Here is a 57,671-nt window from a genome sequence, read left to right as displayed (position 1 = left end):
TGACCGCGAAGCGGGTGGTGCGCACGGCGATGTCCACCGGCTGGGAGATCGGCTGTCCGCTGGTGCTGGCCAGGTACAGCTTCAGGTCGGTGCTGCGCGAGGTTTCCGGGAGGTCCGCGGTCATCTGCACCGTGACGGATCCGCGTGCGGGGATGCGCAGCGCGCCCGGGACGTTCAGGCGCGCGCCCTCCGGCCCGGAGAAATCGATCGTGGTTTCCACGGGCAGCGGCAGCCCGTTTCGGGCGACGATGAGCAGCGGACTCGACGGCGAGGTGCGGGTGTAGACGTTGCCCGGCGGGATGAGGTCGACCGAGGAGCGCAGCTCGCTCAGCGCGGCGCGGCTGCCCGCCAAGCGCTGGCTGGTGGCTTCTGCCGCGTCGCTGTAGCGGGTCATGGCGCGGCGCTCATTGAGCGACAGAGCCTGCAGGAGGTCCCGGCGCAGCGGCAGGGTGAAGCCGTAGCGCGTCAGGGCGATGCTCGAATCGGGCACCATCAGGGCGGTTAAGTCGTTGATGAACTCCGACTGTTGGGTCACCTGCAGCACCTCCGCGTCGGTGAACGCGGTGGGGTCGGAGTGCTTCTCGGGGGCGGCCGCCGGGGCGACGTTGTCCGGGGCGGTGAGGTAGGCGCCAAACGCCATGGGCCGTGCCGCTGCCCCGGTGACCAGTTCCGCCACGGTGCCGAGGATGGCGGCGGCGGTGTCTGCGTCCCAGTCGGCGGGCGGGGCCACCATGATCGGCTCCGGGTTCTGGTCGGACTCTTGCGGCACCCACGCGGTCTGGGCGGCCAGCCGCACGGCGGCGGCGGCGCTGATGTCGCGGGCGCGCTTGGAGTCCACGGCGTAGTTGTAGCGCAGGTTGGTCTCTGAAAATCCGGTGGTCTCCGGGTTGTGGCCGGTGGCGGCCAGGATGGTGGCCAGCGAATCCTGGTAGCCAACCGCCATGACGCCGGGGGCGAGCCAGCTGAAGTCTCTGCCCTGCGCGGCGCTGAGCACGCGCACGGGCTGTTCCGGCTCCGGCGCCGCGGAGCCTGCGAGGTCGGCCATGTCGTCGCGCTCGAGTGCGTTTTCGGCGCCCTTGTGGTCCTCGGGCACTGCCGCGCTGGCTGCGGCCTCCCACGCGGCCTGCATTCCTTGCTCCGCGACGGTGGAGCGCGAGTGGTCCGCCCAGCCGAGCGCTGGTGCGGCGCCGGTGTCCACGTACCCGGAGCCGGTGATCACGGTGTTGAGCGTGCCCGCGTTGCCGAGCACGCGCTGCAGGACGGCGGGGCCGCGCTCCACGGCTTCGCGCATGAGCCATTTGTCGCCGGTGCGCGCCACCGCGTTGAGGTCCGCGTTCGCCCACGGCAGCGCCACCACGCAGCCGGTGGCGGCGATGTGGCGCACCTTGTCTAGCCACACGGCGGCATCGTCCGCCCCGGCGCCGGGTTGGCCGTCGGGTTCTTTGCCGCTGCCCCAGGAGTCGCGCAGGCGCTTCGGCTCCTCTACGACGGCGGGGCGCTCGTCGTCCACCGTGTAGCCGTCCTGCATGCGGTCCACGGTGTCTATCAGCGCAGGGTCTAGGGCCATGCAGCTGGCGTAGCCCACCTCGGGCGTGCGGGTTGCGTCGATGTACTGGTCCACCAGTTGCGTCAGGCGGCCTTCGGGGGCGAGTTCGCCGGCGAGCGAATCGTTGGCCAGCACCAGCGGCGGCGCTTCGGGGGCCTCGCCCGTCTCGCCGGGCACGATGTCCACGGGCGCGGTCACGGGGTACAGCGCGGTCAGCTCCGGCGCGCGCACGTTATCCCGCAGGCCGCGCACGCCGAGGTGGAAGCGGTCGGAGTCGAGGGGGGTACCGGAGGCGTCGAGAAGCTGCAGCATCACAGGGTACGTGCCCACGTCCGGCAGGTCGATGCCCAAGTCCATCTCGAGATCGAGCGACTCCCCCGGGCGCAGTTGCTTTGCGACGTCCTCCCGGTCCCCCACCACCGAGTACTCCTCCGGGGTGGCGATGCTGGCGTAGCGCTGCTCCGTCAGCGTGGCCACGGCCGCAGCGCGCCGCGGGACGACGGTGAGGCCGTCGATGGTGTCGTCGGAGTGGTTGGTGACGCGAAGTTTCACGTGAAACGGGTCGTGCGCAGACAACGAGCGCGGGGCCTCGACGACCTCCACGCTCGCAAGCTCACCCTCCGACGGGCGGATGGACAGATTCGCCCACTGCTCCGTCACCTCCGGGTTGTCCGGAGCCAGCGGAACGGCGGGGGCGGCGAGCACGACGGCAGCCAGCGCGGCGAACCGGCTCATCGCGGCGTCGCCCTTCCGGCCTTCTTTTCCTTCCTGGCCAGATCCGGCATCCGGTCGTACGCAATGCGGGCGAGTTTGCGCTCATCGGCGTACGCGAGGTGCTCCATCAAATCGCTCATGGGCACCCACGCCACCTCGGTGACCTCCGGGTCTTCGTCGTTGAACACGCCGTCGACGTAGCGCAGCAGGTTGTGGTGCACAGTCTTGTGAATGCGCACGCCGTCGGAGACGAACCAGTAATCGATCGTGCCCAGGGTGTCGAAGGCCTCGCCGGTGATCCCGGTTTCCTCCCACACCTCGCGCTGCGCAGTCACCCACTGGTGCTCGCCGTTTTCCACGTGCCCCTTCGGCATGGACCACAACAGTCTGCCGCGGCGGTCCAACCGGCCGATCAGCGCCACGTAGATGCGGCTCATGTCCACCCGGCCGTCCTGGCCGACCGCCTCCGCCATGCCGGAGACGACCAGGCCGCCAGCAGAAGTCTCGTCGCGCGTTTCTATCGACGAGTCGTGCCGCTGCTGGTACTGCGACTTACGCCTGTTGTGCTGCTTGCGCCCACCGCGGGAGTTCTTCCCGCGGCGGCTATTGCGCTTCCGCTTCGGCTTGTCTCCCTGTTGCTGCTTTTGCTCGGCGGGTTTGCCCCCGCGCCGGCGCCGCGGCCGGCGCTTACCGCCGCCGGAGCCCCCCTTGCCGTCGGAGGGCCCCGGAACCGGGCGCTGGTTGTCACTCATTCGTGTCATGGTATCCGCCTTTCGGCCGGTTGTGGTACTTCCCGCGCGGGGGTGGCGGGTATCGTGTCCCGGGTGACAGAGAAGTTGTTTGATATGCCGGACCCGACCGACCCGCTGGCTGCCCCTGCGTTGATGGCGCGGGCACAGAATGTCGTCGCTAAGCATGCTGCTCTGCTCGAGCCTCTGGCGCGACTTTTCGCCGCCCGCGGCGAGTCCTTATATATGGTCGGCGGCTCCGTGCGCGACGCGATGCTCGGCCGGGGCGTGCACGACCTCGACTTCACCACCTCCGCGCGCCCCGAGGTGATCCAGGAGATCCTCGGCGAGTGGGGTGAAAAAGTGTGGGACACCGGCATCGAGTTCGGCACCGTCTCCGCCATCCGTCGCGGCGAGACCGTGGAAATCACCACCTTTCGCTCCGACCTTTACGACGGCGTCAGCCGCAACCCCGAGGTCACGTTCGGCGACACCCTCGAAGGCGACCTGGTGCGCCGCGACTTCGCCTGCAATGCGATGGCCATTGAGCTTTCGCTTGACGACGACCTTCGGCTCTCCCCCACCTTCCACGACCCCGTCGGCGGCCTGGAGGACCTGGTGGAGATGGTGCTGGACACCCCGCAGTCGCCCGAGGTCTCCTTCCGGGACGACCCGCTGCGCATGCTGCGCGCCGCCCGCTTTGTCTCCCAGCTCGGGTTCACCGTGGCCGACCGCGTGTTTGCAGCGATGTGCGACATGGCCGACGAAATCGGCCGCATCACCGCGGAGCGCGTGCAGGCTGAGCTGGACAAACTCATGCTCGGCGCCCGCCCCTGGGAAGGCATCGACCTGCTCGTTCGCACCGGTCTGGCGCAGGTGATCCTGCCGGAGATCCCCGCGCTGCAGCTGGAGACCGACGAACACATGCAGCACAAGGACGTCTACCGCCACTCCCTGACCGTGCTGCGCCAGGCCACCGAACTCGAGGACGAGGGCCCGGACCTGAAGCTGCGCTGGGCGGCGCTGATGCACGACATCGGCAAACCCGCCACCCGCGCGCTCAAGGAGGGCGGCGGCGTGACCTTCCACCACCACGAGGTGGTCGGCGCGAAGATGACCCGCAAGCGCTTAAAGGCCCTGAAGTACCCGAAGCACGTCATCTCGGACGTGGGCCAGCTGGTATTCCTGCACATGCGCTTCCACGGCTTCGGCGAGGGTCAGTGGACCGACTCCGCCGTGCGCCGCTACGTCACCGACGCCGGCGAGCTTTTGCCCAAGCTGCACAAGCTCGTGCGGGCGGACTCCACCACCCGCAACGCGAAGAAGGCCGCGCGCCTGCAGCGCACCTACGACCACCTGGAGGAGCGCATCGCCGATATCGCCGCCAAGGAGGACCTCGCGCGCGTGCGCCCCGACCTGGACGGCAACGAAATCATGCAGATCCTCGGCCTCGAACCCGGCCCGGAGGTGGGCAAAGCGTGGAAGTATCTCAAGGAACTGCGCCTCGAGCGCGGCGAGCTCGACCACGACGAAGCCGTCGCCGAACTGAAAGCGTGGTGGGATAGTGAGCATGCCTGAGTACTTCTACGCCGACCGCCTCTTCAACGCCCTCGAGCGCGTCGAACCCGAACCGGGCATGCTGCTCGTCGCCGCGCCCGGCATGTTCTCCGCCGACTTCGCCCGCACCGTGGTTCTGGTGCTGGAGCACGACGCCGACCACACCCTCGGCGTGGTGCTCAACCGCCGCAGCGAGGTGGCCCTAGCCAACGTCATGCCCGGGTGGTCCGAGATCGCCGCCAAGCCGCAGGCGGTGCACATCGGCGGGCCGATTAGCCCCGAGTCCGCCGTCGGCCTCGGCGTGACCAAGACGGGCGTGGACATCTCCGCCAGCCCGTTTTTCAACCGCCTGGCCAACCGTCTCGTGCTTGTCGACCTCAACGCTTCCCCGGAGGATCTCGCCCCCGTGGTCGACGGCATCCGCATCTTCGCCGGCTATGCCGAGTGGTCGCCCGGGCAGCTTGACGACGAGATTGCGCGCGGCGACTGGTTTGTCACCCCCGCCCTGCCGTCCGACGTGGTCGCCGGCGCCGGGGCGGATTTGTGGGGTGACGTGATGCGTCGTCAGGCAATGCCCCTGCCACTGTTCGCTACGTTCCCCACGAACCTGGAAGATAACTAGTGCGTGTTTCACGTGAAACAATTGCGCAGATTCGACTCGGGGTGCGCGACACGTGGCTGGTGGCGCTCGGGCTGATTCCGCTCGGGCTGGCCTTCGGCGTACTGATGACGCAGACCGGCTTCGCCTGGTGGTGGACCCCGATCTTCTCCACGGTGATCTACGCCGGCTCCATGGAGTTTCTCGCCGTGAGCATGGTCACCGGCGGACTCGGCCCCGTGTCATCCGCGATCACAGGTTTCATGGTGAACTTCCGGCACCTGTTCTACGGGCTGACCTATCCGCGCTCCGAAATTCTGCGCGGCCTGCCCGCGGCGTACGCCACATACGCTCTTACCGACGAGGTCTACGCCATCACCTCCACCCTCCACGAACGCCCCTCCGTCGCGCGTCTGCTCACCATCTCCGTCGTGTGCCAGCTGGCGTGGCTGCTCTCCGGTATTGCCGGCGCACTCGCCGGGGCGGTGATCCCCGCCGGCGTGGAGGGCTTCGACTTCGCGCTGACCGCCCTGTTCGCCGTCCTGGCCTACGAGGCGTTCCAGACCCGCCGCGACTTGTCCGCCCCGTTGATCGCAGGCACCCTCGCGCTGGTGGCGGCGTTGCTGCTGCCGGGCCAGGTGATCATCCTGGCGCTTCTGTCCTACTTCCTGGTGCTCGTCCTGCGCTTCTGGTTCCCGCGTGTGGACGACTCCCTTTCCTGGCGGCTGCCATGACGGGAAACCTCGGACTCCCCGACGGCGTGACCCTCACCATGGTCGCCGCCGTACTTATCCCCGTCGGCGTCGTCACCGTACTCCTGCGCGCCCTGCCGTTTTCCATGCTGCGCGTGCTCAAGGGCAGCCCGTTCATCGACTTCCTCGCCGTGCTCATGCCCGTCGGGGTGATGACCGTCCTGGTGGCCTACACCGTGATCGGCCACGCCCACTCCCCCGCCCACCTCGCCTCCGCGCTCATTGCGTTAGCCGCCACCTTGCTCCTGCACCGCTGGAGGCGTCGCGCGGACCTGTCCATCTTCGCTGGCACTGCCCTGTACATGGTGTTGGTCAACCTGGTGTTTTAGGGGCCAGACGGCGTAGGCGTGCGATACATATCGTTTCATCTGATAAAAGTCAGGTGACCTGCGGCGATGTGTGTTTTACTGACGCAGTCCGGTTTTCTGGCAATCACACTCATGCATCGACCAAGGAGATCCCCCATGAAGCGCATCACCGCCGCCGCTCTGGCCGCAACCACCGCCCTGTCCCTTGCTGCCGTGCCGGCACAGGCAGTTGAGATTAACGGGAAGGAAACCGGTGGCTATGGCCATGAGTCTTCTTCGCAGGTGACCTTCCCTGAGATGGAAAAGTATATGGATGCCGCCACCGCAGCTGAGCGGGACAAGAAGGGCGATGGTCTCTCCGCCCCGTTCCTTGGTTCCGCCCAGAGCGGCATCTTCGAAACCGAAACTGGTGAAGAAGCCGCCAACCAGGGTGCCGTAATGAACTCTTCCTACCGGAACGACGCTAACCGCGGCTACAAGCTCGGCACCACCTACGACATCCTCGTGGGCACCGGCATCGCCGCCGCGGTCATCGCAGTGCTCGGTGGCGCAGCGGCCGCTGCGGGCAAGATCCCGGGTATTCCGGGCGTCGAGCTGCCTTCCTAAGGCCTCACGCCTAGGGAGCAATCCACACTCCTCTCCCCTCACCGGGAGGGGAGTTTTTGGTTTTGGGCCCTCTATATCGTCACCGGTTAGCTCTCCGTTACACCGAAAGAATTGTTTGTCTACCTGCGGAAACATATGTTTTACTGGCCGGGGCTCGATCCGAGCCGTAAAAAGTCAGATTCGCACAAAGGAGTTTCCATTGAAGCGCATCACCGCAGCCGCCGTGGCGGCAGCAACCGCCGTGTCCCTGGCAGCCGTCCCGGCGCAGGCAGCAGAAGGCGATTTGCAGTCCCTCCGTGACCAGCTCCACCCGGAGTCCGCGTCCGAGGTCAGCGACGCATACCTCGCTGGCTACAAGGGCAAGGCCATGATCCGCGAGGAGCTGGAGCCGGGCACCGGCTACTCCCAGCCGTACAAGCGTTCCTCCGAGAAGAACCAGGTACCCAACAGCGCAACCTCCTCGCTGAAGAACGACGCAGCTCGCGGATACAAGCTCGGCACCACCTACGACATCCTCGTGGGCACCGGCATCGCCGCCGCGGTCATCGCAGTGCTCGGTGGCGCAGCGGCCGCCGCGGGCAAGATCCCGGGTGTCCCGGGCATTCCGGGCGTTGAGCAGTTCTTCTAAGCGTCGCTAGTCGTTGAAGGACCAGTTGCACTCCTCCATGGTCCGCATGATGTCGTCACGCCGCGGCAGGGAGTAGTTCGTAGACACGAAACGCGTCCCGTCGCGGTAGACAAAATGGATGTCTGAGTGCTCCTTCAGCGTCTTCAGGTAGCCCTCCGTGACCAGGGAATGGCAGGCAGAGCACAGCGGCAGGAGGTTCTCCAGGTCGGTCAGGCCCCCGGCGGCCCAGTCCTCGATGTGGTGGATCTCAATGAAGCGCGTGTGTGTGCACCCGGGTGCCGCGCACTGCCCGCCCCACATGGCCAGCAGCGCATTAACCTGCCCGTTTGTGGCGAGACGCTGTTTGCGTCCGGTGTTGAGGATGAGGCCCTCGGAGTTGACCGTCGAGTGGCGGACGTCCGCGTTAGCAAGCAGGCTCGCGATCGCCTTCGACGGCGCGCCCACGTTGTTCGGCATGTAGCCGCGCCCGTCCGGGGTGGCCAGGATGTTCACGTGGGCACCCGGCGTGGTGAGCGTGTTGCGCGGCGTCGTGCGTGCCATGTGGACGATGCCCATGAGCGCGCGCAGCAGCATCCGCCCAATCGGCAGTCCGTAGCCGGAGACTGTCTTTCGCGCGGGGCGGTTCTCCTCCACATCTTCGGCGCGCTCCAAGGCGATGTCGATTTCACCGTTAACCTCGGGGTCCAGGTCCTCGAGCACCTCGTCCAGGTCGCAGTACGCGATCTCCCCGATCTTCAGCGCGGCGATGAACGCGGCCCCGTCTGCGGCGTTGAGGTTGCCGTGGAACGCGATATCGCCGTTATCGCGCTTGTGCAGGCTCAGGTAGTACTGGGGGCTGTCGTCGCCCTCCCCGTCCTGCGGCTTCTTCCCCGCCAGTGCGCATTCCAGTTCGTGGTAGCCCATCCCGAGGGCGAGATCTACCAGGTCACGCTCGTTTTCGGCAGTCATGTATTTCAGAAGCAGCCGCACCACCGAGTAGTTCAGCGCACCCTCGGTGAATTGTTGCTGCAGGTAGCGGAAGGGTCGAAGGCGGTGGGCGACGCTGACGTACTCGTGCGCTGTTGAGGAGGACACGCCGAGGCGTCGAATGAGGAATTGCGCGGTGGTTGACGAGCCACATTCGATAGCAAGTGCGAGTTCATCAAAGGTTTGTATCGCGGACAACAACTCTGCTTTGTTCTGGGTCATCGCTCGGTGCGTGTCCTCGATTTGCTGGCTCAATGCGACGGCGATGGGGTTAGATTCGGTGGTCAATGCGGCGGTCAATTTGGCCCCCTTGAGGCGAATGCGAGTTCGATTGCCGGCATTATAAAACTCGCCACCGACATTCCTCTGACCTGCGGAAATGAGGTTTCGAAACCAAGCTATAACTTGTCCGCAACTCCGCATTGCGGACAAGTGGGGGCGAACCAACTATTGGCTATCGCTTATCGACGTCAACTCCGCCTTCCCCACCCCTCCAGCCCATGCCGCCACTCCGCATTGCGGACAATTCCGAGACCGCCAATAGTTGGTAATGGCCAACGAAAAAGGTCAAGTTTCGTGTAGTGTCGTAGCTGGTTGTGCTATCCGTCTCGTGCCACGCGCTCATAACTGTTAAGGAGAGGGTGCCGGATCATGGCGAAAGTTCACCGCACAGCGTATATCTACCCGATTTTTGTGGCGGTATGGATCGCAACACCGTTTATGGGTGACCGCGTTCCCATGTGGGGCCAATGGCTTTATTGGGTCGCCTTGATCGCGGTATCTGTTCTGGGGTTTGTCATCGCGGTGCGGGATAAGCGCCCCCTGCTGGGGATATTGTCTGTTCTTACCCTGCTAGCCTGGCCGATCACTCTCGCGGTGTCGTTGTTGTCCGGCCCCTTTGCCTGATGGGCTGACCTTGTCCCCTGCAACTCCGCATTGCAGACAATTCCGGCACCACCAACTATTGGGGCCCACCAACGAAAAAGGCCCGCGCCGGTGGCGGGGCGGGCCGGAGGGACGTCGATAAGCTATTGCAACTTTGCCTGAGCCTCGGACCAGAGGCCTTCGAACTCGGCCTCGGTGAGATGGGTTGCGGTGATGCCTTCGATGTCGTCGTAGGTGTGCGGGTGCGGGACGGTGTCCATGGGGCGGTTGGCTTGGCCGATGACTTTGCCGTCGACGAAGATGCCGGTGATGGTCTCGGAGGGGTCGAGCTCGATCATGCGGACCATGGTGCACTCGTGTGCGGAGACTTCTTCGAGTTCGGCGATGTTGAGCAGCTCGCCGCCGAGCTCCGGGACGTTGTAGTGGATGCGGACGAAATGTTTCACGTGAAACTCCTAACGGGAAATGCGTGAGACGTACGCGGAGCAGATGACTAGCTGGGACATGTGGTAGATCATCAGCGGGATGATCAGCACGCCCAGCGACGCCCCGCCGAAGATGACTGTGGCCATGGGCAGACCGGTGGCAAGCGATTTTTGGGTGCCGCACATCTGGATGGCGATGCGGTCCTCGCGCGGGAAGTGCAGAGCCTCCGGCACGACGCGGGTGAGCCAGAGCATCGCCGCAACCAGCGCGCAGGAGAAGACGGTGAGAAACACGATCTCCCACACGGACACGTTCGTCCACACGCCGGAAACGACGCCGCGCGAGAACGCGGAGTAGACGACCATCCAGATCGAGCCGCGGTCGACGAGCTTGGTCGCCTTCGACTTGGCCATCTCCCCCACCCGCGGCAGGAAACTATGCGCGAGTTGGCCGAGGATGAACGGCAGCAAGAGTTGCAAGGCGATATCGCCGAAGACGGACGCGTCGATGTGCACGCCGCTGCCCGCGCCCATCAGCCACATCACAAGCAGCGGCGTGACTATCACGCCGACGAGCGAGGACACCGACGCCGCCACCACCGCGCCGGAGACATTGCCCCGTGCCACGCCAGTCAGCGCGACGGAGGACTGCACGGTGGACGGCACCAGGGACATGAACAACAGGCCCTGGTAGAGGTCGTTGGAAATCAGTGCCGTGGTGGGCTGCGCCAGCAGACCGATGAGCGGGTAGATGACAAACGTGAACGCGAGGATCACGCCGTGCAACCGCCAGTTGGTCAGGCCCTTCAGCGCCTCCTGCGTGGACAGGCGGGCGCCGTAGAGGAAGAACAGCAGCGCGATGGCCAGTTTGACGGCTACGGCGAAGCCGTCGGCAAACGCGCCGCGGGCCGGCAGAAGGAAGGCGAGCGCCGCCGCGGCGACGATGCCGACGAGAAGCGGATCGAGCCTCTTCATCTAGTTCGCGGCCTGCAGGGTGTCGCCGTTGTCGGTCACTTGCACCTCACGCATGCCGGTCACCGCCGGGCCGGACACGCGCGCGCCGTCGGCGATGTTGAACACGGAACCGTGGGCGGTGCACTTGACGGTGTCGCCCTCGACCTTGGTGATCTTCTTCTGCTGGTGCGGGCACACGCTGGAGTACGCAACGTAGTGGCCGGCGGTGGGCTGGGCGATGATGAACTGGTCCAGAATTACCGCGGAGCCGACCGGAACGTCGGTCTTGGCAACTTCTTCGGGGGCCTCTTCCCCGCACGCGGCGAGGAATGCACCGGCAAACGTGGTCGCGGTGCCAAGTAGAAACATGCGTCGTGAACAGGTCATGATGCGATCGTAGCGCCCTTCATGGCCTTGACGTACTCGGTCAATGCTTCTTTCAGGGCGGGCATGTCGGTGACGTGGCCGTCGTCAAGATGCTCCTCGATGATGTTCGCGATCGCGGAGCCGGTGATCGCGCCGGCGGCACCCGCGGCGATAGCGTCGCGGACGTGCTCCGGGCGCGAGATGCCGAAGCCGAGCAGCACCGGCGGCCCGCCGAACTTGCGCACGCTATCCACGACCTCGCGCAGACCCTCCACCGTCGCTTCCTTGTCTGCGCCGGTCACCCCGTCGCGGGAGATGGCGTAGATGTAGCCGCGCGATGCGCCCGCCACCGCCTCAAGAGTGGCCTCGGACGCCTTGGCCGGCGCGATGTAGATCGGGTCGATGTCGGCTGCGGCGGCCGCTGCGGAGAAGGGAGCGGACTCGCGCACGGGGACGTCGGGAAGCAACACGCTGTCGGCGCCCGCCTCCTTGAACTCGCGGTAGAACCGCTCGAGCCCGCGGGCGTGCGCGACGTTGCCGTACACGAGCATGCCGATGGGCAGCTCCGGGTAGCGCTCACGGATGGTGCGGATCTGCGCAAGCGCCTTATCGACGTTCGCACCTCCGGCCAGCGCCCTCACGTGAGCATTCTGGATCGCCGGACCGTCCGCCACCGGGTCGGAGAACGGCACGCCGAGCTCCACGGCGTCCGCGCCCGCGTCCACGACGGCGGAGACGATCTCTACGGCGTCGTCCGGGGTGGGGTCCGACAGCATGATGAAGGGGACGAAGGCGCCCTTTCCCCTGGCGAAGAGTTGCTCGTAGCGGGACATTTACTTCTCCTTCTGGGCAAGGGTGGCTTGGACGTGTGCGATGTCTTTGTCGCCGCGGCCGGATAAGCCGACCAGGATGTGCAGTGGCTCGGCGTCCGCCGGGTGTTCGGCGGCGCGCTTGAGGGCGTAGCCCAGGGCGTGGGAGGACTCGAGCGCGGGGATGATGCCCTCGTGGCGCGACAGTGCCTGGAAGGCGCTGAGGGCTTCCTCATCGGTGACGGGCACGTACTTCGCGCGGCCGGACTTAGCCAGGTGCGCGTGCTCGGGGCCTACACCCGGGTAGTCCAGGCCGGCGGAGATGGAGTAGGACTCTTCCACTTGCCCGTCGCCGTCGCACATGAGGTAGGAGTACGTGCCGTGCAGCAGGCCGGTGGTGCCCTGGGCGATGGCCGCGCCGTGGGCGCCGAGTCCGAAGCCCTCCCCGCCCGGTTCGGCGCCGACGAGCTCCACATCCGGGTCGTCGATGAAATCAGCGAACATGCCGATGGCGTTGGAGCCGCCGCCGACGCACGCGACCACCACGTCGGGCAGCCGTTCGGTCCGCTCCAGGATCTGGGCGCGCGCCTCGGTGGAGATGACGCGGTGGAACTCCTTGACAATTTTGGGGAACGGGTGCGGGCCGGCGGCGGTGCCGAGGAGGTAGTGGGATTCGTGGAAGGTGGCGGTCCAGTCGCGCAGCGCCTCGTTCACCGCGTCTTTGAGCGTGCCCGCGCCGGCTTCCACACCCACGACCTCCGCACCCATCAGGCGCATGCGGTACACGTTGGGGGCCTGCCGCTCCATGTCGGTCTTGCCCATGTAGATCACGCAGTCCAGGCCGAGAAGCGCGCATGCGAGGGCGGTGGCGGTGCCGTGCTGGCCCGCGCCGGTCTCCGCGATGATGCGCGTCTTGCCCATCTTTTTGGCCAGCAGTGCCTGGCCGATGACCTGGTTGATCTTGTGCGCGCCGCCGTGGACGAGGTCCTCGCGTTTGAGAAAGATCCGCGCGTTGCCCTCAAGTGGCAGGTTGCGGCACTCGGTCAGCGGGGTGGGCCGGCCGAGGTAGTCGCGCAGCAGGCTGCGGTACTTGGCCATGAACTCCTCGTCGTTGAAGGCGTCGACGAAGGCTTGCTCGAGTTGGTCAAGCGCGGGGATGAGCGATTCGGGGACGAACTGTCCGCCGAACTCGCCGTAGTAGGCAGGAAGCAGGGTCATTGTCGTGTCCTTAGTAGTGGAAGTTGCGGATTGTGCGGAATCCTTCGCGCAGCGCGGCGGCGTCTTTGTGGCCGCGCGGGTCTTCGAAGCCGGAGTTGAGGTCGAGCCCGAGGCAGCCGGTGCGCAGCGCCGCTTCGAGTTTGCCGGGGTTGAGCCCGCCTGCGAGCAGGGCGTCGGTGGTGGTGATGCGGGACCAGTCGAAGGTTTCGCCCGTGCCGCCTGCGCCTGCATCGAGCACTAGCTTGTCCACGAGCTCCGCTACCCCCTCCACCGGTACATCGCACGTCATATCCACTGCCCGCCACACCTGGAGCGCGGGGCCGACCTCGGAGCGGACGCGCTCGATCAGGTCCCGCTCCCCCTCGAGCGAGCCCTGGTACGGAGCGTGGAGCTGCACCGCGGATATTCCGTGCTGGAGGAGCTCGTCGAAGCCGTGGGTCCGGCGCGAGACTGCCACATACTCCAGTTCCGGCTCGGCGGAGACGATTTCGGCGGCAGTTTCACGTGAAACATTGCGCGGGGAGGCGTCCTCGAAGATGAGACCGCCGTACACCGCCCCGGCCGCCTTCGCCGCCTGGGCCGCGGAGGCTGAGCGCAGGCCGCAGACCTTGTTCGGACCGTAGACCAGCTCGCGGCAGGCGCGGTCGATGTCCGGCTGGAAGGTCAACTGCGAGCCGACAAGGAACGCGTCGGAGTGTCCGCCGAGGCGGCGGACCGTCGCAGCATCCCGGATTCCGGACTCCGCCACCACCACTGCCCCGTCGGGCGCGTGCTCGGCGAGGCGCGCGGAGCGGTCGAGGTCGATGCTCAAGTCGTGGAGGTTGCGGTGGTTGACGCCGAAGATCTTCGCGCCCAGCTTCTTCGCACGCGCCGCTTCCTCCTCGTCGATCACCTCCGTGAGGACGTCCATGCGTAATGAGGCCGCAATAGAGGAAAGGTGGGCGTACTCGTCGTCGGAAAGCACGGACAGCATCAGCAGCACCGCGTCCGCGCCGAAGTAGCGCGCGGCGTAGATCTGCACCTCGTCGACGATGAAGTCCTTGCACAGCACCGGCAGGTGGGTCGTGGCGGCGACGGTGGCGAGATGGTCGTAGTCCCCGCCGAAGTAGTCGGGCTCGCACAGCACGGAGATCGCGGAGGCGTAGCGGGAGTAGACCGATGCGATCTCCCCCGGTTTGTAGTCCGCGCGGATGGTGCCGAGGGAGGGCGAGGCGGACTTGCACTCCATGATGTAGGAGGCCCCGGGGGCGGCGAGCGCGTCGTACAAGGACCGCTCGGAATACCGTAACGTGGCGAAAGAAACGTGACCCAGGCGTCCACGAATAACGTCAAGGTGACGCTTTCGGTTGGCCACGATTTCGGAGAGAATCTTAGGCACTGTAGTCCGCCTCCTCGTGGGTGCGCAGCCATTCGGCGACGGTGCCGCGGTCAAGCAAATCCTTCGCATGCGCCGTGCCGTCGGCGAGCGAATCCGAGATACCGTAGAGGTAGAACATCGCCCCGGCGTTGACGGCTACGGCGTCGCGGTGGGCGGCCGGCCCCTCCCCCGCGAAGGTGGCGCGCATGGCGGCGGCGTTTTCCGCGCCGTCGCCGCCGCGGAGGTCCTCGAGCGAGTGGGTGTCCGCGCAGAGCTGGTCGGGGGTGACCGTGTAGTGCGAGATTTCGCCGTCTCTAAGCTCCCAGATGAGGGTCTCGTCGTGGACCGCGATCTCGTCGGTGCCGGCGCCGTGCACCACGAGCGCACGCGTGCGCCCCAGCGTTTTCATGGTCTCCGCAATAGTGGGGCCTAACTTATAGTTGGCAATACCCATTATTTGAAATTCGGGTCGTGCGGGACTCAATAATGGGCCCATCGTATTAAACAGCGTGGGTACGCCGAGTTTCTTGCGCACAGGTTGCACGAACGCGATAGCTGGATTGTAGGCCGGGGCGAACAGGAATGTGAAGTTTGAGGATTCAAACTGGCGCACCGCCCGCTCCGGGTCGAGGTCTAGGGGGATGTTCAACGCCTCGAGCACGTCGGCGGATCCGGACTTGGAGGACACCGAGCGGTTGCCGCACTTGATCATCTTCACCCCGCCGGCGGCCGCGACCAAGGAGGCTGCCGTGGTGATGTTGATGGTGTTCGCCCCGTCGCCGCCTGTGCCGGCGGTGTCCATGATCCCCTCCCCCGTTACTGGGAAGGGGCGGCCGGCGGCGAGAAAGGCCTTCGCCGCGCCGGCGATGTCCGTGAAGGTTTCGCCGCGGGTGCGGATGGTGGCCAGCAGTGCGGCGATGCGGACGTCGTCGTAGTCGCCGACCGTCAGCGGCGTGAACGCCTCCACCGCCTCCTCCAATGTCGGCGAGGGGTTGGTGATGAACTCGCGGAAGATCTGGATGTGGTCAGCCATTGTCGCGTCCCTTCTTAAGCAAGCGGTCAACGCAGCGTTCCAGCAGCTGCGGGCCCGCGGGGGTGAGGATGGATTCGGGGTGGAATTGGAAGCCGATGGAGTACCCGTCGCCGGTTTCGGCGGCCATGATCACGTCGCCGATGTCGGTGCCGGTCCACGCCAACGGCACCACCCCGTCCGGCGCCTCCGCCGCGCCGAGCGAGTGGTAGCGCGCAACAGGCACGTCGAGGCCGGGCTGGTTGGGGGTGCCGCCGGCCGTGAGGCCGTCGAAAAGCAGGTGCGGCGCGGTCAGCCGCATGGGAACGGAGGTGCCGTGCTCGGGCCCGCAGGGTACGACGCGGCCGCCGAAGTGCTCGATGAGCGCCTGGTAGCCCAGGCAGATGCCCAGGATCGGGATGCGGCCCTGGGCGCGCGCGATGACCTCCATCATGCAGCCGGCGTCCGCGGGGTAGCCGGGCCCCGGCGAGAGCACGATGAGCTCCGGGTCCGCGGCGAGCACGGTGTCCGCGCTGACAGTGTTGCGGTAGACCACGGTGTCGAAGCCGGCCAGCGCGTCGACCAGGTTGTACACAAAGGAATCTTGGTTATCCAGCAGCACAATCATTTCTGCACCTCCAACTCGCGCCCGCCTGCGAGCGCCTGCAGCACCGCGTAGGCCTTGTGCAGGGTCTCGTCGGCCTCCGCCTGCGGGTTGGAGTCGCGCACTACGCCGGCGCCTGCCTGCACAGTTGCAGTTTGCTTTGCGACGAACGCAGAGCGAATGACAATACAAGTATCAAAGTCGCCGTCCCCGCGCAGATATCCCACCGCCCCGCCGTAGGACCCGCGGCGGGTGCCCTCCACCCCGCGCAGCAGCTCGGTCGCGCGCAGCTTCGGCGCCCCGGTGAGCGTGCCGATGTTGATGCACGCCCGGTAGGCGTCGAGCGCGTCCAGGTCCTGCGCCAACGTGGCGGTGACGCGGCTGACCAGGTGCATCACGCGGGAGTAGCGGTCCACCTGCAACAGCTCGCGGACCCGCCGGGTGCGGGGTTCGGCCACGCGCGCCATGTCGTTGCGGGCCAGGTCGACCAGCATGGTGTGCTCCGCAACCTCTTTGGCGTCCGTGCGCAGCTGCAGCTCCATGCGCGCGTCCAGCTCGTGGTTGACGCTGCCGTCCGGGTTCAGCCCGCGCGGGCAAGTACCGGCGATCGGGTACAGCTCCACCTGGCGGGTGGCGTGGTCGAATTTCAAGTTGGATTCGGGTGAGGCGCCGAACAGCTCGTAGCCTTCGCCGCGGATGTAGAACATGTAGGGAGAGGGGTTGGATGCGCGCAGTCGCCGGTACGCCGCGAACGCGTCTGTGCACTCCGCGGTAAACGCGCGGGCGGGCACGACCTGGTAGATGTCGCCGTTGGTGATGTGCTGCTTGAGCTGCTCCACGTGCGCGCGGAACTCCGCGTCCGGCACCGTTGCCTTAGCGACGAGCCGCTCCGCGCCCCCCGCCTCCGGCCGGTGGTCCGGCACCGGCTGATTGATGCGGCTGGCCAGCGGCTCGAGGTCGATGCCCTCGCCCGCGGCGTCCACGGCGGCGAGATAGGCGGTGCCCGCTTCGTGGTTGACGCGCAGCAGGATCTCTGCCAGCACGAACTGGTAGTCCGGGTAAGTGTTCGGCCCTTGCGCGACGGCCGGTAGCGTTTCAAAGCTGTCCAGGTAGTCGTACGCGAAGCCGCCGGCGAGCAGCGGGAAGTCCTCGTTGCCGTAGCCCGCCCGGGTGGTCAGCGCGCGCAGCACATCTGCTGTAGACGGTGCGGTCAGGCGTTCGCGCTCGTCCACAGCGCTGGCGGGCGGGAACTCGTAGGTGTGCTCCCCCACCCGGAACTCGTCTAGGCCCAGCCCGGCGGCGATGACCTCGCCGGAAGGCGTCAGTGGATCGACCTGGACGCGGTTGCCGGTGCAGGTCACGCGCACGGAGGCGCGCAGCACCGCCACGGACTGCAGGCCGGAGCGGGTGGTGATGTCGGCGGACTCGAGCAGCACGGCATCCTGCGCGTCGAGCCCGCCGACGTGGGCGAACAGGCTAGCCACGTCCTCGTGGTAGCGCACCGTTCGGTGGGTGTATTGCATCTGGTCCTCGGTTCCTTCTTGTCGTGCACCGAGGGTGAAAAAAGGGCCCGCGGCGCTTGTGTAGCAAGCTGGCGGGCCGTGACGTCTTTGGGTGGCGCGCCAGTTAGGCGAGCCACCACCAGTTCAAAGAAGTCTTGTTCGTCACAATTGGCAACTATAGCGGAACCGAAAAGGGACCGGGAATTTTATTCAGCTAGGCGGTACTTCCCGCGTGGGGCGGCGGCGACCACACCGTCGACCATCAGGCCGGTGATGGCGGCGTGGGTGGCCAGCTCGGCGTTGATGTCCGGGGCGTCAACCAGACCGCGGGAGACGATCTCGGCGGCGATGTCCTTGTAGGCCATCGGCTCCCCCGCCTCGCGCAGCACGGTCAGGATCGCTTCGTTCCAGTGCATCGTGGGCCTACTTCTGCTCGTCGGCGTGGCCTGCGGCTCGTCGCAAAGCATCGATGTTCACCGCGGGCTTCGGCTCCTCCGGCTGCTTCTCGCGGGCCTGCTCCACCGCCACCGCAGCGCGGGCGCCGAAGTTGCCGCCAAGCGAGGCCGCGATCACCGCAGCAACCAGCGCCACGGCCGGCATCAGCCACATCCACCCGGAGGCGATGAAGGAGAAAGCGGCGCCGAAGGCGAGCGCCACGCCCGCCAGGAGCCAGAAGGGGCCAGCGACCTTGTGCGCCTGATCCCAGATGGCTCGGTCCTTGCGCACGGCCGGAACGTGCAGGCCGAACCACTTGTTGCCGGGCAGCTTGCCCGCGGACGCGAGGGCGCCCGGGATGAGCAGGAGGAGTGTCAGCAGGATGAAGATGATGCCGACGACGACGTTGAGGGTGCTCATGTGCTCAAACGGACTCATGGGCCCTAGCATACGGCGGCGGCGCGCGCGGAAGAAAAGGGCACATATTGCAGTGACACGCATAATTACCGGCTACGCTGGTCACATGAAAAACAAGCTTCTGCACTCATTGCTCTTTTGGGTGGTCGTGGCAATCATCCTCGGGTTCTTGTGCAGCCTGTTCTTCCCGGACTGGCTCGCCCGAGTCTTTGTCACCTTTAACGGCCTCTTCTCCAACTTCCTCGGCTTCTTCGTGCCGGTGCTCATCTTCGCGCTCATCGCCCCCGCAATCGCGGGTCTGGGCCGCGGCGCCGGCAAGTGGCTCGGCATCACGGCGGGCGTGGCGTACGGCTCCACCGTCCTTTCCGGCCTGCTCGCTTGGGTCACCGGCTCGGCCCTGTACCCCAAGCTGTTGCAGGGCAAGGACCTGATTACAGACATCGCAGACCCCGACGAGGGCGGGCTCACGCCGTACTTCGACGTGGAGATGCCGCCGCCGCTGCCCATCATGTCCGCGCTGCTGCTGGCGTTCGTGGTGGGCTTGGCCATGACGGCGGTGAAGTCCGACAACCTGTACAACGTGCTGCAGGAGCTCAACGACGTTGTGCTGAAGGTCGTGGTCACCTTTGTCATCCCGCTGCTGCCGCTGTACATCTTCGGCACCTTCCTCAACCTGGGCATGAACGAGAACTTCGCGGACACCATGGCCGCGATGGGCGTGGTGCTACTCCTGTCCGTGGTCATGACGGTGATTGTGGTGCTGCTGCAGTACTGCGTCGCCGGCGTGGTCGCGGGTGTGAACCCGTTCCGCGCGCTGAAGAACATGCTGCCGGCGTACTTCACCGCGCTGGGCACCTCCTCCTCCGCCGCCACCATCCCGGTGACGTACGAGTCCACGCTGAAGAACAACGTGGACGAGGAAGTCGCGGGCTTTGTGGTCCCGCTTTGCGCCACCATCCAGCTGTCCGGCTCGATGATGAAGATCATGCTGTACGCCATCTCCATCGTGTACATGGCCAGCCTGGACATCACCGCAGGCCAGATCATCGGCTTCATCCTCATGCTGGGCATCATGATGATCGCTGCGCCGGGCGTGCCGGGCGGCGCCATCATGGCGGCTGCGGGCCTGCTGCAGTCCAACCTCGGCTTCGACGAGTCGATGCTCTCGCTGATGATCGCGTCTTACATCGTGGTCGATTCCTTCGGCACCGCCGCCAACGTCACGGGCGACGGCGCGGTCGCGCTCATCGTGAACAAGTTCGCGTCGGGCAAGATCAAGGGGCATCAGCTTGACGACGAACCTTCGGCCGCCCCCGCCGCCGGCTCCACCGCCGTGCAGTAGCCTCCGCCACGTGAAGAACCGCCCTCCGGGGCGGTTTTCTTTTGGCCATGTTTCACGTGAAACTAACGATCGTCACTGTAGTGATGGCGCTCCACACTGTAAAAAGTGATGGGAAAACACGCTCTCACTGTATGAAATAAGACTGTCACTGTAAAAAGTGATGGGAAAATACGCCTTCACTGTAAGCAACTGGCTACAGTGAGGGTATGAGTCAGCGCATGAATGACATCATGGCCCGGTTGCGACGGCAACGGAATGACGATCACTGTATTGAGGCGAAGTCTGGAACGGGGAAGCTCGATACCGCGTTCTGGAAAGCGGTGAGCTCTTTCGCGAACACCAAGGGCGGAGTGATCCTCCTCGGTATCCAGGAGGATCAGCGTGACGGTGGCTTCAGCCCGGCACCGGGGTTTGATCCGGCCAGCATGAACGACAAACTCATAAGTGCGCTGCGTCAAGGGCAAGAGAAGCCTCCTGTGACCCCCATTCCCCATTTCTACATTGAAACTGACGAGTTTGATGGTTTCCCGGTGATCCTGGTGTGGATCCATCCGATGCGGGGTGACGCACGATTGGGCCAGCAAATGCCCTGCTATGTCACAGCACAAGGCCTGCGGGATGGCGCGTACAAGAGGGTTTTGGACGGGGACCAGAGACTGTCGAGCTACGAGGTATTTCAGCTCACGACGCTATACACGCCGGACCTTTCGGAACTTGCATCCGTTAGTGAGGCTGGCGTGAACGATTTGGACGAGCAGGCATGGAGGGGCCTAATCGAATCGCTAGAGAAGCGGGGTTCGCGGATCCGTCTCGGGACGACCAGTGACGCTGAAGTCTTGGAGCGCCTTCACGTGCTTGACGGCGAAGGCCTCCCAACTCTGGCTGGTGCTCTGGCTCTCGGACGCTACCCCCAACAGTTTTTCCCGCAGCTGTTCATCGACGTGGCTGTGCATCCTGCGCCCGAGAAATCCGTCTCGGGTACCAGGTTTGTGGATCGTGCCCATTGCGACGGGCCCTTGCCGCTCGCGGTGGAAGACGCAATTAAGGCGGTAATGCGCAATCTGCGAACTCGCTCCGTAGAAGTCGGTTCGTCGATGGTCGATGAACCAGAGATCCCGGAAATCGCATTGCGTGAAGCAATTGTGAACGCGGTAATGCACCGGGACTACAGCCCCCAGGTTCAAGGCCGACAGGTGCAGGTCGATGTCTATCCGGATCGAGTGGAAGTGAACAGCCCGGGTGGCTTGTGGAGCGACCGGACGGTGGACAACATTGATGAAAATCGTTCGGTCAGCCGTAATCCCTCCCTCGCTAATCTGCTTAGCAATCTGCCCGCTCCTTCAGGATCGATGCGTGTGGCAGAGAATCAAGGAAGCGGCATCCAACGAATGCGCAAGGGCATGGAACGCTACGGTCTGCCTCAGCCCCATTTCGATGCAAGGATTGGTGAGTTCACGGTTATCTTGTACCGCTTTGGAATTCTCAATCCGGAGGTTGCGCAGTGGTTGGCCTCCGTGGCGCCGGGAAGTACGCGAGAGGAACAGATTGCGCTCGCAATTGCTCAAGGGCTCGGTGCTGTGTCGGTTAAGGAGCTGCGGGAACGCCTAGGGCTCGACAGCGACCATGCGCGTGAGCTTCTGGGTGATTTGACCGATCGTAAGTTGCTCAGGGAGGGGCGCTCCAGCGACACTTTTGTCCTTGCAGTCGGAGAACCTGACGTCGATGAAGTCGACCGAGAGCTGATTTCCTACCTGATGGAAGTTGGAGAAGCTGGAGCGCGCGAGATCGCGGACCGTCTCAAAGTGAGTGTGAATTCCTTGCGCCCCAGACTCCGAAATCTGGTGGACGCAAATGAAATTATCCCAACTGCACCACCGACGAGCAGGAAGCGAAAGTATCGCCTCCCCGAGTAGGTTTCACGTGAAACATCGTCGATCTCCGGACGACCCCGCGCCCAGCGCAATCGACTACCCTCTTCCCCATGTCCTTCGAAATCGTCACCACCCATTTCGTGGCCCACGAAGACGACCTCGAGGAGGCGTACGCGCTCTACCGTCAGCGCATTGAGACGAGCGACGCTGTCGTTTCGGCGGTCTCACCTCGCCCCCGCCCCATTGATGACGAGTTCACCCTCTGGGACCTGCGCTGCCAAGCGGCCTACGACAACCTGCCCGCCCCGGATCAGATGCGGCTGTACGAGCTCAACGCGCTCGTGGACTTCACCACTACCAACCGCGACAACGCCATCGAAAAATTCTTCTTTGAGGACCACGACGCGCCGACGTTTTTACCCGCCAGCCTTGGGGGCCTGACGGAGCTCACACTTCGCGACGACCCCGCCGGCGAGCTCTCCCTCACCACCGTGGTCTACTTGGGCATGTCTGAGCACATGCCTGTGGCACAGCAGCTTTTCGACGCTACAGTCGCCGACCTCAACGTCGTCGCCTACCAGCCCAACCTCGCGCCGCTCGAAGGGACAGAACACGCGGCGCTGGTGGGCCCACTATGGATGCGCGATGCCACGCTAAACATCATCGGTAAGGGCGACGGCCGCTTCTCCCCCGGCAAGGATGCCTGGGCGGGGTGGGTGTTGACGTCGGACGGACACGATGATGTGGAAAGGCACTTGCACGAGCGGATCGAACCAGACGCTGTGGTGATCAGCCGTGCAGTGCGGGAGCCGTTCTAACTACGGCGTGATCTGCGGGCTCAGCGCGTCGCCCTCAGCGCCACCCTGCGCGCCACCCAGCGGGGCGTCGGTCATCTCGGCGCCGCCCAGGGGATCGTTGGCGGACGCGCCGGAGCCGGCCGAGCCGGCCGAACCTGCGGAGTCGGCCGAGCCCATGGAGCCGGCCGAACCAGCGGAGCCGGCCGAACCAGCGGAGCCACTCGAGCCCATGGAACCGGCGGAGCCAGCCGAACCGGCGGAGCCCGCGGAGCCCGCGGAGCCCGCGGAGCCGCTCGAACCGCTGGAGCCAGCCGAACCAGCAGAGCCCGCGGACCCGCTCGAGCCGCTGGAGCTCTTGGAACCGCTAGAGCCCGCGGAGGAGGTCTTCACTTCGCTGGAGGTGCTGTCGCCGCTGTCTTCGCTGTCGTTGCAAGCGGTGAGGCCGGCGCCAGCCAGCACGAGTGCGGTAGCCGATGCGGCAATACGAGTAATTGCAGACAAGGTCTTCTCCTTCTCGTGTTCGGAATTGAGCCGGGCGCTGAACCCGGTTGAATACGTTGTACGGGCGGGTTCTGAACGAGTACTTGGAACCAACCAAGAATCGTCGTACTGGCCTGTGGCAAAACAATGACCCCGTCTCCACCAGGGGAAACGGGGCCAAAGGGCGTGGAAGCTACTGCGGCAGGCCCGGCAGCTCCGGGAGGGAAACGCCCGGGATGGCGCCGGTCGCGGCTGCGGCTACGCCGAGCAGAGCGACCAGTGCAGCCGGGACGCCGATGAGCAGACCGAGGATGCCGCCCTTGGTGTCGGGGTTGTCAATTAGCTCCTGCACGCAGGTGCCGGTGGAGCTGGAAGAACCAGTGTTCTCGGTCTCGCCGGCCTTGTCTGCGGTCTTGTCTGCGGTCTTGGCCTTTTCCTCCTCGCGGGTCTTGCACTGCTCGTACACCTGGGAGGAGCCGACCGTCTCGTCCTTTGGAGCGTCGGTGTCGGCATCAGCGGCGAAGGCCGGGGCGGCGACGGCGGACAGGGACAGGGTCGCTGCAGCTGCGGCGGTTGCAATACGCTTCATAGCAATTCTCCTTTGATAGTCGGCTTCAGCGTGGGCGCCAAGGTACAGATGCAAAGCTGGCGCGAGGTGAGATTCTCTGCGGAATTTTCTGAAAGCGCTATAAAAAGCAGCCTGTCCCCCGCTGGAGAGAACAGGCCGCTTCGGGTGTTTGCGCGGGTGTTACATGGGAAGAGCTGGCATGGCTGGGAGGGAAACGCCCGGGATAGCGCCTGTCGCTGCAGCGGCAGCGCCGAGCAGGCCAATCAGGCCGAGGGGGACCAGGGTGAGCAAAGCGATGACGCCGCCACGGGTTTCCGGGTTGCGGACCATGCCGTTGATGCAGATTCCTTCCGGCGTGGAGGAACCCTTAGCTTCTGTCATCTTGGCTCGCTCCTCCTCGCTCGCTGCTCCGACAAGCTTCTTGCATGTCTGGTAGATCTCCGAAGAGCCGACTTTGGTGTTCTCACCCTCGGCCGCCATAGCCGGGGTGGCAACGATGGTCAGTGCGGTGGCTGCAGCGATGGATGCAGTCGTGATGCGCTTCATAACTATCTCCTTGTGTTAGGTGGACTGCCTGACATGACGTTAACAGGTGTCCAACAGTGCCCGGGCAAAATTCGTGGAAGTTTTCCAAAATGAGACAAAAACGGCCCGTTCCCCTGCTGCAGGGGAACGGGCCGGAAGTAGCTCAGGGGAGCCGAATTACATCGGCAGGCCCGGCAGCGCCGGGAGGGAGAAGCCCGGGATAGCGCCGGAGAATGCTGCTGCTGCGCCGAGAAGTGCAACGAGAGCAACCGGAACGCCGATAAGGAGGCCCAGGATGGAGGAGCGGTGCCCGTTGCGCTCGTCCATCAGGCCCTTGATGCAAACACCGGACAGGGTGGAGCTGTTGTAATTGCCGAAGTTTTCAGCCTGTTCCTTTTCGATCTTGGCCTTCTCTTCGTCGGTCTTCGCCGCTGCCTTCCTTGCTTCGAATTCGGCGAAGTTCTTCTCATTAATGGTTTTGCACTGCGTGTAGTACTCGGAGGACCCAGTATTCTCGACCTTCGGAGCGCCTGCGTCGGCGGCGAGCGCCGGGGCAGCAACTGCGGACAGGGACAGGGTTGCTGCGACAGCAGCGGTGGCGATGCGCTTCATGGCAATCTCCTTGATGAATTCGATGAAACCTGCCAGTTATCTGACGCGTGTAATCAGGTTATCGCGCTCACACCACATGGTGTTACATGGCACATCACACGTAGTTTATCCTGGGGGTATGGGAATGACGAGCGAAATCGCAGCTGTATTGGGAATCTCCGCGCTTGTGGGGTTGGGCGGCGCTGCCGCGGCGTACACCTCGGTGGAGATTCCGGAGCGCGACCAGGTTGCAGTGCAGGCGGTCGGCGCGCCGAGCGCGGTTATCGACGACCCCCAGGATGTCCTCTCCCCCGAGGACGAGCAGCGCCTCCAGCGCGACACCGCCAACATCAACGCGCCCGAGGTGGTCAAGAACTTCCACTACATGGTCTTCGAGACCAACCACGAAAACATCCTGGACGACGTGGAGGAGGTGTTGCGCAGCCAGTACCCGGAGATGATCGACCAGTCCAAGGGCGAAAACGGCCACATGGCCGACGGCGTGCTCATCGTGGGCGTGGGCATGGACCCGCGCCAGGCGTTCATCTACGGCGGCGACGATGTCACCGACGAGCTCATGCTTAACGACGATTCGTACCGCGAAGAACTCCTCGATGCCATGAAACCGGGCGTGAATGACGGCAACATTCCTTCGGGCCTGTTCCGCACGGCGAATCTGGCCATGGATGCGGACGGCTTGACCGATCGCCGGGTATCCGATGCGGAGAGCGACCGTGAGGGCGCAATGATTGGCCTGGGCATGGGCGGGTTCGGTGTGTCCACGGCGATCGGGTCGGGTGTCGTAGCGGTGCGCAATAACCGTCGTAAGGCAATTGCGAAGGCCCGGGAGGACTACGAGCTTGTCACCAGCGAGTACACCCGGTTGGCTGGCCGCTTGGACGAGGTGGATGTGCGGGCGAACTCGCTGTCGTCGGCGTTCGCGGATGAGACGCTGCGCCGCCAGTGGGCCGAGGTGCGCGACCGCTTCCTGGGCATGAACGAGCTGGTGCACGGCGCGCAGGGGCTCAGCGCGATCAACATGGGCGACGACAAGGACGTGTACAAGCACCGCAAGCAGCTTGCGGACGCCGCGGAGAGCGTGGACCACGTCTCCAACGCCGAGGACAACATCGACCGCCTCTTCGGCGTTGAGCACGGCGACCCCGCTACCCGCCGCGCGGATTTGAGCACCATCCGCGAGGACGTGCTGCGCGCCCGCAGCGACGTGAAGGACTCCGGGCTGCGTAACGAGCTGGACCTTTTGATGCAGCGCATCGAGGCGCTCGACGCCAACCCGGACTCCCCCACCTACCTCGACGACTTCATCCGCGTGCTCGGCGATTACCGCGTGATCCTGGACCAGGTGAAGAAGAAGCAGTTCAGCGACGTGAAGGAGCACGAGAAACTGGAGGCGCCGGCGGTGTACGACTCCGGGTTCTGGTACGGCGGGTACGTGCCGTATGTGCATATGCACTCCTGGCACGAGTCCAATGTTCAGGCGGCACAGGCGGCGAGCTCGAGCGGCGGCGGCAGCGTGTCTTCCTCCGGCTTTAGCGCCGGCGGCGGCAGCTCCAGCTTCTAAGCCGGGTGAGCTGATCTGTGCTGTGGGTGACCCCCGTTACACCGGTTAGGTGTGAAATGGGTCACTTTTCTGATTTTAACTTCCTTTTCATCAATCCGTGTTTATACTTGTGATTGGAGAAATTCGAAGCGCGGCCCGCCACCTAGAACACGAGGTGGCGGGCCTTCTCTATTGCATAAGTGCGCCTGAGAGAAACATAAGGCAGAACCCTTTCGCCTGCTCGTACTCTAAATGGGGGGGTGGGTGAGTACTCATCCGGTCTCGGGGGGTGGACCGTGGGCGAAAGGGTTCGCAGCAATGAATATAGACCATCACCGGAGATGTGTCTAGGGATAACGCGAAAATATTTTTTGGCTTGCCTTTTGCCCCGTCTGCCAGCGCGTTTCCTTCGCCAGCGAACTACCGGCATCTGCCCTACTGTCCTGGCTATGGACACTTTCATTGGGTTAGTTGACGCACTTGCCGCAGTGGCGGCGGCAGCGTTTGGCGCTATGGCGTTGGTCATTTCGCAGCGGGCAAACAAGCTTGCGAGCGAAAGCAGCGAGGACAACAAGAGGTTCCAGGAAGAGGAGCGGGAGAAGGACGAAGAGGAACGTCGCAACGCTGTGGCGATGAGCGTGTACGCCTACTGGGCGAAGCGCAGCGACGGCAAGTGGGGTGTCGTGCTCACCAACAGCGGCCCCCGTTCGTCGGTTGTAAATAACTTTGAGGTTGAGGTTCAATTCGCTGAAAAGGGGGCACTTTGCAGGGAATCCCGCAAACTCGTCGTGCTTCCCGCTGGCGAATTCTTCATCGAGCACACCCAAACTAAGTACGGGTGGGGCGACTTGGTCACCATCAGCGACAACGAGCGATTCACCCCGATGGTCTACGCAGCCAAGTGGCGCGTGAACCGGATCAGCTTTGTCGACCACTTCAATGAGCAGTGGACCTACACCCCCGAGGGCGGCTACCGCCACCGTCCTGTCGGCCAGGAGTGAACCCTGCCGTTTCACGTGAAACATCCCGCCGAAAATCTTCTCTCAAACACCCGTACGGTGTAAGGCTCCCCCGCGTCGGCGCAGACCATTAATCTGCCTACTATGTCTTCGCTCACGCAGGATGCGCCACAGCAAGCGCCGAACACCTCCACCGCCTACGCCCCGGGCCTGATGGTCAAGGTCCGCGACGAGCTGTGGCTGATCACCAGCGTTACGCAGTCCGTCGACGGCTACCTGCTCAAGGTCCGCGGCCTGTCGGACTATGTGCGCGACACCACCGCGAGCTTCTACACCGCGCTCGACAACGTGGAGGTCTTCGACCCGGCCAAGGTGGAGGTCGTGCCGGACCGCTCCCCCGGCTACCGCACCACGCGCCTGTGGCTGGAGACCACCCTGCGCCAAATCCCGGTGCCCCTCTACCAGGAGGAGCTGTCGGTGGCGGATCAGATGCTCATGGATCCGCTGGATTACCAGCTCACCGCCGTGCGCAAGGCGCTTAGCGACGCCAACCTTCGGCCCCGCGTCCTCATCGCCGATGCTGTCGGCCTGGGCAAAACTCTCGAGATCGGCATGATCCTGTCAGAGCTGATCCGCCGCGGCCGCGGCGAGCGCATCCTGGTGGTGACCCCGAAGCACATCATGGAGCAGTTCCAGCAGGAGATGTGGTCGCGCTTTGCCATCCCGCTGGTGCGCCTGGACTCCACCGGCATCCAGCGCGTGCGCCAGATGCTGCCGGCCAGCCGCAACCCGTTTACGTATTTCCCCCGCGTGATCGTGTCCATGGACACGCTGAAGAGCCCGAAGTACCGCGCGCAGCTGGAGAAGGTGCGCTGGGACGCGGTGGTGATTGATGAGATCCACAACGCCACCAACGTGGGCACCCAGAACAACGAGCTCGCCCGCACCCTCGCCCCCACCACGGAGGCGCTGCTTCTCGCCTCCGCCACCCCACACAACGGCGACCCGGAAAGCTTCAAGGAGATTCTGCGCCTTTTGGATCCGACGGCGGTGCTGCCGGACGGCACCATCGACAAGGATGCGGTGTCCCGCCTGCTCATCCGCCGCCACCGCCACTCCGACGAGGTGGCCAGTGTGGTCGGCGAGCAGTGGGCGGAGCGCAAGGACCCGATCAACATCCCGGTGGAGGCGTCCGCAGAAGAAAACGCCGCGGCCGCCGAGCTGGAGCAGACCTGGATCCACACCAACGCCAACCCGGCGCAGGACCGCCTGTTCCCGTGGACGTTGGTCAAGGCCTTCCTCTCCTCCCCCGCCGCGCTCGGCGAGACCGTCGAGAACCGGCTCAAGCGCGTCCCGGCCGCGGACACGAAACAGCGCCAGGCCTTGGGGCGCCTGGCGCAGCTCAACGCCAAGGTCACCCGCCAGAACTCCAACAAATACGCCGCGCTGGTGAACTACCTCCAGGAGATCGGCGTGGGCAAGGGCAAGAAAACGCGTGCAGTGGTGTTCTCGGAACGCGTCGCTACGCTGCACTGGCTCAAAGAGAACCTGACCAAGGACCTGAAGATGCCGGCCGGTGCGGTGGAGGTCATGCACGGCGGCCTCTCGGACGAGGAGCAGATGCGGCTTGTAGACGAATTCAAGCGCGAAGACTCCAAGCTGCGCATCCTGATCACCGGCGACGTGGCGTCTGAAGGCGTGAACCTGCACACCCTGTGCCACAACCTGATCCACTACGACATCCCGTGGTCGCTGATCCGCATCCAGCAGCGCAACGGCCGCGTGGACCGCTACGGGCAGATGGAGTCGCCGCAGATCGCTGCACTCCTGCTGGATACGAAGCAGGGCGGTTACGTCGGCGAGCTGCACGTGCTAACCAAGCTGATCAACCGCGAAAACGAGGCGCATGCGTTGCTTGGCGACGTCGGCTCGCTCATTGGCAAGCACACCGTCAGCGGTGAGGAGGATGAGATCCGCAAGGTTATCCAGAACCAGGCCGGCTTCGATGATGTGGTGAAGACCCCGGAGCAGGTTGCCACCACCGAAGCGCAATCGGAGGAGGACCTCATCGACGCGCTCTTGGCGGGCTACGGGTTTGAGCTCGATGCTGCGGAAGAACCGGCACCGGGCGCAGCCCAACCGCACACGACCAGCCTGTACCCCTCGGAGATCAGCTACCTGGAAGACGCGCTGAAGGAGGCCTTCTACGGCGCCCCGGAAAGGCCCTTAAGCGCGGGCGGTGTGGCCTACGAGCTGGGCAACAACGGCGTGGCGGAGCTCGCTCCCCCGGAAGACCTGCGCCGCCGCCTGGACATCCTGCCGCAGGACTACCTAGCGGACCGCAAGGTGCGGGAGAATTTCCTCCTGGCTACCAACACCGCCGTGGGCAACACCGTCCTGCGCAACGCGCGCACCGGCCAGGACGGCTCCACGTGGCCGAAGGCGCACTTCCTCGGCCCGTTGCACCCGGTGACGGATTGGGCGACGGATCGCGCACTCGCCTCCCTTTCCGCCGGCCAGATCACCGCCATCGCGGGCGAGGTGGACATGCCCACCGTGCTGCTCATGGCCACGCTGACCAACAAGCGCGGCCAGGTGGTCTCCCGCGCCTTTGTCACCGTCGCCGGCGGCATGCTGCCCAAGACCATCGAGGACCCGGTGGCGTGGCTGCGCGGCATCGGTCTGACGGAGCACGCCATCAACCCGGAGACACTGACCCTGCCGGACAACGCCCAGGAGCTCGTGGCCTCCTCCGTTGAGGTGGCGGGCAACCAGCTGCAGCCGATGATGGCCGCCGCCCGCAATCACGCCACCAGCCGCATCGAGTACTGGATCGACCGCGCGGACCGCTGGCAGCACGCCAAGGACGACAGCCAGACCATGCTGCGCGTGGGCCGGTCTGAAAACCTCATTGCGGAGGAACGCGCGCTGATCGCCTCGCTTGAACCGGACCGTGAACTTATCCGCCCCCTCGTACTCGTCCTGCCGAAGGAGCAGTAGATCAATGGCTAGCTACGACTCAATCATCAACGTCGACGAGTGGATCAGCGACCACTACTTCACCACCGACGAGACCAAAGGCGAGTCCTTTACCAAACGCGTGAAGGCCCGCACGAAGGAATGGGCGCAGCTGGAGGAGGAAACGGGAACCCTCTCCCCCGTCAAGCGGTTCCAAGCCGAGCGCGGCGAGTTGCAAAAGGGCTTTGCGACGCAAAATGAAACCGACGCCCTGGTGCGCACCGCGTTCAGCTACGGCACACCGGCGGAGCAGCGCTACACCCGCGCCGGGGACACGTTCACCTACCAGGGCTGTGTGGGCAACGCGGGCACCCTGGTGGTCATCAGCGCCGAGCCGAGCGAGGACACCACTGAGGAGGACCTGACCTCCCTGCCCGTTGTCGGCGGCGTCGCCGCAGAAGGCAAGGACCCGGAGAAAGCCAAGGTGTCCAAGCTGGTGGGAGACCTCTTCCTCGCCGCCGAGCCGCCGGAGTTCATCGTGGTCCTCGCGGGCCCGTGGGCGCTGCTTGCGGAGCGCGAATCCTGGCCGCTGGGCCGCTACCTGGCCGTGAACCTGCAGTTGGCGGTGGAGCGTAATGACACGAAGAAGGCCGGCGAGCTCGAGCGCGTGGCCGTCATCCTCGCACGCGAGAACCTGGAGCGCGCCGCTGACGGCACCACCTGGTGGGCGGACACCCGCGAGGAATCCCAGCAGCACGCGGTGAAAGTCTCCGGCGACCTGCGCGACGCGGTGCGCGAATCCATCGAGATCATCGGCAACGACGTGCTTAACCGCCGCCGGGAGCAGCACCTCCCCATCGACGGAGTCGATGGCAACGAGCTGGCGCACCAGTCCCTGCGCTACCTCTACCGCATCCTCTTCCTGCTGTTCGCAGAAGCCTCCCCGGAACTGGCCATCCTGCCCACCGGCACACCCGAGTACGTGGCTGGCTACGGTCTGGACCGCCTGCGCGATCACATCCTCACTCCCCCAGTGACGGACCAGGCGCGCCGGGGTACCCACCTGTATGACTCGCTGCAGCTGCTGTTCACCCAGGTCAACGACGGCCACGACCCGCTGGAGACCGCAGACGCCGACGAGGACGCGCAGAACCAGGGCCTGACCTTCCGCAACCTGGAGGCCGACCTGTTCAAGCGCGAAGCCACCTGGCTTATCGACGAAGTCAGGCTCTCCAACGCCGCCCTGACCAACGTGCTGCAGAACCTGCTGCTGTCCAAGGTCTCCGCCGGCAAGGACCGCGGCTTCATCTCCTACGCCACCCTTGGTGTAACGGAGCTGGGCCAGGTCTACGAGGGCTTGATGTCCTACCACGGCTTCATCGCCCAGGAAGACCTGTACGAGGTCGCGCCGAAGGGCGATGCCTCCAAGGGCTCCTGGGTCCTGCCCACAGGTGCCGCGGACACGGTCCCGCAGGACAGCTTTGTCATGGAGACCAAGCAGATGGAGGAAGGCGGCACCGCCAAGACGCGCCGCCTCCACCCGGCTGGCTCGTTTGTGTTCCGCCAGTCCAGCCGCGACCGGGAGCGTTCCGCGTCCTTTTACACCCCGCAGGTGCTCACGGAGTTCACCGTCGGCCAGGCCATCGAGGTCCTGCAGGAGGAAGGCCGCATCGAAGCTGCCGAGGACGTGCTCAGCTTGACCATCTGCGAGCCCGCCATGGGCTCCGGCGCCTTCGCTGTGGAGGCTGTGCGCCAGCTCGCGGAGCTCTACCTCAAGCTGCGTGAGGACGAGCTGGACACGCAGGTGGACCCGGAGAAACGCGCGGTGGAGCTACAAAGGATCAAAGCGCACATCGCCCTGCACCAGGTTTACGGCGTGGACTTGAACCCTACCGCCGTGGAGCTCGCGGAGATCTCCCTGTGGCTGGACACTATGACCCCGCAGCTCAAGGCCCCGTGGTTCGGCCTGCACCTGCGTCGCGGCAACTCGCTCATCGGTGCGCTGCGTTCCACCTACGCAGTTGCGCAGTTGAAGAAACGCGAGTGGCTTTCCGCGGTCCCCCGCCGCGAGCCGGTGCAAAACCTCGCAGCTGCCATCGATGCCGGCGAGACCCGTGACACCTACGCCGCTGGCCGCATCCACCAGTTCCTCCTGCCATCCGCCACCTGGGGTGCGGCAGCGGACGCCAAGGACCTGAAGAAGCTGGCCGCCGACGAGGTCAAGGCCATGAAGGCGTGGAAGAAATCCGTCACCGGCAAGGCACCCACAAAGGAGCAGGCGAAGAAGCTAACCAACCTCGCCACTCGCGTGGAGACGCTCTGGACCATCACCCTGTCCAAAATGCGCATTGCCGAAGACCAGATTCTCCGCGACATCGACCTGTGGGGTTTAATCCCGGAGCGAAACTCGAAGAATGTGCGCCGCGAGCAGGTCGAGCGTGAGCTGCTTCACGACGTCGAGGGCGCCTACCTCAGACTGCGTCTCATCATGGACGCCTGGAACGCCCTGACCTTCTGGCCGCTTACCGAGGTGGATGCCCTCCCCGACCTCGATGAGTGGCTCGCCACGCTTACCGACGTCCTTGGCGTGGATACCCAAGCCCGCGACACTAGCCAGATCCGCCTTGCCAGCGCCAACACCTGGGACGAACTGGTCGAGCTTGAGCGCACCGAGATTGGCCTTTCCGGTGCCCGCAAGATCGAGACCGTGCTGGAGAACCACCGGTGGCTGCGCGTGGTGCAGTCCGTCGCCGCCGACCAGGGTTTCTTCCACTGGGACTTGGACTTCGCGGCCGTCTTCGCTCGCGGCGGCTTTGACCTGCAGGTGGGCAACCCGCCGTGGGTGCGGCCTCGAACCGATCTAGACGCGTTGTACTCAGAGGCCGATCCCTGGTTCTCCCTCGCTCACAAGCCGACGCAGGCGGAGAAGAAGGCGCGTCGGGAGAGATGGAACGAGGATGAACAGACGCGTGAGGTGGTCTATCGAGGCCTCGGCGAGTCAGTAGCGACATCTGCGGTGCTTACCGATGTGACCCGGTATCCGCACCTCATCGGGCAACAGCCGGATTTGTACCGCGGGTTTATAGAGCGGACCTGGCGTAACGAAAGGGTGCGCGGGGTCACCTCCCTGATCCATCCCGAATCCCACTTCACTGAAAAGAAGGCTGCGTCGCTACGGCGCGCAGCATACTTACGTCTGAGGCGCCACTGGCAGTTCGAGAACCGTCTTCCGTTGTTCGAGGGGCCGGACAGTAAGCAGACTTTTAGCGTCAATGTTTCGGCGCAAATGCAAGATAGCCCTAATTTTCTAAATGCATCGTCTCTGTATCATCCGCGTACCGCACTGGCCTCACTCTCCCATGATGGAAGTGGACCCCAGCCTGGCTTTAAGACAGATGACGGCGAATGGGACCTCTCGCCCCATCGGTCGAGGATCAATACGGTTGACCTCAAAGTGTTGGAAGCCTGGAATTCGTTCTGGCAGGACGAAGAGTCGACACCTCGTGAGGCTCGCATCGTCTATTCAGTAAACAAGCTTTCGCAAGAATTGCTCTCCGCTTATACGGGTTTTCCTTCTATGACCACGTTGGGTCTTCAGTCATCGCGAGGATGGGATGAATCCGTCGACAGGCGCAAAGGCGTCTTCGACTATCGAAGGAGCGGTAAGGCGGACGCTTGGAATCAGGTGGTCATGAAAGGGCGGCAAATCAGAATCGGACTGCCAATGGCGCAAGAGTGCGTGGCGGTTAGCGGTGCCGCGAAATATGTCGATATTGATCTCGAGGCTCTTGAACATAACGCCGTTCCGAACTCGGAATATGCGCGTTCATTAGACGTGACGCGGGAGAGTTATGGAAGTTGGAAAGACGCCGCTTCTGGTTCGACAATTCCAGTTCTCGATTGCTACCGAATTTCTTGGCGATTAATGGCCCAGGTTAAGAATGCAAGGTCACTATTTGTAGCTATCCTGCCGCCTGATGCTGCCCACATTAATGGGATTCAAAGCGTCGGCCCGGTACGGCGTTATGAAGACCTAGTGGCTGCAGCTAATCTGAGCACTTTGGCAATGGATTTCATCGTTCGCTCAGCTGGGTATTCAAACCTCTACCCTTCCTCCGTCTTGTCACTCCCATTCGTTCAAGATGCAAAGCTCGACAAGATCATGGGTGGCCTATTCTTGCGGCTAAACGCACTCACAGACGCTTACGCTCCGTTGTGGCTTCAAATGACGGGGGAAGAGTGGCAATATGACACTCCATTTCGAAAGGCCAGCGATAGGTACAGGGCTCAGAATGAAATTGATGCCATCATGGCGCATAAACTGGGGTTGACAAGTTCTGATCTTGTTGCGCTCTATGAAACTCAGTTTCCCGTCCAAAAGAGAGCTGACAACAGAATCGTGTTGGATGCTAATGGCAGGCAAGTGCCGCCAGAGGTATTGAAGCGGAGCGGATCTATCACTGGGGCCGAATTAAGTTCATCTGACAGAACCTGGGTTCATCCTCAGTCGGGCACTACTTACGTATTCGAGTTGCCATTCCGAGTAATGAATCGAAGCGAAGACCTGGAAAAAGCGTGGTGGAAATTTGCAGAAGCGTAAGCAGACCTTTTAGCCGTGCGTGATTTACCGGACGCAGTTTCCGGTGATGCGGCGTTATGACCAGGAGGATCGGTTTGATGCGAATGGTCGGAAGGTGCCGAAGGAGATTGTGAAGGCGGACGCGAAGTTGAAGTACGGCGCGGAGTTGTCGGTGGCGGATCGGACGTGGACGCATCCGCAGTCGGGTGTGGAGTACGTGTACGAGTACCCGTTTAGGCAGCTGGACCGGGAGGCGGATATGCGGGAGGCGTACAAGAGTTTGAGAGGTTGATGGGATCGAATTCCAAATCGAGTTTGAGAAAGTACCGATTACAACGGATAACATACTTCTGCCGAGGGTGAGTAGAACCAGCAAATGTGGTGTATGGCTCGCGACATTTCATTTCAGGAGGCGTGGTGAATTTGGGTACATGCGAGTCTTTCAACTTCGGGCGCATGCTCAGCGAATCTGCTGAAAAGGGGTGGAGCGTGGGGCAGGCGAGTTCGATTCGATTGAGCGGGCTAAGTAGTTATTTAGCTCAACATAGTGACTTCGAGTTGGTTGCCAATCGCGTGGGACAAGGGAAGGTGGATACCCTAAGACCGATGCTCCAGCACGAAGCTCCTTCGAACTCTATTAGTTCCAGATTTGGATACGGGGAACAGCCGCTCCATACGGACGGCGCCCACCTTCGAAACGTTCCAGATATAGTACTGCTTTGGTCAAAAAATCCGAGCTCAGTGCCTACAAGAATGTGGCGACCGCGGACAGTACCTTTCGATGAAGCGCGCGGTATGTTTGCGGTCCGGAGTGGAAGAGAAGTGTGGCTTGCTTCCGCCTATGGCCTCGATGGTCGTCTGCGCTTTGATCCGAGTTGCATGAGCCCAGTGGACCATTTCGCGACGAAGCTTGTACAGCGTTTCTCGGCTCCCCCACCTGAAGAGGTCACAGAGTTCCGCTGGGACCGGCCCAATCTAGTGCTGCTACTTCGCAACCGGATGATCCTTCATGGAAGATCACACGTAACAGATGATCAATCATCGAGAGAAATACAACGGGTCATGTTAAGGAAGTGTCAACGGTGAATCCCTTTGCCGCCGAGGGCTTCTGGAATAAAGCCATTCTATTCATTAACCGTGCCACTGAACCAGGCGAAGGAAGAAGCGAGGATGAACGGCGGTTCTGGGCAGCGCTCTCTCTTGAGCAAGCCGCAAAGTGGGCTCTAGCAGAGATCTCCCCTGCACTGGTGGTCGATCCCCAAAGAGATGGTGGATCTCAATTGCTTCAAGCCCTAGAACTCAAAGAATCAAACAAAGCAGTAACTGCGCAGGCCTCTACAATCTTCACTAGGTGTGGAAGCGCATTGCGTCCATTCAACCGTGAGGAAGCATTGAAAATCGCAGAGGCTAGAAATGACTATCTGCACGGGGCCGGCGTAGACATACTCCTTCTGCCCAATCAGATTTGGTGGCCTAGGATCTGGTCTCTTTTTAATGTTCTCCTGCTGTCCGGTCAACGAACATTTGATGATTTCGTTGGTTCGGCAATGGCAAACAAGATTGAATCGCTGCTTGCGGCTAACAAACGAAATCTTGAAGTTCATTACGAAGCACTTCTTGCTTCTGCTCAGTCTCGGTACCAACGACGCCAAAGTGGAATGGCCTCTGTTGGAGAGAATGCTCGGTGGGAGGCCAACAGGAGATGGGTTTCCCGTTCGTACTATGAGACCGAAGCGCAATGCCCGGCGTGTGAGCGATACGGAATTGTCGGCTCCGATGAGGCTGAGAGTAAAAGCTTAAATCTGGACGATCCGGAGTTCCCCGCGATAGAGGTTAGCTTTTTGCCGGACCGATTCTTTTGCGACGAATGCTACTTGATATTAGACGATTACGACTTGATCGAGCTTGCAGGGTTGAATAAGTCGTTCGGGACGTTTTCAGATGAGGATCCTGTCGCCTTTCCTGAATACGGAAATGATTAAAGATGGGGTTTGCCATTGTTCTATCGTCGTCAAATCAACGACCCTCTACAGTGCCCCAAAGAAATGGTGTGACTGGGAAGGAAGTTTGTAAACAAAAAGCGCTTACCTCGTGGACTGGGATTCCACCATTCGAATTGGGAGAATTAAGCTGCCCTCGAAGACCTGATACCCGAAAAATCCCCACGATCGAATCGTGTCCTTGTAAGCTCTCTACTCCCTGATGGAAGCCTGTTTAAGGAGAAAGAACAAGCGTGACTCTTGCTGAACGGGAAACCGAGCTGACAATTGCGAATGCGTGGAAATCAGTTCGAGATGCGGAGCGGACACTTTACCAAGCGCGAGCTAGAAATCACGCTGCTGACCGCGCCCTTCGCGTGGCCGAAGACTTTTACTTCCTTGGCGACGACGCCACGTTGGTTGACTTAGCTCACATCGAGAAAGCTCGGCAAGAACGCTCAATAGCGGAGGCCTCGTATCGGAGCGCGAATGTTGCTTTGAAGAAGGCCCGTAAATCCTACCGCGAGAGCGTCACTCTCTTTCAAAAGGAATACGGAAGAGAACCAGATCCGCGGATCATTTACGATCACTTGGCCGAATAGAGGAGTGCCGACTCGTTGATTACAAAAATATTGCCATACAACTGGATTGACAGCGTGCAGAGTTTCATTCGGGTTATCGACGAACTAGAGGCTATCTACGGGCCTGAGTTGCGGGATCCCAGCGTGAGTCGCTGGAGTTTGTTCCGAGGGCACAATGACGAGCTATATCAACCCGAACCTGCAATATATCGGGACTTTGAGGGCGAATCAGTTTTCTATACCAATGAACAGCTGATGATTCAGGAAGTCATACGCCTGATGCCGACGGAGTTCGAACGGCTGAGTGCGTTTCAAATCCTTGCAAAATTGCAGCACTATGGTCTACCCACACGGTTACTGGATGTGACAACGAATCCTTTGGTTGCGCTATTTTTCGCCTGCGGTGGGTCCGAGGAAGTTGATGGGGAAGTGGTAGTTTTCCCGAATCAATCGGTGTACAGGGAGGACTCTGCGCAGGTCGAATGGCTCTCGCGATGGGCCATAAACGGCACCTGGGGTCCAACCTCAGAGGGTTCGCTGATGCAAGCAGTGGGGTATGATTCCACTAAGAATCGAAGCGCTCTCATTGAACATTCGGAACCTCTTGAAGCCTTGACGCAACGCTTCACAGCTGTCAGGCCCATGCACACGAACGAGCGATTAAAAGCGCAGAGCGGTGCCTTCCTAATCGCTGGGCTGGAGATAGACAGGCGCGCAGAACAAAACTTGTTTGTTAGGCCTCATCGTGGTTGCATCGGCGAGGACACTGGGCGAGATACGACATTGCAGATTCATGAACCGCGCATCATTGTGACTGGTGAATCCAAGTCTAGGATATTACGGCAGCTTGACCGACTTAACATCAACTTCTCCACTTTGTTTCCGGAACCGCAAAACATCATCCGTTACGTACATGACGGCTTCAAGAACCACATTTTTGGAGAGACGAACGTTTCCCGACGTATAGATACGAGTGCAGTTAGAGAAAACGACAGCAACTAGTTCTGTTACGACGCGTCGATATTCTTTTGAGGATTTACGCGTCTTCCACGGCGTAGCCCGACTGTAAAGACAAAAGTTAAGGTTGCGCATCGCTGTCTACGCTTGTCTGAACCCAGATAAAGTTACCCCCATGTCTACCCTCATCCCCGTCCACGCATCGGAGCACGTCCTCGGCGGTGTCTCCGAGTATTTGGCCACTGCGTTTTCGCTCGCGAACCCGGAGACGACCAACGCGCTGAAGGCGTTTTTGGAGGACACGGAACGGGGTATGTTCCACGGGCCGTACGTGCGCACGCGGTTGCCGTACGCGCGGGCGATCGGGTGGGACGAGATCCTGGACTGGATGCCCGACTGGTTCACGCCGTACCACCACCAGGCGGAAGCGTTCCGCAGGCTGCGCAGCAGGGATGAGCAGGGGGCGCGGCGTCCGGAGCCGACGCTGGTGATCACGGGTACCGGCTCCGGTAAGACGGAGTCCTTCCTGTACCCGGTGCTGGACCATGCCGCGCGGGCTCGCGCTGAGGGGCAGCGCGGCACCAAGGCGCTGCTGCTGTACCCGATGAACGCGCTGGCGAATGACCAGGCGGACCGTCTGGCCAAGCTGATTACCAACGAGCCTGCGCTCGCCGGTGTCACTGCCGGGATCTTCACGGGTGAGGCGACGGGGAGCGTGAAGAAGGTCACCAAGGATTCGTTGATCAATGACCGTGACCAGATCCGCCAGGACCCGCCGGACATCCTGCTCACCAACTACAAGATGCTGGACCAGCTGTTGCTGCGTGAGGATAACCGGGAGATCTGGAAGCGCTCGGCAACCTCGTTGCAGTACCTGGTGTTGGATGAGTTCCACACCTACGACGGCGCGCAGGGTACGGACGTGGCGTTGCTGCTGCGTCGATTAGGGCTCATGCTCAAGCAGCACCAACCGGAAGGCTTCGCCGGCGAGTTCGCCTCGAACCCGCTGGGGCGGGTCACGCCGGTGGCGACCTCGGCAACGCTCGGCGGCAAGAACGACACGCAGAAGGTGCTCGACTTCGCCCAGACCATCTTCGGCGAGACGTTCACGCCGGAAGCGCTGGTGGGCGAAAAGACGTTGACGTATACGGAGTGGACCGACGAGATCGCGCAGACGTTCGGCGCGCACACCGCTGCCCTCTCCCCCGACATTGATCAGTTGCGCGGCATCGTGGACGCGATTGCCAGCGACGACTCCGGTCGCGACCACGCCGATGTGGTGCTGGACGTGTTCCGCACGCAACTGTGGGGCGTGGACGCCGGCGCGGACCTGAAGACCACCATCGCCGCGTACGCGGTGCACCCGCTGACTGAGAAGCTGCTGGAGCAGGCCAACCCGGCGAAGTCCTTGATCCGGCGTGAGGCCGAGGGTGACAAGTCGCTGCCGGAGGCCATGTTCGACCCGATTGTGGTGCGCAGTCTTGGAGAAACCACCACGCGCGAGTTCGTCACCCACCTGCTCACCGCCGTGGCGCAGCTGCGTGCGCTTGCGGGCAAGGCGTACGGCTTCGGCGGCAAGCGCCTGCCGGGTGTGGAAACGCACTTGTGGGTGCGAGAGGTCTCCCGCATCGAACGTGCCGTGACACCCACCGAGGACGGCGAGGTGTTCCGGTTCGCGGACGACGGCCAGCTCGGCGGCGACGATGCCGGGGTGTGGCTGCCGGCCACGTACTGCCGCTCATGCGGTCGCGCCGGGTGGATGACGGCACTCGAGCCCGGCACGGATGCGGTGGTGCTCAATGGCTCGGAGATTCGCCGCGCGAGCATTGAAAAGCCGGAGCTTGTGCGCCCGCTTATCGACGCCACAGCCGAACACCGCGAAGCAGTAAAAAACCACCTGGAACTGACCCAGCTCGGCGACGAAGACGGCCAGCGCGCCCTGATGTGGTTCCACCCGGAATCCAGCATGCTGTCGCGCCCCGAGCCCACCGAGGAAGACCTCGCCGAGGGCCGCTCCGTGCCGGTGCTCACGTACACGGGGCTCAACGCCGAGGAGTACGCGCGCGAGCAGACGTGCCCGTCGTGCGGCGAGGCGGATGCCATCCGCTACATCGGCTCGCGCGTGGCCACGTTGTTGTCGGTGGGCCTGTCCAACCTGTTCGGCATGCCGTCGCTGGAACAGAACGAGAAGAAGACGCTGGTGTTCGCGGACTCCGTGCAGGACGCGGCGCACCGCGCTGGCTTCGTGCAGTCCAGGGCGCGCGCGTTCGGCATCCGTACGCTCATGCGCAGCGTCGTCGGCGACGACGAGGTGTCGCTTGCCCAGATGCCGCTGCGGATCCTCGCGCGCGCGGATGAGGCCGCGGACCCGGCGCGTGCGCGCTTCGAGTTGCTGCCGCCGGAGGTGGCGGAGACCACCACGTTCACGCCGTTTTGGGCGAAGGACGCTGATACCGCAGCCCGTCGAGAGGCCACCACTGCTGCGCTGCACCGCCTGGAGCTGGATGCGGCGCTCGAGTTCGGGCAGCGTGCGCACCTGCCGCGCTCGCTGGTCTCCACTGGCACGCTGGTGCCGTCGGTGCAGGTGGATGATGCGGTCCTGTTGGCAGCGGCCGAGGAGGCGCTGCAGCATGTGGATGAGGCCCTGTTCGAGGTCGCCGACGCCGGTTCGCCGGCGCTGCGGCTGCGTTGGCTGCGGGGTCTGTTGGAGCAGGTGCGCGACCGCGGTGGCGTGTACTCGCCGATGTTGAAGACCTACCTGCAACACGACGCGAACTCCTGGCGCCTGCACAACCGCTACGCCAAGTCCCACGGCATGCCCAGCTTTCCCAAGGGCGGAGCGCCGGAGTTCCCGCGCTCAGGCGCCGCGTTGGACGACAAGGACCGTGGGATCACTCCCCTGGGCAGCCCGCGCGGTAGGTACGCGCGGTGGACGTCGAAAGTGCTGGGGATCTCCACCCACGACGCCACCAACGTGCTCACCACCGTGTTCAAGGTGCTCGCCCGCGAAGGGGCGATCCAAGCGGTGTCCACCAATTCCGGCGGCACCATCTACGCGCTTGCGCCGGAGAGCGTGGTTGTCCGCCACGAGGACGACGCAGCAATGGTGCACTGTGGGGTGTGCCGGGGACCCCTGGGCGTCGACAAGCAAACCCGCTCCCTGCTCACCGGGCTGCCGTGCCCGACGCCCGGCTGCCTCGGCGAGCTTGAGACGGAAAGCATTGAGCAGAACTACTACTCGCGGCTGTACACCTCCACCACCCCACGCGCGGTGGTGGCGCGCGAGCACACCGGCCTGATCCCCAAGGAGGAGCGGCTGGCGCTCGAGCGGGCGTTCCGCGGTACCGGCGACGAAGCGCCGAACGCGCCGAACGTGCTGGTGGCAACGCCGACGCTGGAGATGGGCATCGACATCGGCGACCTGTCCACCGTCATGCTCGCTTCGCTGCCTACGTCTGTGTCCTCGTACGTGCAGCGCGTGGGCCGCGCCGGGCGCCTGACCGGCAACTCGCTGGTGCTCGCGTTCGTGCAAGGCCGCGGCACGATGCTGCCGAAGCTGAACCAACCGCTGTCCGTGATCGCGGGGGCGGTGACGCCGCCGGCGGTGTTCCTCTCCGCCACCGAGATCCTGCGCAGGCAGACCACCGCGTACCTGGTGGACACCATGGCGTTTGCCGCGAACGGGCTGGAGGTGGCGCACGCGCAAGACGTGTTTAGCAGCCGCAAGCGGTCGCTGGTGGAGGTGCTCGGCGAAGAGATCGCGGCCGGGGTGGATGAGCGCGTGGACGCGTTCTTGGCCACGGTGGCAGGCGGGCACGTCGACGCCGCCACCGTCGAAGGCGTGCGCGAGTGGGCCTGCGGCCAAGGCACGGACTCGCTGCGCGGCGAGCTCGAGCGCACCCGCCAATTATGGGAGGCCGAAAAATCCGAGCTGAAGACACGGTGGGACACACTCGCCGACCGGGTGAAAGAACTCGAGGCCAAGGTGGACCCCAACGCGGGCACCGAGGACGCCGACCCGGAGCTGGAGCGGGAAAAGCGCAGCACCAAAGCGGCATGGCGGCGCGTCGGGCGCGACTACAACGACATCCTGCTCGACGAGTTCTGGATCAGCTCCATGGAGCGCTACGGGCTGCTGCCCAACTTCACGCTGTTGGATGACTCCGTGGAGCTGGCGGTGGTGGTTTCCCAACTCAACCCGTCGTCCATGCAGATCGACCCGGAGACCTTCGAGCTCTCCCGCGGCGTGTCGTCGGCGCTGACGGAACTCGCGCCGGGCAACACGTTCTACGCCCGCGGCATCGCAGCCAAGGTGGACGCCGTTGAGCTCGGCGCGGGTGGTGCGGATGTGGAGCAGTGGCGTCTGTGCCCGGAGTGCTCCTACGGCGAAAAGATCGAGGCCGGTGTTGTACCGCGTGCGTGCCCGGAGTGCGGCGCGGGCGCGTTCGCGGACAAAGGCCAGATCCTGGAAACGGTGCGCATGCGCCGCGTCTCCGCAGAGGTGGACCGTGCGCGCGCAACCATCGACGGCTCACACGAAGACCGCTTCACCATGTTCTTCCACACCGCATTGAGCTTCGCCGTGCCGGAGGTTGGCCATGGCGGGGAATGGTTCCTCTCCCACGGCTTCGGCGCAAAGTATTTGCGGTACGTGAACCTCAGCTGGTTCAACCTGGGCCGCGGCCCCGCTACGAAGAAGATGCTGGCGGGCAAAGAGGTGGACGCTCCCCTGTTCACCGTGTGCAACTACTGCGGCCACCTGGACTCGCAGGCGGGCGCGAACTCCAAGTGGGACCACCGGCCGTGGTGTCCAAAGCGCAACGCCCGCGAGGAAGAATCTGTCACGGTGGCGCTGAACCGCACGCTGCAAACCCAGGGTGTGCTGCTGCACGTGCCGGTGCAGCTGACCGCCGGCGACAACGCCACCATCCCGAGCCTGACTGCCGCGATCAAGCTGGGATTCAAGGAAGTCCTTGGTGGCGACCCGGACCACCTCAACGTGGTTACCGTGCGCGTGCCGGACGCCACCGGCAAGACGGTGGAAGCACTGCTCATGCACGACAATGTTCCGGGCGGCACCGGGTATCTCTCGCAGTTCGCCGAACCTGAAGACGTGCGCAAGCTCCTCGAGCGCGCCTTTATCAAGGTCCGGGACTGCGACTGCGCAGCCGATGAGCGCCTCGCGTGCCCCGACTGCCTGCTGCCGTACACCCTTACCCCGCACATCGAGGTCACCTCCCGCGCCGCCGCCGAGCGCGCGCTGCGTGCCATCCTGAGCGACCAGGATCACCCCGCACCAGACCTGGATCCGCTGGCGGTGCAGTGGGAGTGGAAGACGGAAGCCCCGAAGCTGGACCACGCCTCCAACCTGGAGGTGCGCTTCCGCGAGATGGTGCGTGACGCGCTCGAGGCCCGCAATGCCACGGTCAAGGACATCCCCAACAGTGGCGGTGTGGAGTGGCACATCACGTTCGCCTCCGGCGAGGAGTGGTCCATGCGCGAGCAGGTGGACTACGGCTACACGCGCCCGGACTTCCTGTTCCAGCACCGCGGCAGTCCGCTGCGCCCGGTGGCGGTCTACACCGACGGTGCCGCGTTCCACTTCAGTGCGCAGCACTACCGCTTCCCCAGCGACATACGCAAGCGCAACAGCTTGCACTTCGCCGAGAAACAGGTGTTGCCGTGGAACGTCACCGACGCCGGCCTGGACTGGTTTGCCAAGGAGATGCAATTCGGTGAAGCCCAGCCGGCGTGGGTCAGCGAGAAAGCGGAGAAGCGCACGCGCGCCATGGAGGGCATCGGTAACAACGAGATCGAGTTTTTGAAAGCCTCCCCCATCACGCAGCTGCTGACCTACCTGGCGGAGCCGGAACGGTCCTCGTACGCGCTCATGGATAAAGCCCTGTTGAACATGCTCAGCACCTCCGTGGTGCCCTCGCGTATCCCCGGTGGCGCTCGGTTGACGTTCCGCAACGAGATCCACTTGGAGGCCGCAGCCATCAACAACGAGTTGGTTCCGCAGCGGCTGTGCGTCAACGCGCTTTCGCCCGGTTCCATCACCGACGACAACTGGCGCGACTTCCTGCGCTTTGCCAACATCATGTGGCTGGCAAACAACACCGTCACGGTCGACGTTGGTGACGGGGAAAGGGTCTCCGGTGAGGAACCGGAGGACGTCGCGAAGCAAAGTGCCGTGGAGACCGCGGTGAGTGGGCTGTGGGCCGAGGCGATCGAGGAGTTCGAGGACGAATCCGAGGTGCTGGCGGCGCTGCGCACTCTTGTCCACGCCGGCGCAGCACCCACCAAAGAAATTGGCGAAGAAGTCGGATCCATCCCCACCGCCGTGTCCTGGACCGAGCTGCGCATCGCGCTGTTGATCGAGCAGGACGCCTCCTACGCGGGTGCCGAAGCCAAGCTTCGCGAGCAAGGCTGGACGCTGCTGTACCCCGATACACTCTCGGCTGAGACGATCCCGGCCGCGCTGCTGGGTAAGGAGTAACACCATGGTGACGTTTAGCCTGTACAGCGGGTTGGACCTCGACGGCGCACTGATGAAGCCGACGATGAACTTCCTGCAGAAGCTCTCTGCGGACCCGACGAACCCGTCGCTGAAGATCAAGACGCTATCGAACGCCGTGGACAAGCGCGTGCGCACCGGGCGCATCAACGACCAGTTCCGCGCGGTGCTCTTTGAAATCCGCGACCAGGACACGCACCACTTCGTGCTTGTGGACGTGGACTCGCACGACGAGGGCAACCTCAAGGCGGAACGGTTGGACCCGGCGCGGCTGCGCTTGGACGTGAACCCGATCAACGGTATTACGACGCTGATCAGGGACGAGCCTGCTGCGGGGGATGTTGATTCGCGCGCCAAGGCCGAGGCGGCCGCGCGTGCCGCGCACGAATTGGCGGCCCAGCAGGCGAAGGCGGTTGCGAAAGAGAAGGGGGTGGAAGCGGAGCTCGCCGAGAAGCAATCGCCAGCACCGCGCGAGGTGCTGGGTGAGCTGACGCCCGAGAAGCTGTGGGAGGAGCTGGGCATTGACCCGGCGCTGACCGAGCAGGTGATGGCACTCGAGTCCGAGGACGGGCTGGATGCGCTGTTGACGCCGCGGCCGAAGTGGGAGCACGAGGCGATGCTGTCGCTGGTGGCGGGGTATTCGGTGGCGGAGACGCGCGACTCGCTGGGGCTGCGCAAGGTGTCTGCTGCGGAGGCCGCGGAGCCCGAGGACGCGCGGCTGCTCGCCGGTCTGCGCCAGGCCGCGGCCGAGCTGGAGTTCGCGTACGTGGACGACGTGGAGACCGAGTCGCTGCGCAGCGTGATCGAGTCCGGCAACTTCGACCAATGGCGCGTGTACATCCACCCGGAGCAGCGCCGCATGGCGGAGGCGTCGTACAAACGCTCCGCGCGCGTGTTCGGCGGCGCGGGCACCGGCAAGACGGTGGTGGCGGTGCACCGGGCGAACAACCTGGCTACCGGGCGCGTGGCTGGGGCGAAACCGCGCGTGCTGCTGACCACGTTTACCAAGGGTCTCGCGCAAGGATTGAAGTCCCAGCTCAACGCGCTAAACCCGTCATACCCGGAAGCGGAAGCGCCGGGCAAAGACGGCGTGTGGATAGACAACATCGACGCCGTAGTGCGCAAGGTGGTCGCCTCCGGCACCGCCGAGGAGATTTCGGAGGCAACCCGGCGAGTCCTTGGCGTGGCCGCACCGCGCGTGCGCCCGTACAACGACCTGGATGCGCGCCAGGTGTGGGAAGGTGCGCTGGAGGCTACCGACGAGTCCATGCCCCGCGAGATTGCCAACGAAGCGTTCTTGCAGGCCGAGTACGAAACCGTGGTGCTGGCGGGCGGCATCACCACGCTGGCGGAGTACCTGAAGGTCGCGCGCACCGGCCGCGGCACGCCGCTGAACCGCAGGCAGCGCAAGCAGGTGTGGGCTGTGCTGGAATCGCTGATGCAAACCCAGGCCATCGACGGCCAGCTGTTCTGGCCCACCATGTCCGCCGTGGGTGCGGAGATGCTCAACGTGCGTGTGGAGCGCGGTGGCGGGTCCTTGTTCCACCACGTGGTTGTGGATGAGGCGCAGGACTTCAACGCTGGGCACTGGCGGTTTTTGCGCGCGTGCGTTGCTAAGGGGGCGAACGACATTTTCATCGCCGAGGACTCGCACCAGCGGATCTACGGCAACCCGCTGACTCTGTCGCACTTCGGCATTTCAACCCGTGGCCGTGCGTCGCGGCGTTTGACGCTCAACTACCGCACCACGAAAGAGAACCTGGACTACGCCCTGCGCATCCTGGTCGGCGGGGACATGGAGTTCTTGGACGGCGAGGGCGAGGTCGACTCGGTGGGCGGGTACCGCTCCGCGCGCACCGGTCCGGCGCCGCTGATCGTGACCGCCGAGTCCGAGGACGAGGAATTCTCTGTTGCGGCTGCGTTGATTAATGGCTGGCTGGAGGAGGCCGAGCGTGAGGCCGCGGAGGGGGTGAACAAGGAAGTGCGCGTCGGCGTGATGTGCCGCACCCGCGGGCAGCTCTCCCGCGTGGTTTCTGGTCTTGCCGACCACGGCATCGACGCTGTCCAGACCAAAAACGCCGAACTCGCCTCCCACGAGCAGGTCAGCGTGATGACCATGCACGGCGCCAAAGGTATGGAATTCACCCACGTGATCCTCATGGGCGTGGGCAAAGAGATCATGCCGCTGCGCTTCCGCCTGAAGAACCTCTCCGAGGAGGACGCCCGCGCCGCCCTCCAACGCGAGCGCTCGCTGCTGTACGTGGCGGCCTCGCGCGCCCGCGACGCGCTGGTGGTGACCACAGTCGGCGAGCGGTCGGAGCTGCTGCCGGAGGGTTAGGGGGTTTCGGGCGCTAATACAATTGCCGGTAGGTGTTCAGAGCCTTGACGGATTGCAGAGGAGCGGCAGCGTGTCGGGTGAACTCAACCGGATCGAAGCGAAAGAGATCAGCGTAGGCAAGCTCTTTCATTCCGGCGATCACGAATTCGAGATTCCGGAGTACCAGCGCCCATACGCCTGGGGCGTCGAGGAATCTCTCCAGCTGTTGTCTGATTTGTCTGGTGCACTGGAGCGTGACACGGAGGAGCCGTACTTCCTCGGCTCGATTGTGTTGGTCAAAGCCCCAGGTAATCCACGCTCTGAGGTCATTGACGGGCAGCAACGACTCACAACGTTGACGATTCTTCTGGCGCTATTGCGTGATCTCGTCGACAACCAGAGCTTGCAGCAGTCAATCCATAAGCTCATTGAGACCGAAGCGTTGGAATGGGACAACGTCCCATCTAAACCGCGTCTGCGCATTAGACCCCGAGACACACGGTTCTTTCATGATTATGTGCAAACGGCTGGTGCAACTCAGGAGCTCATCGGTCTGAGCGACAACGCTCCTGAGACCGATTCCCAAAAGAAAATCCGCAACAACGCACGGGCTCTGCATGAGGAACTTACCGGGTGGGATCAAGAGCAGTTGACTCAGCTGTTCAAACTCATTGGAGGTCGCGCGTACCTCGTGACGGTGTCAACACCGGACCTGAATAGCGCGTACCGGATCTTCTCAGTGATGAATGCCAGGGGCCTGCCGCTCTCTCCCCAGGACATCTTCAAATCCCAGGTGGTGGGCGCGATTGCTGAACATGAGAAGCAGCAGCATGCTGAGGTGTGGGAGAACCTCGAAGAGGAACTCGGGCGCAAGGAGTTCGGTGACCTGATCTTGTACATCCGCGCCATAAAGTCCCGTACTCGCGCCGTAAAGGGGCTGCTGCAAGAGTTTCCGGACCAAGTGCTCAATGCATACTTGCCCGACAATGGGAAAGGCTTCATCCGCGAGGTGCTCGAGCCGTACGCGAAAGCGGATATCCGCATGCTCGCACAAGACTTTCACGGTGACGACCCGCGGTGGGAGGAATTGAACAACTGGCTGAAGCGGTTGGACCAGCTTGATAACGACGACTGGCGCCCGCCAGCCTTGTGGGCACTCAAAGAGCACGGCGAAGACGTCGAATTCCTGGTGCAATTCATGGCCAAACTCGAACGATTGGCGGCAAGTATGCTGCTGCGGCGGGTCTATGCCACTCCACGCCAGCAGCGCTACATGGAGCTGCTGAAACAGCTCGTCGAGGGTGACGGCCTCCAAGCGGACGCATTCGAGCTCACCGATGCCGAGCGAAGAGAGACGCTCGACCGCATCGACGGTGAGCTTTACCTGGCAACCCGCGTGCGCAAGTATGTTTTGCTGCGACTCGATTCGGTACTCGCCCAGGACCCAGGCGCGTCATACGACCACCGCATCATCACTGTCGAGCATGTACTCCCCCAGACCCCTCCGCAGGAGAGTCAATGGACGCGAGACTTCTCCGAGGAGGACGCGGAGCAGTGGACGCACCGCTTAGGCAACTTGCTGCTGCTTAACCGCCGTTCCAATTCTCGAGCACAAAACTACGACTTCGCCGTGAAGAAGGACAAATACTTCACCTCTGATCAGGGAGTGGCGGTATTCGCGCTCACCACGCAAGTGCTGAAGGAACCCGTGTGGACACCTGAAGTTATAGCCGACCGTCAGAAATATCTGGTGGGGACTCTGGCGCGGGAGTGGGATTTGTCCTAAGGCTTAGGGCGCTTCGGTCGGTGGGGTGAGCAGGCCGATTGGCGCTGCCTGCTGGTCGGCTTCGTCGCCTTCGCGGTCTTCCCAGGCTGCGAGCGTGGTGGACGGTTCATCCTGCAGGTGCCACATCGTTCTGCCATTTGCGGCTCCGCCCACCAGGAATGCCGCTGCGGCGGACGGGCTGGTGAACTCCAAGTCTGAGGTCAGTGTGTTGTCCTGGATCTGGTCCGCGTAGCGCTCCCGCGTGGCGTGGACCCCTCGTGGGGCGCTGGGTCGCAGCTCCGGGCGCAACGTAGATCCTTCGAGGACAAGGAAGCCGGAAGTGGTGCGCTGGCCCAGGCCCTGAACACCTTGGCTGAGAACAGTGAGCTCGAAGACCGGTTCCTCGTCATCGCTCGGGCGCGCCGGGGCTGCAGCCGTGTTGGTCGAGGTGCGAGCCTTCGACGAAGTTGCTTTCGGTTGGAAAGCGGAAACGCCCAGAGCGCTGATGATGAGGTTGGTGTTCTCGATAAACTCGTCCAACTCCGCTTGGGTCTCTTCGCTGACACTGCCAGCTGACGGGGTGTTGCCGTTGGCGACCTCGTAACGGTCCGCTTTAATAGCGCGCTGGTGGAACGCGTTTTCCAGGAAGGTGATTTCGGTGGCGCCCCAGGAATCGTCAACCACAACTACGTAGATGATGCGGTTGAAAAAGTCTTTGTCCGCGCTGCGTGAATGCTCGGCGGCCCTGGCAAAAGCGACGCCGTTCTGGCGGGGCGCGGTTTGGCCGATGTAAATGCGCGGCTTGTCCGTCTCCGGGTTCGTGCCAACCAGGAATTACACCGCGGGGTGGTTCAGCTCCGGACGCCCTCGGAGTTCTTCAGAATTGAGCTCGGTGCGCGGGATTGAATAGACCCGGCCGACCCAATTTCTAATCGAGGCCTTGATCGGCCCGGCGGCAGTGCCGTCCATCATGAAAAGCTGCAGCGTTTTCGGGGAACCCATACGGTTGAGCGTAATCCGAAACTCAGGCTGACTCAGCTTGAGGTGGTGGAGGTTGTCGATGCGTCATCCCGTGCTGACTCCGCATTGCGCCGTGTGGGGCCTGCCGAGATTCGACAGTTGCGCAGCGCCATCAGTTAAGCCGGGGTCGGCAATGCCGAGGAAAACGGTGGCGCGGGAGATAGAGTGTTCCTATGAAAAAGTTTCGTCTCCTTGCTGCAACAGCAGCACTACTCATCACAACACTGTCCGTGCCTGCTGCTAACGCCGAGATGACCCCAACTGAGCGGGACCAGTTCCGCACCGATCCCGTCGGGGCGATTGCTTGGCAAGCTATTAAGGGCTCTTCGGAATACGTGCGCGCCGATGGCAACACCATGATGGCCGCGTCCTTCTTCTCCATGACTTCGCCCGGGGAGAGTATCGGCCTGCCAGCCTTGGAGAACTGCGCCGAGCGCGTCGGCTCCTCCTCGCCGGCAGGCGGTGTGCGCTACGTGGCGGCAGCCCTGTGCGCAACCTTCGACCCGAATGCCCGCAGTCAGGTGCAGCGCGGTGACTTTGGCTACGCGCCGCTGGGCTAAGCCGGTGCGTAGATAGGCAGATCGCTGCGTGTATGCGGCCGAGACCACCCTGCCAGCTTGCCCTCGGCGGAACGAACGTGCCGATCTGAAATTGAGGGCGCGTGCCTCCAATTCGGAGCGAACACACCGAAATACGCTGTTTTGAGCTAACCTCACGGCCTATAGGAACAGATTCGGTGCGAACGTTCCGTAACAGCATACGGTCAGCGAGGAGACGAGACACGTGGACATAGAGGCACTCGGCAGCTTTGTGCGCGCCCAGCGTAAGGAGCGGAGGCTGACCCAACTGGAGGTCGCCGAGCTTGCCGACGTGTCGGACCGGTTCCTTCGGGAGCTGGAGCACGGTAAGCCGACGGCCGAGATTGGCAAGGTGATCGACGTTCTTGCCGTGCTCGGGCACGACCTTGAACCCGTCGTGCATAGAGCTGACGAGCTGGGGCGATTTTGAGCGTCGCCCCTTGCGGACTCCACATTGCGGACAAGTGGGTACGCAGCAACTGTTTGAGGCCGCCAAGTTTTGAAACTGCCGGACATGGAGCTATTGCCTGAAGCGTTGACGCTTAATGGTCTCTTCGGCATGAGCACCTCCATCAATCTCTTCTCGAACATTCTCGAGGCAGCCAAGGTGGCGGCTGTAAAGAGCGACCTTCGTCAGGCGCTGGGGCGGTCTGGGGAATCGGCGGGGTCAAATGCTGCAGATGAGCTACCAGCGTACGACTGCGGTGGGCCGCCATTGGTCGATCTCGATGACGAGGGCGCAGACTGGCTCTAACAACTCCGCATTGCGGACAATTGGGTGCGCACCAACTGTTTCTGGGGGAAACCTTTGGTGCGTCGATAGGCGGATGTCCACTGAAATGAGCACGTGAGGGGCTGTGCTCGCGCGGGGGCGACGTAGGCTGCCGGGCATGGGGATGAAAACTTGGAAAATTGGGGCCAAGGCGGCGGGAACGCACGTTGGGGGCCGGGTCATTGTTGGAAATCGTTTTGGTGAGGTAGGTGCCTCTGGGCGTGAGCTTGGGCATGCAATTGTTGCCGAACTGAATCGGGCAGCCAGAAAGTCTCGGCCGGTAAGTATGAAGCAGCCGGAAACGGGTGAGGTAGTTGAAAACCTCGCAGGCGTTGTCCTGATGGCTGGTATGCCGCTGCTGCTGATGCGACAGGCGACAACCGTCGAATCAGCGGGCTCAGCGGCCAGGTTGATGGTGGAGCTCAGCGGGGAGGCGCTTGCGCACGAACCGCGGTTTGCTGGCGTATACGGGCTCGCGATTACCGCGCGGGAAAGCGCCGATGCCGGCCGTCTGGACATGATGGGGCCGTTTTGCGACACCATCTCAAGCGTGTTGCCGAAACCTCTCTCCAGCGCGGGCGAGGCGGATCGCGCGATGCGAGTGAAAATCCGGGAGGTTGAGTTCCCGGAACCTAGCGCTGATTTGGCTGGCGACGGCCTGGCGGAGATGGGCCTGGGCTACAAATGCAGCACGGTCGATGGCTGCGAGATCGGTAAAGACTCCGGCTCAGCGTACTTCCCGCTGCCGTTGTTTGCGCCGGGGACGGCGGAACCGCGCGTGGTTATGGAGATGTGGGTCGATGGCCTGCAGGTGATCGTGGACCTCGAGACGAAGCTCGCTGGGTACGGTGCCCTTCGGGACATGGTGTATTCCGTGGAGGAGGTTGTGCAGGCGCACCGGCTGGGGCGGGCGCGCGTGCGGCCTGCGTGAGGGGTGGGTGTCGGGCACCGCTTTAGCCGCGGATAAGCTTGGTGTTCGTGAGCAACCACCGAAGATAACTGTATAAGTTTGGTAGATGCCCTCGTATGCACTGCCCGAAATGCTCTGGACAGGCTGGAAGACGACGGACTCGTCACTTCCGCGCAGTTGGATAAACGCCATCGTGGGTAGCGCTACCCCGACGTTCTCGCGTTGCTCGACGAGTTCGCCGAGGCCTCCGGCCGGGACGGCAGCGTGGCGGGCGGAGGAGTCATATTTCCTCGGCCCGATCGTGTTGGTCAAAGCCCTCAAAGAGAACGTAAGCCCTCAAAAAGGATAATCACACCCAGCAGAAGGAAGACCACACCGCTGACAATATCCACCCAGGCGGAGTTCTTAGCCATCCACTTCGCAACCGCGCGGGTAGCCAAAGCCACACCCACTAAGAGCACGAGGCTTTCTAGAATCAATACGGCACCCACCATGAGATTGGCACCGATGCCCATGCCGGGATCGATGAAATTGGCAAAGATGGCACCGAAGAAAATGACCACCTTGGGATTCGAAAGATTGCAGATAAATCCCATGCGAAAAGCGGTGGCCGCCTTGATGATGCCGTCCGGTGTAAACCCGCGCGGCTGCGGGGCGCGGGTTTCGGTCCCCACTACAGTTGCGGGCGTGCGGCGCTCCTTGATGCCACCGGTAATGGCGGTATAGGCCATCCACAGCAGGTAACAGCCACCAACAACCTGCAGGGCCACGAGGATGCCAGGGTGCGCAGAAATCAATGCGGACAGCCCCGCCAAGGAGGCCACGGTCCAGATGGTAAGGCCGGTGGTACTACCCAGCGCCGCCCATACGGCTGCGCGCGTAGAGCGTGCACCTAAGCGAATGATTTGCATTACGTCTGGACCCGGCGAGGCCATCGCCGCGAACCACACGCCCATAAGGGTCAATAGGGCGCTAAGAGCCACCTAACACCTCCCTGCTATTGGATTTGCGCACGAAACTATAACGGCTCTCTCACCTGCAGCGAAACAGATACGTTCTGTGATTTAGGCAGCTCTTGTAACAACTCTTTTATAGAAATCCGCCACCTGTCCGAGGGCTTCCGTTTTCTCCCCAGGATCTGCCTTAAGCGCTTGCGGGCTCCGCATTGCGGACAACTGGGGAGTCACCAACGATTTGTGAGGTCAACCTTTGGTCTGTCGATTAGCCAGTGTCTATTCGGCAGAAACCGTTGCGTCCACAACTTCGGCGGCCTCTTCCGCGACCTGGGGCAGGTCCGCAGAGTCAGCGTCATGTTCGCCCCTTGCACTCTCCAAGCCTGGGGGTCGCTGATGGCGTAACCGCTGAGAAATGCCGCGGCTGCGGAGGGGCTCGAAAACGGGATTTCTTTTGTCAGCCGGTTGCCCTCGATCGCATTCGCGTGGAAGTCGCGGGCGCGGATCGCACTCGCGGGAGCGCTGCGGGAGACGCTTTCGCTGAGCGCCGCCCCTTTGAGCACGACGAGCTTATCCGCTGTACGACGAGCTACGCCATGGAAGGTGTTTGGCCCGCCGATCTCGAAGACCGGGTCGTATTCTGCAACTACAGACAATGCGTTCGGTTGCTTAGTCGACGTGGTGTGGCCGCCGAGTGGGGCCTCGAAGGCGTCGATACCTAGCGACTTCAAAATGAGCCGCGTGTTCGTGGTGAGGTCCTCGAGTGCCGGGACGTGCTCCTCCGCAACGTTGCCAGCGGGAGGCTCGCTCCTGTTGCCCACCTTGTATGTATCCACTTCCTTGGCCAGGTTGTAGAAGGCATTCTCAAGGTAGTTCAGTTCGGTCGGACCCCAGGAGTTGTCGCTGGTGGCGAGGTAGATCGCGCGGTTGAACCAGGCGCGGTTTTCGAGGCCGATGAGCCCTTGCCTAGCCAGCCCAGGATGGACGCTTTAACGGGGCCGTCGGCGGTGCCGTCGATGAGAAAAAGTTGGATCGTCTCCTGCTTGACAGCACCATGATGCGTCACTCCTTGCGGACTCCGTATTGCGGACAAGTGGGTGTGCGCCAACTGTTTGGGTTTGGCAACCTTTGGCCCGTCGTCAAGCATCCCGCTCCGCCGTAGACTGGCGCGCATGCGCTACGTGGATTACAACGAGGCCATGGCTACGCTGTCGCCCGCGGCGGCGGTGGAGGCCATCCGCACACCGTTGCTCGCCGGCTTTGATCCTGCGAGCGACCCGCACCGCGAGAAGGTCGCCCTCCCCCACGGTGAGATGCACTTGCTGCCCTCGGCGCTAGGTGGCGCGGTGGGCGTGAAAGTGCTGGGCATTCAGCCCGCGGGCTCGGACGTGGATGTGCCGCTGGTGCAGGGGTCCTACCTGCTCATGGGTGGGCGGACGCTTTCGCCGCAGATGCTTATCGACGCCGCAGCGTTGACCACCCTTCGCACCCCAGCCGTTGCTGTGGCCGGCGTGGTCGAGTTGCTCCGGGCGATGTCGGAGCCGCTGGAGGTGGCGATTTTCGGCACCGGCGCGCAGGGACGCGGGCACGCGGCGACTATCGCGGATGTGCTCGACGGAGTGCGGGAGGTCTCGTTTACCTTCATCTCCCGGCACCGGCCCGAAACTTTCCCTTATGAGTGGGCTGAGTCCGGCAGCGCCGCGGCGGATGCGGCGGTGTCGAAGGCGGGGCTGGTGGTCACGGCGACCTCCTCGCCCGAGCCGATCCTTTCCGTGGACCACCTGCGCGACGACGCGATCATCCTCGCTGTGGGTGCGCACACCACGGACACTCGCGAGCTTGACCACGCCATCCTGTCAGGCGCCCACGTCGTCGTCGAAGACGTCGACGCCGCCCAGCGTGAGGCAGGCGACGTCTCCATCGCGGTGGAGAAGGGCGTGCTGGCGTGGGACGACGTGGTGTCCATGTCTGACGTCGTGCGCGGCGAGGTCGCACTCGACCCGGGCCGGCGAGTGGTGTTCAAGACGGTCGGCATGCCGTGGGAGGACCTCGCCGTCGCGCAGGCGTTGGCGAAGGCCCTTGATCGCTGAGGGCGCCGGAGGGACGTCGCAAAGCAAAGGCCCCACCCGCCCCACCTGTAACGTGGGTCACCATGACTGACCCTCAGCTACCTGAGCAACACAGCGAAGAACACCTCGAGCTCTCCCGCGCGGAGTTCGACCGCGACAACCTCTCGGACGCGGACATCGAGCAGATCAAGGAGCAGCGCGCCGGCGATGAGCCAGACGGCTCGTTCATGCGCTGGGTGATCACACTGTTCGGCACCGGCGTCGGCGCCGGCATCCTGTTTCTGCCCATCAACGCAGGCAGCTTCGGGTTTTGGCCGCTGGTGTTTGCCACGCTGCTGATCGGCCCGATGGTGTTTTTCTCCCACCGCACCTACGCGCGCATCGTGTCCGCCTCCCCGGTGAAGGGGCTGGACGTGCTTCAGGTGATCACGGCGCTAACCGGCCGCAAGCGCGGGTTCGCTTCCGCGCTGATGTACTGGCTGGGCATCTACCCGGTGGTGCTGATCTACGCCATTTCCATCACCAACACGCTGGACAGCTTCATCGTTAACCAGCTGGGCGGCGCCCAGGTGAGCCGCTGGGTGCTGGCGGTTTCGGCGGTGGGCATCATGACAGGCGCGTACGCCGTGGGCAAGAAGCTCACCCTGTGGCTGGCCAATGTGCTGGTGTACCCGCTGATCATCGCGCTGGCGGCGGTGTCGATCTACCTGATCCCGAAGTGGGACTTCGCCAGCTTCCGCAGCTACGAGTCCTCCTACCCCGTCTGGCAGGGGCTGCTTCTGATCCTGCCGGTGCTGGTGTTTTCCTTCAGCCACATGGCGGCGCTGAGCCAGTTCGCGCTGGACACGCAGAAGAAGCAGGACGGCGACGTCGCGGCGACGGAGCGCGAAGTGTCCAAGGTGGAGCTGGTCACGGCGATCATGCTGGTTGCCTTCACCATGTTTTTCGTCTGGTCCTGCGCGCTGTCCCTGGGTGCGGAGGGCATGGACGCCGCACGCGAGCAGAACGTGCCGGTGCTGTCGTATCTGGCCAACCAGACGCACACGCCGTTTATGGCGTGGATCAGCCCGATCATCGCGATCGCGGCGATTATCACCTCCTTCTTCGGCCACCTGCTCGGCACGGAGGAGGGAACGGCGTACCTGCTGCGCAGTGTGGCGCCAAACTTCGCGGCCCGCTTTTCCGCGAACGCGCTGCGGTGGGGCGTCAACATCTTCGTCTTCGTCACAGCGGTGATCGCCGCGGTGGCCAACCCGTCGGTGCTGGACATGATCTCTGTGGTCGGCGGCATCTTCGTGGCCTTTTTGGTCTACATTATGCCGGCGCTGCTGTTCCACAAGGCCACGGCGTTTAAGCACTACGCGCGCCGCCCGGACACCATCTTTGTGCTGGTGGCGGGGCTTGTCATCATGGCCGTGACGGTGTGGGACATGGTTGCTGGCTAACCTCAGGTTGCCATGAGGTGAATTTTAGGTAAGCCGATCCGTGATTGTGCAGGTTGGCACCAAGGTGGCGGAATGCGCCTGTTTACGAGTGGATGAATTTTACCGTTTCCCCTAGTCAGATGTGCTAATAGGGGCGCATAATCATCCCACGTGAGCATTACAATTCTCCTGATACTCATCATCGTCGTTGCTTTGTTCTTCGACTTCACTAATGGTTTCCACGACACTGCCAACGCGATGGCTACGTCCATCGCCACCGGCGCGCTCAAGCCCAAAGTGGCGGTCGCGCTCGCCGGTGTACTCAACCTGATCGGTGCATTCTTGTCCGTCGCCGTGGCAAAGACGGTTGCGGGCGGCATCGTCAAGCTCGATCTGTTCGACTTGAACGACACCGTAGATTCCGAGCGCCTCCTCCTCGTGGTGTTCGCCGGCCTGGCCGGCGGCATCATGTGGAACTTGTTTACCTGGCTGTTCGGCATCCCGTCGTCGTCCTCCCACGCGCTGTTCGGCGGCCTGATCGGCGCGGCAATCGCCGCCATCGGCTTCGACGGCGTGGTGTGGCAGGGCGTGCTGGACAAGATCATCGTCCCGGCCCTGTTCGCCCCGTTCGTCGCTGGCCTCATCGCCGCCGTCGGCACCTGGCTGGTGTACAAGATCACCGCCAGCTCTGAAAAGGAGCACCGCGACAATTACTTCCGCTGGGGCCAGATCGGCACCGCCTCCCTGGTGGCGCTCGCGCACGGCACCTCCGACGCGCAGAAGACTATGGGCGTGATCTTCCTGGCAATGGTGGCTGCCGGCCAGTTCGGCTCCGACCACCCGATGCCGTTTTGGATCCAGCTGGCCTGCGCGCTGGCAATCGCCATCGGCACCTACTCCGGCGGCTTCCGCGTGATCCGTACCCTGGGCAAGGGCCTGGTGGAGATCCACCCGCCGCAGGGCATGGCTGCTGAGACCTCCTCCGCCGCCATCATCCTCACCTCCTCCCACCTGGGCATGGCCCTGTCCACCACCCACGTGGCTACCGGCTCCATCCTCGGTTCCGGCCTGACCGGCCCGAAGGGCGAGGTCCGCTGGGGCGTGGCCGGCCGCATGGCCCTGGCCTGGATTACCACCCTGCCCATCGCCGCGCTGGTGTCCTTCGTCACCTGGTGGGTCGGCCACTGGGCAGCTGAGCTCGGCGGCGACCTGGT

49 protein-coding genes and 1 pseudogene (2 of these 50 running past the window's edge) are annotated in these 57,671 nt (G+C 63.4%); 28 read left to right on the top strand and 22 right to left on the bottom strand.

The window, feature by feature from the left end; genetic code table 11:
* Positions 1-2,281 carry the 5' portion of a DUF6049 family protein gene (locus tag CFOUR_RS11290; RefSeq protein WP_290179521.1) on the bottom strand. It extends 146 nt beyond the left edge of the window, so only the first 2,281 of its 2,427 coding nucleotides appear in the window; the start codon lies at positions 2,279-2,281; its stop codon lies off the left edge, out of view.
* A complete protein-coding gene (locus tag CFOUR_RS11285; protein WP_290179519.1) occupies positions 2,278-3,177 on the bottom strand; it encodes an NUDIX hydrolase in 900 nt (299 codons plus the stop codon). Before CFOUR_RS11285 ends, CFOUR_RS11290 begins: the two co-directional genes overlap by 4 nt.
* Between CFOUR_RS11285 and CFOUR_RS11280 the strand changes: the two genes are divergently transcribed.
* From CFOUR_RS11280 to CFOUR_RS11255, 6 genes are all read left to right on the top strand, one after another.
* Positions 3,106-4,566, top strand: a complete 1,461-nt coding sequence (locus tag CFOUR_RS11280; RefSeq protein ID WP_085957070.1) for a CCA tRNA nucleotidyltransferase — start codon at positions 3,106-3,108, stop codon at positions 4,564-4,566. The two genes, CFOUR_RS11285 and CFOUR_RS11280, sit on opposite strands and share 72 nt — an antisense overlap.
* Positions 4,559-5,167, top strand: a complete 609-nt coding sequence (locus CFOUR_RS11275) for a YqgE/AlgH family protein (RefSeq protein ID WP_085958371.1) — start codon at positions 4,559-4,561, stop codon at positions 5,165-5,167. The genes CFOUR_RS11280 and CFOUR_RS11275 overlap by 8 nt, the downstream gene beginning before the upstream one ends.
* Entirely contained in the window at positions 5,167-5,877 is a 711-nt protein-coding gene (locus CFOUR_RS11270; protein WP_230471761.1) for an AzlC family ABC transporter permease, read from the top strand. Before CFOUR_RS11275 ends, CFOUR_RS11270 begins: the two co-directional genes overlap by 1 nt.
* Positions 5,874-6,224, top strand: a complete 351-nt coding sequence (locus tag CFOUR_RS11265; protein WP_085957071.1) for a branched-chain amino acid transporter permease — start codon at positions 5,874-5,876, stop codon at positions 6,222-6,224. The genes CFOUR_RS11270 and CFOUR_RS11265 overlap by 4 nt, the downstream gene beginning before the upstream one ends.
* A 135-nt stretch (positions 6,225-6,359) precedes the next feature.
* Positions 6,360-6,809, top strand: coding sequence for a hypothetical protein (locus tag CFOUR_RS11260; protein ID WP_085957072.1), 450 nt, complete (start codon positions 6,360-6,362; stop codon positions 6,807-6,809).
* Between the two features lie 199 nt (positions 6,810-7,008).
* Positions 7,009-7,437 carry a hypothetical protein gene (locus CFOUR_RS11255; protein ID WP_085957073.1) on the top strand — a complete coding sequence of 143 codons (429 nt, stop codon included), beginning with the start codon at positions 7,009-7,011 and terminating at the stop codon, positions 7,435-7,437.
* Between the two features lie 6 nt (positions 7,438-7,443).
* Here the strand turns inward: CFOUR_RS11255 and CFOUR_RS11250 are convergent, their stop codons facing one another.
* A complete protein-coding gene (locus CFOUR_RS11250) occupies positions 7,444-8,703 on the bottom strand; it encodes an HNH endonuclease signature motif containing protein (protein ID WP_101706357.1) in 1,260 nt (419 codons plus the stop codon).
* Positions 8,704-9,054: 351 nt separating this feature from the next.
* Between CFOUR_RS11250 and CFOUR_RS11245 the strand changes: the two genes are divergently transcribed.
* Positions 9,055-9,309: a hypothetical protein gene (locus CFOUR_RS11245; protein WP_085957075.1), complete on the top strand. Its 255-nt coding sequence runs from the start codon at positions 9,055-9,057 to the stop codon at positions 9,307-9,309.
* A 122-nt stretch (positions 9,310-9,431) separates the two neighbouring features.
* Here CFOUR_RS11245 and CFOUR_RS11240 read toward each other — a convergent pair whose 3' ends face one another.
* From CFOUR_RS11240 to CFOUR_RS11190, 11 genes are all read right to left on the bottom strand, one after another.
* Positions 9,432-9,734 carry a hypothetical protein gene (locus CFOUR_RS11240; RefSeq protein ID WP_085957076.1) on the bottom strand — a complete coding sequence of 101 codons (303 nt, stop codon included), beginning with the start codon at positions 9,732-9,734 and terminating at the stop codon, positions 9,432-9,434.
* Between the two features lie 9 nt (positions 9,735-9,743).
* Complete coding sequence (locus CFOUR_RS11235; RefSeq protein WP_085957077.1) at positions 9,744-10,688, bottom strand: bile acid:sodium symporter family protein; 945 nt, start codon at positions 10,686-10,688, stop codon at positions 9,744-9,746.
* Positions 10,689-11,036, bottom strand: a complete 348-nt coding sequence (locus tag CFOUR_RS11230; RefSeq protein WP_085957078.1) for a Rieske (2Fe-2S) protein — start codon at positions 11,034-11,036, stop codon at positions 10,689-10,691.
* Between the two features lie 14 nt (positions 11,037-11,050).
* Positions 11,051-11,866, bottom strand: a complete 816-nt coding sequence (gene trpA, locus CFOUR_RS11225; protein WP_290179510.1) for a tryptophan synthase subunit alpha — start codon at positions 11,864-11,866, stop codon at positions 11,051-11,053.
* Entirely contained in the window at positions 11,867-13,060 is a 1,194-nt protein-coding gene (trpB, locus tag CFOUR_RS11220; protein WP_085957082.1) for a tryptophan synthase subunit beta, read from the bottom strand. It abuts the gene before it with no gap.
* Between the two features lie 10 nt (positions 13,061-13,070).
* On the bottom strand, positions 13,071-14,507 hold the full coding sequence (gene trpCF / locus CFOUR_RS11215; protein WP_085957080.1) for a bifunctional indole-3-glycerol-phosphate synthase TrpC/phosphoribosylanthranilate isomerase TrpF: 1,437 nt from the start codon (positions 14,505-14,507) through the stop codon (positions 13,071-13,073).
* Positions 14,431-15,450, bottom strand: a complete 1,020-nt coding sequence (trpD, locus tag CFOUR_RS11210) for an anthranilate phosphoribosyltransferase (protein WP_085957083.1) — start codon at positions 15,448-15,450, stop codon at positions 14,431-14,433. Before trpD ends, trpCF begins: the two co-directional genes overlap by 77 nt.
* Entirely contained in the window at positions 15,443-16,054 is a 612-nt protein-coding gene (locus CFOUR_RS11205) for a glutamine amidotransferase-related protein (RefSeq protein WP_085957084.1), read from the bottom strand. Before CFOUR_RS11205 ends, trpD begins: the two co-directional genes overlap by 8 nt.
* Positions 16,051-17,553 carry an anthranilate synthase component 1 gene (locus CFOUR_RS11200; RefSeq protein WP_085957085.1) on the bottom strand — a complete coding sequence of 501 codons (1,503 nt, stop codon included), beginning with the start codon at positions 17,551-17,553 and terminating at the stop codon, positions 16,051-16,053. The genes CFOUR_RS11205 and CFOUR_RS11200 overlap by 4 nt, the downstream gene beginning before the upstream one ends.
* A gap of 185 nt (positions 17,554-17,738) precedes the next feature.
* The gene (locus CFOUR_RS11195) at positions 17,739-17,948 is read right to left on the bottom strand and encodes a winged helix-turn-helix domain-containing protein (RefSeq protein ID WP_179154788.1); all 210 of its coding nucleotides are present in this window, start codon (positions 17,946-17,948) and stop codon (positions 17,739-17,741) included.
* A 7-nt stretch (positions 17,949-17,955) separates the two neighbouring features.
* Positions 17,956-18,405 (bottom strand): SdpI family protein, encoded by a 450-nt coding sequence (locus CFOUR_RS11190; protein WP_230471763.1) that lies wholly within the window; start codon positions 18,403-18,405, stop codon positions 17,956-17,958.
* Between the two features lie 85 nt (positions 18,406-18,490).
* Between CFOUR_RS11190 and CFOUR_RS11185 the strand changes: the two genes are divergently transcribed.
* From CFOUR_RS11185 to CFOUR_RS11175, 3 genes are all read left to right on the top strand, one after another.
* A complete protein-coding gene (locus tag CFOUR_RS11185; RefSeq protein ID WP_085957088.1) occupies positions 18,491-19,726 on the top strand; it encodes a dicarboxylate/amino acid:cation symporter in 1,236 nt (411 codons plus the stop codon).
* A gap of 218 nt (positions 19,727-19,944) precedes the next feature.
* Positions 19,945-21,639 carry an ATP-binding protein gene (locus CFOUR_RS11180; RefSeq protein WP_179154790.1) on the top strand — a complete coding sequence of 565 codons (1,695 nt, stop codon included), beginning with the start codon at positions 19,945-19,947 and terminating at the stop codon, positions 21,637-21,639.
* Between the two features lie 68 nt (positions 21,640-21,707).
* On the top strand, positions 21,708-22,415 hold the full coding sequence (locus CFOUR_RS11175) for a hypothetical protein (RefSeq protein ID WP_085957090.1): 708 nt from the start codon (positions 21,708-21,710) through the stop codon (positions 22,413-22,415).
* Here the strand turns inward: CFOUR_RS11175 and CFOUR_RS11170 are convergent, their stop codons facing one another.
* The 4 genes from CFOUR_RS11170 to CFOUR_RS11155 form a co-directional block, all read right to left on the bottom strand.
* Positions 22,416-22,895, bottom strand: a complete 480-nt coding sequence (locus CFOUR_RS11170) for a hypothetical protein (protein ID WP_290179501.1) — start codon at positions 22,893-22,895, stop codon at positions 22,416-22,418.
* 172 nt (positions 22,896-23,067) lie between these two features.
* Positions 23,068-23,463 (bottom strand): hypothetical protein, encoded by a 396-nt coding sequence (locus CFOUR_RS11165; RefSeq protein WP_085958581.1) that lies wholly within the window; start codon positions 23,461-23,463, stop codon positions 23,068-23,070.
* Positions 23,464-23,622: 159 nt separating this feature from the next.
* Positions 23,623-23,988, bottom strand: a complete 366-nt coding sequence (locus CFOUR_RS11160; protein WP_085958580.1) for a hypothetical protein — start codon at positions 23,986-23,988, stop codon at positions 23,623-23,625.
* 156 nt (positions 23,989-24,144) lie between these two features.
* Positions 24,145-24,579, bottom strand: coding sequence for a hypothetical protein (locus CFOUR_RS11155; RefSeq protein ID WP_085958579.1), 435 nt, complete (start codon positions 24,577-24,579; stop codon positions 24,145-24,147).
* Between the two features lie 118 nt (positions 24,580-24,697).
* Between CFOUR_RS11155 and CFOUR_RS11150 the strand changes: the two genes are divergently transcribed.
* The 11 genes and pseudogenes from CFOUR_RS11150 to CFOUR_RS11100 all read left to right on the top strand — a co-directional run bounded on the left by CFOUR_RS11150 (position 24,698) and on the right by CFOUR_RS11100 (position 48,752).
* Positions 24,698-26,140, top strand: coding sequence for a DUF5129 domain-containing protein (locus tag CFOUR_RS11150; protein ID WP_085958578.1), 1,443 nt, complete (start codon positions 24,698-24,700; stop codon positions 26,138-26,140).
* Positions 26,141-26,568: 428 nt separating this feature from the next.
* The gene (locus CFOUR_RS11145) at positions 26,569-27,120 is read left to right on the top strand and encodes a hypothetical protein (protein WP_085958577.1); all 552 of its coding nucleotides are present in this window, start codon (positions 26,569-26,571) and stop codon (positions 27,118-27,120) included.
* Positions 27,121-27,222: 102 nt separating this feature from the next.
* Positions 27,223-30,078, top strand: a complete 2,856-nt coding sequence (locus CFOUR_RS11140; RefSeq protein ID WP_085958576.1) for a DEAD/DEAH box helicase — start codon at positions 27,223-27,225, stop codon at positions 30,076-30,078.
* Positions 30,079-30,082: 4 nt separating this feature from the next.
* Positions 30,083-34,636 (top strand): Eco57I restriction-modification methylase domain-containing protein, encoded by a 4,554-nt coding sequence (locus tag CFOUR_RS11135; protein WP_085958575.1) that lies wholly within the window; start codon positions 30,083-30,085, stop codon positions 34,634-34,636.
* A gap of 16 nt (positions 34,637-34,652) precedes the next feature.
* Positions 34,653-34,907: pseudogene (locus CFOUR_RS11130) on the top strand (SPRY domain-containing protein); the annotation flags it as partial.
* 790 nt (positions 34,908-35,697) lie between these two features.
* Positions 35,698-36,597, top strand: coding sequence for a hypothetical protein (locus CFOUR_RS11125; RefSeq protein WP_143339068.1), 900 nt, complete (start codon positions 35,698-35,700; stop codon positions 36,595-36,597).
* A gap of 251 nt (positions 36,598-36,848) precedes the next feature.
* Positions 36,849-37,196: a hypothetical protein gene (locus CFOUR_RS11120; RefSeq protein ID WP_085958572.1), complete on the top strand. Its 348-nt coding sequence runs from the start codon at positions 36,849-36,851 to the stop codon at positions 37,194-37,196.
* Between the two features lie 15 nt (positions 37,197-37,211).
* Positions 37,212-38,177, top strand: a complete 966-nt coding sequence (locus CFOUR_RS11115; protein WP_085958571.1) for an FRG domain-containing protein — start codon at positions 37,212-37,214, stop codon at positions 38,175-38,177.
* 130 nt (positions 38,178-38,307) lie between these two features.
* Complete coding sequence (locus tag CFOUR_RS11110; protein WP_290179498.1) at positions 38,308-44,631, top strand: DEAD/DEAH box helicase; 6,324 nt, start codon at positions 38,308-38,310, stop codon at positions 44,629-44,631.
* A gap of 4 nt (positions 44,632-44,635) precedes the next feature.
* Positions 44,636-46,987, top strand: coding sequence for a 3'-5' exonuclease (locus CFOUR_RS11105; protein WP_290179497.1), 2,352 nt, complete (start codon positions 44,636-44,638; stop codon positions 46,985-46,987).
* 70 nt (positions 46,988-47,057) lie between these two features.
* Positions 47,058-48,752 (top strand): DUF262 domain-containing protein, encoded by a 1,695-nt coding sequence (locus CFOUR_RS11100; RefSeq protein WP_290179496.1) that lies wholly within the window; start codon positions 47,058-47,060, stop codon positions 48,750-48,752.
* A 3-nt stretch (positions 48,753-48,755) separates the two neighbouring features.
* On the opposite strand, the gene CFOUR_RS11095 is transcribed toward CFOUR_RS11100, so the two are convergent.
* Positions 48,756-49,415 (bottom strand): DUF4357 domain-containing protein, encoded by a 660-nt coding sequence (locus tag CFOUR_RS11095; protein WP_179154791.1) that lies wholly within the window; start codon positions 49,413-49,415, stop codon positions 48,756-48,758.
* Positions 49,416-49,565: 150 nt separating this feature from the next.
* Positions 49,566-49,733: a hypothetical protein gene (locus tag CFOUR_RS11090; RefSeq protein ID WP_179154792.1), complete on the bottom strand. Its 168-nt coding sequence runs from the start codon at positions 49,731-49,733 to the stop codon at positions 49,566-49,568.
* 191 nt (positions 49,734-49,924) lie between these two features.
* Here CFOUR_RS11090 and CFOUR_RS11085 point away from each other — a divergent pair, with 191 nt between their 5' ends.
* The 4 genes from CFOUR_RS11085 to CFOUR_RS11070 all read left to right on the top strand — a co-directional run bounded on the left by CFOUR_RS11085 (position 49,925) and on the right by CFOUR_RS11070 (position 52,032).
* A complete protein-coding gene (locus CFOUR_RS11085; protein WP_085957096.1) occupies positions 49,925-50,311 on the top strand; it encodes a hypothetical protein in 387 nt (128 codons plus the stop codon).
* A gap of 223 nt (positions 50,312-50,534) precedes the next feature.
* Entirely contained in the window at positions 50,535-50,759 is a 225-nt protein-coding gene (locus tag CFOUR_RS11080) for a type II toxin-antitoxin system Y4mF family antitoxin (protein ID WP_085957097.1), read from the top strand.
* Positions 50,760-50,843: 84 nt separating this feature from the next.
* Positions 50,844-51,083 carry a hypothetical protein gene (locus CFOUR_RS11075; RefSeq protein ID WP_085957098.1) on the top strand — a complete coding sequence of 80 codons (240 nt, stop codon included), beginning with the start codon at positions 50,844-50,846 and terminating at the stop codon, positions 51,081-51,083.
* Positions 51,084-51,387: 304 nt separating this feature from the next.
* A complete protein-coding gene (locus tag CFOUR_RS11070; RefSeq protein WP_085957099.1) occupies positions 51,388-52,032 on the top strand; it encodes a hypothetical protein in 645 nt (214 codons plus the stop codon).
* A gap of 296 nt (positions 52,033-52,328) precedes the next feature.
* Here CFOUR_RS11070 and CFOUR_RS11065 read toward each other — a convergent pair whose 3' ends face one another.
* Together CFOUR_RS11065 and CFOUR_RS11060 are read right to left on the bottom strand one after the other, a co-directional pair.
* Positions 52,329-52,922: a LysE family translocator gene (locus CFOUR_RS11065; protein WP_435383893.1), complete on the bottom strand. Its 594-nt coding sequence runs from the start codon at positions 52,920-52,922 to the stop codon at positions 52,329-52,331.
* 272 nt (positions 52,923-53,194) lie between these two features.
* Positions 53,195-53,800 (bottom strand): DUF4357 domain-containing protein, encoded by a 606-nt coding sequence (locus CFOUR_RS11060; protein ID WP_085957101.1) that lies wholly within the window; start codon positions 53,798-53,800, stop codon positions 53,195-53,197.
* Between the two features lie 336 nt (positions 53,801-54,136).
* Between CFOUR_RS11060 and CFOUR_RS11055 the strand changes: the two genes are divergently transcribed.
* The 3 genes from CFOUR_RS11055 to CFOUR_RS11045 all read left to right on the top strand — a co-directional run.
* Positions 54,137-55,054 (top strand): ornithine cyclodeaminase family protein, encoded by a 918-nt coding sequence (locus tag CFOUR_RS11055; RefSeq protein WP_085957102.1) that lies wholly within the window; start codon positions 54,137-54,139, stop codon positions 55,052-55,054.
* 62 nt (positions 55,055-55,116) lie between these two features.
* Entirely contained in the window at positions 55,117-56,478 is a 1,362-nt protein-coding gene (locus tag CFOUR_RS11050) for an SLC5/6 family protein (RefSeq protein WP_101706360.1), read from the top strand.
* Between the two features lie 150 nt (positions 56,479-56,628).
* Positions 56,629-57,671 carry the 5' portion of an inorganic phosphate transporter gene (locus CFOUR_RS11045; protein WP_085957104.1) on the top strand. 268 nt of this gene lie beyond the right edge of the window, so 1,043 of the gene's 1,311 nt are visible here — the first part of the coding sequence; it begins with the start codon at positions 56,629-56,631; its stop codon lies beyond the right edge, outside the window.

The sequence above is a fragment of the Corynebacterium fournieri genome, assembly GCF_030408775.1.
Lineage (GTDB): Bacteria > Actinomycetota > Actinomycetes > Mycobacteriales > Mycobacteriaceae > Corynebacterium > Corynebacterium fournieri.
This window is presented reverse-complemented; position numbering and strand designations above follow the sequence as displayed.

What these genes read in the sequence shown, in the direction of transcription:
- CFOUR_RS11280 (WP_085957070.1), top strand. Translation starts at nt 3,106, where the DNA reads ATGCCGGACCCGACCGACCCGCTGGCTGCCCCTGCGTTGATGGCGCGG.
- CFOUR_RS11285 (WP_290179519.1), bottom strand. Translation starts at nt 3,177, where the DNA reads ATGCTTAGCGACGACATTCTGTGCCCGCGCCATCAACGCAGGGGCAGC.
- CFOUR_RS11275 (WP_085958371.1), top strand. Translation starts at nt 4,559, where the DNA reads ATGCCTGAGTACTTCTACGCCGACCGCCTCTTCAACGCCCTCGAGCGC.
- CFOUR_RS11265 (WP_085957071.1), top strand. Translation starts at nt 5,874, where the DNA reads ATGACGGGAAACCTCGGACTCCCCGACGGCGTGACCCTCACCATGGTC.
- CFOUR_RS11260 (WP_085957072.1), top strand. Translation starts at nt 6,360, where the DNA reads ATGAAGCGCATCACCGCCGCCGCTCTGGCCGCAACCACCGCCCTGTCC.
- CFOUR_RS11245 (WP_085957075.1), top strand. Translation starts at nt 9,055, where the DNA reads ATGGCGAAAGTTCACCGCACAGCGTATATCTACCCGATTTTTGTGGCG.
- CFOUR_RS11235 (WP_085957077.1), bottom strand. Translation starts at nt 10,688, where the DNA reads ATGAAGAGGCTCGATCCGCTTCTCGTCGGCATCGTCGCCGCGGCGGCG.
- CFOUR_RS11230 (WP_085957078.1), bottom strand. Translation starts at nt 11,036, where the DNA reads ATGTTTCTACTTGGCACCGCGACCACGTTTGCCGGTGCATTCCTCGCC.
- trpA (WP_290179510.1), bottom strand. Translation starts at nt 11,866, where the DNA reads ATGTCCCGCTACGAGCAACTCTTCGCCAGGGGAAAGGGCGCCTTCGTC.
- trpB (WP_085957082.1), bottom strand. Translation starts at nt 13,060, where the DNA reads ATGACCCTGCTTCCTGCCTACTACGGCGAGTTCGGCGGACAGTTCGTC.
- trpCF (WP_085957080.1), bottom strand. Translation starts at nt 14,507, where the DNA reads ATGCGAAGGATTTGCTTGACCGCGGCACCGTCGCCGAATGGCTGCGCA.
- trpD (WP_085957083.1), bottom strand. Translation starts at nt 15,450, where the DNA reads ATGGCTGACCACATCCAGATCTTCCGCGAGTTCATCACCAACCCCTCG.
- CFOUR_RS11205 (WP_085957084.1), bottom strand. Translation starts at nt 16,054, where the DNA reads ATGATTGTGCTGCTGGATAACCAAGATTCCTTTGTGTACAACCTGGTC.
- CFOUR_RS11200 (WP_085957085.1), bottom strand. Translation starts at nt 17,553, where the DNA reads ATGCAATACACCCACCGAACGGTGCGCTACCACGAGGACGTGGCTAGC.
- CFOUR_RS11195 (WP_179154788.1), bottom strand. Translation starts at nt 17,948, where the DNA reads ATGCACTGGAACGAAGCGATCCTGACCGTGCTGCGCGAGGCGGGGGAG.
- CFOUR_RS11190 (WP_230471763.1), bottom strand. Translation starts at nt 18,405, where the DNA reads ATGAGTCCGTTTGAGCACATGAGCACCCTCAACGTCGTCGTCGGCATC.
- CFOUR_RS11185 (WP_085957088.1), top strand. Translation starts at nt 18,491, where the DNA reads ATGAAAAACAAGCTTCTGCACTCATTGCTCTTTTGGGTGGTCGTGGCA.
- CFOUR_RS11180 (WP_179154790.1), top strand. Translation starts at nt 19,945, where the DNA reads ATGAATGACATCATGGCCCGGTTGCGACGGCAACGGAATGACGATCAC.
- CFOUR_RS11175 (WP_085957090.1), top strand. Translation starts at nt 21,708, where the DNA reads ATGTCCTTCGAAATCGTCACCACCCATTTCGTGGCCCACGAAGACGAC.
- CFOUR_RS11165 (WP_085958581.1), bottom strand. Translation starts at nt 23,463, where the DNA reads ATGAAGCGTATTGCAACCGCCGCAGCTGCAGCGACCCTGTCCCTGTCC.
- CFOUR_RS11160 (WP_085958580.1), bottom strand. Translation starts at nt 23,988, where the DNA reads ATGAAGCGCATCACGACTGCATCCATCGCTGCAGCCACCGCACTGACC.
- CFOUR_RS11155 (WP_085958579.1), bottom strand. Translation starts at nt 24,579, where the DNA reads ATGAAGCGCATCGCCACCGCTGCTGTCGCAGCAACCCTGTCCCTGTCC.
- CFOUR_RS11150 (WP_085958578.1), top strand. Translation starts at nt 24,698, where the DNA reads ATGGGAATGACGAGCGAAATCGCAGCTGTATTGGGAATCTCCGCGCTT.
- CFOUR_RS11145 (WP_085958577.1), top strand. Translation starts at nt 26,569, where the DNA reads ATGGACACTTTCATTGGGTTAGTTGACGCACTTGCCGCAGTGGCGGCG.
- CFOUR_RS11140 (WP_085958576.1), top strand. Translation starts at nt 27,223, where the DNA reads ATGTCTTCGCTCACGCAGGATGCGCCACAGCAAGCGCCGAACACCTCC.
- CFOUR_RS11135 (WP_085958575.1), top strand. Translation starts at nt 30,083, where the DNA reads ATGGCTAGCTACGACTCAATCATCAACGTCGACGAGTGGATCAGCGAC.
- CFOUR_RS11110 (WP_290179498.1), top strand. Translation starts at nt 38,308, where the DNA reads ATGTCTACCCTCATCCCCGTCCACGCATCGGAGCACGTCCTCGGCGGT.
- CFOUR_RS11105 (WP_290179497.1), top strand. Translation starts at nt 44,636, where the DNA reads ATGGTGACGTTTAGCCTGTACAGCGGGTTGGACCTCGACGGCGCACTG.
- CFOUR_RS11090 (WP_179154792.1), bottom strand. Translation starts at nt 49,733, where the DNA reads ATGGGTTCCCCGAAAACGCTGCAGCTTTTCATGATGGACGGCACTGCC.
- CFOUR_RS11085 (WP_085957096.1), top strand. Translation starts at nt 49,925, where the DNA reads ATGAAAAAGTTTCGTCTCCTTGCTGCAACAGCAGCACTACTCATCACA.
- CFOUR_RS11075 (WP_085957098.1), top strand. Translation starts at nt 50,844, where the DNA reads ATGGAGCTATTGCCTGAAGCGTTGACGCTTAATGGTCTCTTCGGCATG.
- CFOUR_RS11070 (WP_085957099.1), top strand. Translation starts at nt 51,388, where the DNA reads ATGAAGCAGCCGGAAACGGGTGAGGTAGTTGAAAACCTCGCAGGCGTT.
- CFOUR_RS11065 (WP_435383893.1), bottom strand. Translation starts at nt 52,922, where the DNA reads ATGCAAATCATTCGCTTAGGTGCACGCTCTACGCGCGCAGCCGTATGG.
- CFOUR_RS11055 (WP_085957102.1), top strand. Translation starts at nt 54,137, where the DNA reads ATGCGCTACGTGGATTACAACGAGGCCATGGCTACGCTGTCGCCCGCG.
- CFOUR_RS11050 (WP_101706360.1), top strand. Translation starts at nt 55,117, where the DNA reads ATGACTGACCCTCAGCTACCTGAGCAACACAGCGAAGAACACCTCGAG.